Consider the following 57,671-nt stretch of genomic DNA (forward strand, 5'->3'; position numbering starts at 1 on the left):
GCACGCGGCAGGCCTGCGTGCCGGAGTAGTCGAACTCGCAGGCCTGGCCGATGACGATCGGGCCGGAGCCGATGACGAGGACGGACTTCAGGTCGTCGCGACGGGGCATCAGGCGGCGCCCTTTCCGGTGGTCGCGGCGTCCGGGGTCGAGCCGGCGCCGTCGCGGTGCGTGGTCATGAGGTCGAGGAAGCGGTCGAAGAGGTAGGCCGCGTCGTGCGGGCCGGCCGCCGCCTCGGGGTGGTACTGCACGGAGAAGGCGGGCAGGTCGAGCGCCTCGAGGCCCTCGACGACGTCGTCGTTGAGGTCGACGTGCGACACCCGCACGCGCCCGTAGCGACCGCCGTCGAAGGGGGCGGCGGTCTCGGCGTCGAGCGGTGCGTCGACGGCGAACCCGTGGTTGTGGGCCGTGATCTCCACCTTCCCGGTCGTCCGGTCGACCACGGGCTGGTTCACCCCGCGGTGCCCGTAGCGCAGCTTGTACGTGCCGAAGCCGAGCGCCCGGCCGAACAGCTGGTTGCCGTAGCAGATGCCGAAGAACGGGATCCGACGGTCGAGCACGCCGCGCAGCACGTCGATCTCGTGGCGGGCCGCGGACGGGTCGCCGGGACCGTTCGAGAAGAAGACGCCGTCGGGACCGACCGCGAGCACGTCCTCGATGGCCGACGTCGCGGGCAGCACGTGCACCTCGATGCCGCGCTCCGCCATGCGCTGCGGCGTCATCGACTTGATGCCGAGGTCGACCGCGGCCACGCGTGCGCGCGGCTCCGCGAGGGGCGCGCCGTCCGGTCCCAGGGCGGGCACCACGTACGGCTCGGCGACGCTGACCTCGCCGGCGAGGTCGGCGCCGGCCATCTGCGGCGCGGCGAGCACCTCGTCGACGAGCTCGTCCACGGGGCGGCGCTCCCCCTCGGGGCGCACGAGAGCGTCGCCCGAGAAGATGCCCGCACGCATGACGCCGCGCTCGCGCAGGTGCCGCGTGAGCGCGCGCGTGTCGACGTCGCTGATCCCGACGACGCCCTGCGCCACGAGGTCCTCGTCGAGGGACCGGCGCGCACGCCAGCTCGACGACCGTCGCGCGGGGTCGCGCACCACGTACCCGGCCACCCAGATCCGGGTCGACTCGGGGTCCTCGTCGTTGACGCCGGTGTTGCCGATGTGCGGCGCCGTCATCACGACGATCTGCCGGTGGTAGGACGGGTCCGTCAGGGTCTCCTGGTAGCCCGTCATCCCGGTGTTGAAGACGATCTCGCCGACGGTCCGTCCGGTGGCCCCGTAGGCCCGCCCGACGAACGTGCGGCCGTCCTCGAGGACGAGGATCGCGTCGCTCATGCCTGCTCCTCCTGCGCCGCGGACGGCGCCGTGTCGGTGTCGGTGGGCGCTGCCAGCAGGGCACGCGCGGCGGCGAGCAGCGCGGGGCGTGCGTCGTCGTGGCGCACCTGCAGCGCGGTGTCGATGGCGGCACCCGATGTGGCATCGGGCACCCAGGTGAGCACGACGAGCTCGTCACGGCCGACGAACTTGCCGGCCTGCCCGCTCGTCGTACCGACGGCGCGCAACGCACCGGCGGGCACCCACACGTCGTGCGCACCCGTGCGGGCGACGAGCACGCCGTCCGCGTGGACGCGCACGCGCGCCGGGCTGCGCACCCCCAGGTCGTGGGCGACGACGCGGTCGAGCCAGTCGCCCGCGCGCGTCGACGACACGTACACGGCCTCGAGGTCGTCCGTACGCGGGGCGCCCGGCGCCGCGGGTACGTCGGGAAGGGAGGGCACGAGGACCGCCGTGCGCCGGGCACGGGCCCGCCACCCGCGCCGCATGCCCCACAGCCCCAGCAGCGCGATCGCGACCAGGACTGTCACGGAGAGCCAGACCCGCATCAGACGTGTGCTCCGCGCTCGACGGCGGCGCCGTGCTCGACCAGCGCGCCGTCGAGGACCGTGGCACGGCCGCGCAGGAACGTGGCGACGACCCGGCCGGGCAGCTCGCGGCCCGCGAACGGGGAGTTGACGCTGGCGGTGGCCTGCTCCTCGGGCACCACGACGCGGCGCGCGGCCGGGTCGACCAGCGTGAGGTTGGCGGGCTCGCCGACGGCGATCGGCCGACCGTGCCCGGGCACGCGCCCGATCCTCGCCGGCGCTGCCGACATGACGCGTGCGACGTCGGACCAGGTCAGGCGCCCGGTGTCGACCATGACGGCCTGCACGACCGACAGCGCCGTCTCCAGCCCCGTCATGCCGAACGCCGCGGCGCCCCACTCGCAGTCCTTGTCCTCCCGCGGGTGCGGCGCGTGGTCGGTGCCCACGGTGTCGATCGTGCCGTCGGCCAGGCCCTGGCGGACCGCCTCGACGTCGTCGGCCGTGCGCAGCGGGGGGTTCACCTTGAAGCGCGGGTCGTAGCCGCGCACGAGGTCGTCCGTCAGCATCAGGTGGTGGGGCGTCACCTCGGCGGTGACGTCGATGCCGCGGGCCTTCGCCCACCGCACGATCTCGACGGACCCGGCCGTGGACAGGTGCAGCACGTGCAGCCGCGAGCCGACGTGCTCGGCGAGCAGCACGTCCCGCGCCACGATCGCCTCCTCCGCCACGGCGGGCCAGCCCGTGAGCCCGAGCTCCGCGGACACGACACCCTCGTGCATCTGCGCCCCCTCGGTGAGGCGCGGTTCCTGCGCGTGCTGCGCCACGACCCCGTCGAACGCCTTCACGTACTCGAGCGCGCGGCGCATCACCACCGGGTCGTGCACGCACTTGCCGTCGTCGGAGAAGATCCGCACGGCGGCGGCCGAGCGTGCCATCGCGGACAGCTCCGCGAGCTGCTCCCCCGCGAGCCCGACCGTCACGGCGCCGACGGGGTGCACGTCGCACCAGCCGGCGTCGCGCCCGAGGCGCCACACCTGCTCGACCACGCCCGCGGTGTCCTGCGTCGGTGTCGTGTTCGCCATCGCGTGCACCGCCGTGAAGCCGCCGAGCGCAGCGGCCCGGGTGCCGGACTCGACGGTCTCGGCGTCCTCCCGGCCCGGCTCGCGCAGGTGCGTGTGGAGGTCGACGAGACCGGGCAGCAGCACCAGGCCGTCGGCGTCGACGACGTGCGCGCCGCTCCCCCGCGACGCCTCCGCGCCCAGCGCGGCGACCACGCCGTCGGCCACGAGCACGTCCGTCGGGTCGCCGCCCAGCGGGCGCGCCCCGGTCAGCAGATACGTCGTCACGCGTGCACCCTCGTCTCGTCCGTGCGCACGTCCGTGCGCTCCTGCCCGTCCCCGGTCCGTCCGGCGCCGTCGTCGCGCCCGCGCGGCGTGTCGCCGCCCGCGAGGAGCAGGTACAGCACCGCCATGCGGACAGCGACGCCGTTGGCGACCTGCTCGACGATCACCGCGCGGGGCGAGTCGGCCGCGTCCGCCGAGATCTCGAGCCCGCGGTTCATCGGCCCGGGGTGCAGCACGACCGCGTGGTCGGGCAGCAGCGCGAGCCGCCGGGCGTCCAGCCCGTAGCCGCGGGTGTACTCCAGCGGGCTCGGGAAGAAGCCGCCACCGGCGCCCGACATCCGCTCGCGCTGCACCCGCAGCATCATCACCGCGTCCGGACCGGTCGCGAGCACGTCGTCGAGGTCGTACGAGACCTCGGCCGGCCACGCGTGGACCCCGACGGGCACGAGGGTCGGCGGCGCGACGAGGGTCACGCGCGCGCCGAGCGTGCGCAGCAGCTGCACGTTGGAACGCGCGACGCGGCTGTGCAGCACGTCCCCCACGATCGCGACGTGCGCGCCGGCCAGGTCGCGGCCCGTCACGTCGGCGCGACCGCCGTCGCCCACGAGGTGGCGGCGCAGCGTGTAGGCGTCGAGCAGCGCCTGGGTGGGGTGCTGGTGCATCCCGTCCCCCGCGTTGACGACCGCACCGTGCGTCCAGCCGGAGTGCGCCAGGGTGTGCGGGGCCCCCGACGCCTGGTGCCGGATCACCACGGCGTCCGCGCCCATCGCCTGCAGCGTCAGGGCCGTGTCCTTGAGCGACTCGCCCTTCGAGACGCTCGAGCCCTTGGCGGAGAAGTTGATCACGTCGGCCGACAGCCGCTTCGCCGCGGTCTCGAACGAGATGCGGGTGCGGGTGGAGTCCTCGAAGAAGAGGTTGACGACCGTGCGTCCGCGCAGCGTCGGCAGCTTCTTGATCTCCCGGGCCTGCGTCGCGGCCATCTGGCCGGCCGTGTCGAGGACGAGGACCGCCTGGTCGAGGTCGAGGTCGGCGGCCGAGAGCAGGTGCCTCATCGTGCGCCTCCCTCGATGACGACGCGGTCCTCGCCGTCGGTCTCCGCCAGGAGCACCCGCACGCGCTCGGCGGTCGCCGTCGGCAGGTTCTTGCCGACGTAGTCGGCGCGGATCGGAAGCTCGCGGTGCCCGCGGTCCACGAGCACGGCCAGCTGCACGGCGCGGGGCCGTCCCAGGTCGCTGATCGCGTCCAGCGCGGCGCGGATCGTGCGGCCCGAGTACAGGACGTCGTCCACCAGGACCACGACCTTGCCGTCGATGCCGTCGCCGGGGACGTACGTCTCGCCGATCGTCCGGGTCGGCTGGTGTGCGAGATCGTCGCGGTGCATCGTGACGTCGAGGCTGCCGACCAGCTGGTCCGCAGGGACGTGCTCGACCTGCTCGAGGCGCTGCGCGAGACGACGTGCCAACGGCAGGCCACGCGTCGGGATGCCCAGCAGGACGACGTCGTCGACGCCCTTGTTGCGCTCCACCACCTCGTGCGCGATGCGGGTCAGCGCGCGCGCCACGTCGTCGGCGCCCAGGACGGTCGTCCCGACGGGCTCGTGCGACGTCTGCGGTGCGGAACGTCCGTGCCCGGACGCGGGTGTGCCAGTGCTCATGCGTGCGACTCCTTCCCCGCCTCACAGGACGGGCTTAAAGGGAGATTGCTCGTGCGTCAGCCTACCGGCCCGCGCGACACGGGCCCGCGCAGCGGTACGTGACGCGCAGCACGCTCGTGCACGCGTCCGTCCGGGTGGGTGAACCGTCACCCGGTCGGGAGTTCATGTCGGCCCTGATGTGCGCCGATGTACCCCACATGCTCGGCGACGTCCCCCTGTGGACCACCGTCCTGCAGTTCCTCGCTGCCGGTCTGGTCGGTGGCTTCTGCGTGCTCCAATGGGTCTGGTGGCGCGGCGCCCTGCGCTCCGACGGCTCGACCTGGTCGCTCGCGCTCTCCGTCGCGATGGCCGGCCTCGTGCTCGTGGCCGGGCTGCACGGCGTCGTCACCGGGGCCGAGCCCCGCGAGGCCCTCTCGTTCCTCCACGGTCAGCTCGTGGGCGTCGTCGCGCTGCTCTGCCTGCCCGCCACCCGCGCGCTCGGGAGCGCCGGACCGCGGCTGCGCCCCTGGGTGACGGCCGCGACCCTCGTCCTGGTGCTGCGCGCGCTCCTGTGGTTCCACACGTTCGGGCCGACGGACGCCCCCGAACGGGTCCCGACAGGCAGGCCGGTGGCGGTCGCGCTGCTGTTCGTCGTCCTCGGCATCGTCGTGGGGTACGTCGTGGCGGCGCTGGGCACCGTGCGGCTCAACCCGCTGGGCTGGCTGCTGGTCTCCGCGGCCGGGCTCTCGCTCGCCACTCTCAGCACGGGGATCCTGCTCAGCGACCAGCCGGCCGGTGCGCTGCTGGCGAGCCTGTGGCCGCTGCCGCTCGCCGTGGGCCTGGAGTGGCTCGCCTCGGCCCGGTTGCGCCGCGCGCAGCTCACCGCGCTGCGCCGCGAGCTCATGCGCGACGCCCTCTCGGCCGTCACCAACAGCGCCTGGTTCCACCGGGACGCGGACGCGCTGCTCCTGCAGGCGAGGGACGCCGCACGGGAGGTCCTGGGCGATGCGAGCATCGAGGGCTCGCTGCGCCCTCTGCAGCGCGACCGCTACGTCGCCGACCTGTTCCCCGCCGACCCCGACGTCCTGCTCCCCCACGAGCGGACGTTCCTCATCGACCTCGGGCTGGTGGTCTCCACCGCCGCGGAGCGCTACACGCTCACGGACCGCCTCGCCCGGGCGGCCGTCACGGACACCCTGACCAACCTGCCGAACCGCCGCGCGGTCGACACGCACCTCTTCGAGGTGCTCGAGCGGGCGGCGGTCGAACGCACCCGGGTCTCGGTCGTCTACTGCGACATCGACGGTTTCAAGGACGTCAACGACCGCGACGGCCACGCGGCAGGCGACGACCTCCTGCGGCGCACCGCCGACTTCCTGCGCACCTGGGTCGACGACGACACCTACGTGGCCAGGCTCGCCGGCGACGAGTTCGCCGTCATCGTGTGTCGCGCACCGGGAGACGACGATCTCGCGGACCTCGCCCGCCGCATCCGCAGCGGTTTCGGGGCCCGCGTCGGCACGGTCGCCGGCCCGGCCCTCACCTGCGGCGTCGCCACCTGGAACCCCAGCGACATCGTCGACCCCGACGCGTTGCTGCGGCACGCGGACGCGGCGATGCTCGAGGCCAAGCGGACGAAGTCGGGCCACCGGGTCTTCGACCCGGCGCTGCGGGCCCGTGCCGAGGACACGCGGCGCCTGCGTGCCGCCCTGGAGCGCGCGGTCGAGGAGGACCGCATCACCGCCTACTTCCAGCCCATCGTCGACACCCGCACGCTCGAGGTCGTCGGGCTCGAGGCGTTGGCGCGCTGGCACGACGGCGACGAGTTCATCCTGCCCGAGCACTGGCTCACGCTGGCCGAGCAGAGCGGCCTCATCGTCCCGATCGGCAGGTCGATGATCCGCCAGGCGCGTCGCGCGCTCGACCGGCACCACATGCCCGTCGCCGTGAACCTCTCGGCACGCGAGCTCCACGAGCACGACGTGCTCGAGCGCATCGACGCCGCGTGGTCGGGCGGCCCGTGGGAGCACCTGACCATCGAGATCACCGAGAGCACGATGCTGCGCACGGCGGCCGCCGTACCGGTGCTGTCGGAGCTGCGGGCCCGGGGTGCGCGCATCGCGCTCGACGACTTCGGGACAGGTTTCAGCTCGCTCGCTCGCCTGGCGCGGCTGCCCGTCGACGTGCTCAAGATCGACCGCTCGTTCGTCCGGGAGGTCCGCACGCCGCGCGGCGCCGGGCCGGTGCGGGCGATCGTCGCCCTGGCCGAGCACCACGGGCTCGACGTCGTCGCCGAGGGCGTCGAGTCGGCCGGTGACCTGCAGATGCTGGTCGAGCTGGGCGTCCCGCAGGCGCAGGGCAACTTCGTGGGGCGGCCCGCTCGCGGCCTGCCCGTGCGCGGGGCGCGTCCGCAGCCGCGGATCTCGAACGGCATGGTCGCGGTCAGCGGCGATGCGCCCCGGGCGGAGGCCCGGCTGCCGAGGAGACGCGTGCACCTCGTCTCCCGACCGCTACGGGTCTCGCCGGGGGCCCTCGACGACACGACGCCCGAGCACCTGTGAGGGTGCTCGGGCGTCGTCGACGGGTGGTGCGCCGAGTCAGGCGAGCAGCGTCGGCTTCAGCACGACGAGGCGACCCAGCAGGCCGTTGACGAAGGCCGGCGAGTCGTCCGTCGACAGCTCACGCGCGAGCGAGACCGCCTCGTCGACGGCGACGGCGTCCGGCACGTCGTCGTTCCACAGGATCTCCCAGGTCGCGAGGCGCAGCAGCGCACGGTCGACCGCGGGCATGCGGGCCACGGTCCAGCCGTGCGCGTGCGTCGCGAGGAGCTCGTCGATGCGCTCGCCGTGCGCGAGGACGCCCTCGACGATGTCCACCGCGTACTGGGGCAGCGAGGCCTCGGTACCCGGCTCCACGACACGCTTCGCGAGGAGCTCGCGGACGTCCAGGCCCCGCTGCTCGGCCTCGAACAGCACGTCGAGCGCGCGCTTGCGCGCCTTGGTCCGGGCGCCCACGTCAGTCGTTCACGCGGCCGAGGTACGACCCGTCGCGGGTGTCGACCTTGACCTTGGTGTTGGCCTCGAGGAACAGCGGCACCTGGATCTCGTACCCGGTCTCGAGCGTCGCCGGCTTGGTACCGGCCGAGGAGCGGTCGCCCTGCAGGCCCGGCTCGGTGTACGTGACCTCGAGGACGACCGACGGGGGCAGCTCGACGTACAGCGGCACGCCCTCGTTGGTCGCGACGAGCGCCGTCTGCGACTCCAGCATGAAGTTCGCGGCGTCGCCGACCGTGGCCGCCGGCACGTTGAGCTGGTCGAACGTGTCCGTGTCCATGAACACGAAGTCGTCGCCGTCCTTGTAGAGGTACTGCATGTCGCGCTTGTCGACGTTGGCCGTCTCGACCTTCACACCGGCGTTGAAGGTGCGGTCGACGGTCTTGCCGGACAGCACGTTCTTCATCTTGGTGCGCACGAACGCGCCGCCCTTGCCGGGCTTGACGTGCTGGAACTCCACGACGGTCCAGAGCTGGCCGTCGATGCGCAGCACGATGCCGTTCTTCAGGTCGTTGGTGGTCGCCACGAGCGTCGTTCTCCCGGTCGGTGGTGGGTGCGCGCCGTGCGGCGCGTCCGGTGCACAGCGCCCCACAGGACGGCTGCCGGCCACGGAGCCGTCGTGCGGGCACCCGGTGCCCGCCCCGTCAGACTCGCTGTGCCCGGCCGGACCGTCGCACGAGGTGCACGGACCGGCCGCAGGCCGTCGACCATCCTAGCGCCCGTGACGGCCCGTCAGAGCAGCAGGCGCGTGACGGCGAGGCCGACGACCGCCGACCAGAGCAGCGAGGCGAGGGTCCCGATGACGAACCGCTCGGACGCCCCGGGGTTCTCACGGAGCTCGGGGTAGCGCCCGAGGCCCTTGACGGCCACGACGACCGCGACGCCCTCGGGCACGCCCACCAGGAGGCTCCCCGTCACCGCGAGCCGCTCGAGAACCCCGATCCAGGTGCCGCCGCGCAGCACGATCTGCGCCCCCTCCCCCTCGGGGCCGTCGCTCACGCTCAGGCGTTCGAGGAGGACGGGGCCGTGCCCGGTGCGGCGCCGTCCGGCGTCCCGCGAGCGCGACGCGAGGCGCAGGACCAGCCGGGTCACGAACCAGCCGCCCGCGGAGGAGACGAGCAGGGCGCCGGCCCAGATGCCGGCCACGAGGGCAGGGTGCACGCCGCCGACCCTCTCGTCAGCCGGCGGCGCGCGTCAACAGACGCGCCGCAGCGGGGCGCGCGGCGAGCTCCTCGGCCCACATCGCGGTCAGCAGCCGCTGGCTCACCGCCTGCTGCGACACGCCGAGCGTGCGCGCCACGACGTCCTGGCCGGCGTCGTCCGCGGCGTGGGCCGCGTCGATGGCGTCCCACCCGGCTGCCGTGCGCCGGCTCGCCACCGCTCCGATCAGCACGAGTACCGCGTCTGCGTCGGCGGCGGCCTGCGGATCCGCCCCGCGGACCGCCAGCGGCACCGGTCGCTGACGGCTCTTCGCCGCCTCGACGGCCTCACGGGCGAGCACGAAGGCGGGCCCTGCTCCCTCACGCGGCGACGCGGGCAGGGGCTCGTCGACGACGCCGGCGCCGATCCCGACGCTCCAGCCACCGTCGCGCAGCACCTGCAGCGCGGTGTCGACGACCACGTCGGGGTCGTCGAGCACACCCTGGACCTCGTCGCCGACCGTCCGCTCGAAGCCGCGCACGACGGGCACCCCCGCGAGCGCAGCGAGCAGCTCGGGGACCCGGTCGGTGCCGCGCCGGCTCCCGCGCTGGTCGATCGTCATGACGAACATGACACAAGCCTCGCACCTTGTACTGAACCGAACAAGCCCTGACACTTGTTCATCCGATGCCCTTGACGGTGAGAGAGAGGACTCCGGGCAGATCCTGCCGGGGATTCTCTCCTTCACCGAGGCGTGTGCAGCCGTCGACGGGTCTCGAGGATCTGGGCGAGCACGTGGCCGGCCCGGCGGGTCACGTCGTGCCAGGTGTAGCGCAGAACCGTGCACCCGGCGCCCACGAGCAGGTTCTGGCGCGTGCGATCGTCCTGGAACCGGTCGGGCCCGTGCGCGACGCGGCCGTCGATCTCGACGACCAGGCGGACGTCGGCGAACCACACGTCCACGACAGCGGGGACGCCGAGGGTGTCGAGGAGCGACGCGTTCGCCACCCAGCCCGTCACGCCCGCGCTGTGCAGGAGGCAGTGCAGCCGTTCCTCCGCGACGCTGAGGGCGCCCCTGCGCAGCCGGTCGGCGCACCAGGTGCGTTGCGCGTTGCCCCGGTGCCCGGGGTGGGCATCCACCCAGCTGTCGAGGTCGTCCGCGCCGAGGATCCCGCGGGTCCCGACCCAGGCGAGCAGGCGGGCGGCATCGGCACGGTCCAGCGACCCGAGGCAGTCGACCGCCGTGCGGGCGCGTCCGGTGACGTGCACCCCACGCAGGACGACCCGGTCCTCAGGTGCCAGGACGTGCCGGTGCGGGACCAGTCGGCCGCGCCGCGCGCGGGGTCCCGTGACGACCACGTGCACGCGGCCGTCGTCGGGCACCGGCATGCCGTGCAACAGCGCCGCGCTGGTGAGCGCGAGTGTCGCACCGGGCCAGGTCACGGTGGCGGCGTGCGCGTCGAGCCACGGGTCGCGCCGTGCTGAGGCGAGTGCGAGCCCGGCACCACAGACCCGCCGCCACGCCCCCGACTCTATGCGGTGGCGCACCTGGTCCTCGGTGAGACCCGCCGCGACGGCCTCGGCACGGGTGAAGACGCCGCATCGCCTGGCTGCGGCGGGCGGGGTCCAGGTGCGGTCGACGGTGGGAGCCACGGACCCGAACCTGCTGCACCCGGAGGCGACCTGACGGACCACGAGGGCGACCTGTGGGCCGGCGCGACCGCTCCCTTGCCTGTGGACGGTTCACCGCCCATGGGTGAGAGCGTCAGAGGAGGATGCCTGTCGACGGCTCCGGGGTCGTCGAGATCTCGGCGTAGGCGGCTGCCAGGAGGGTCGGGTCCGGGCCCTCGAGGCGGGACGGGCGCGCCAGGCCGTCGAGGACGACGAAGCGCAGCAGGTCCCCCCGCGTCTTCTTGTCGCGGCGCATGGCCGTCAGGAGCTGCTCCCACCGGTCCCCGCGGTACGTCGTCGGGAGCCCCAGGGACGTCAGGACGCTGCGGTGGCGCTCGACGACGTCGTCGTCGAGCCGCCCGGCGAGCCGCGCCAGCTCGGCGACGTAGACCATGCCGACGGACACGGCCGCGCCGTGGCGCCACCGGTAGCGCTCGACCTGCTCGACCGCGTGCGCGAACGTGTGCCCGTAGTTGAGGATCTCGCGCAGCCCCGCCTCGCGCAGGTCCTCACCGACGACGCGGGCCTTGGTCCGCACGGCCCGCTCGACGAGCTCGGCGAGCACGGGTGAGGACGCGGCTGCCACCGGGTCCTGCAGCAGGGCGGTGTTCTCCTCGACGAGCTCGAGGATCCGCGGGTCGTCGATGAACCCGCACTTGACGATCTCCGCGAGCCCCGCGACGAAGTCGAAGGGCGCCATGGACTCCACCGACGCGAGGTCGCACAGCACCCCGGCCGGGGGGTGGAACGCCCCGACGAGGTTCTTGCCCTCGGCCGTGTTGATGCCGGTCTTGCCGCCGACCGCGGCGTCGACCATGCCGAGGACGGTGGTGGGGACCTGGACGACCCGCACGCCGCGCAGCCACGTCGCCGCGACGAAGCCCGCGAGGTCGGTCGTCGCTCCCCCGCCGAGCCCGACGACCGCGTCGGACCGCGTGAAGTCCGCCTGGCCGAGCACGCCCCAGCAGAAGGCCGCGACCTGGGCCGTCTTCTGCTCCTCGGCGTCCGGGACCTGGGCGAGGTAAACGTCGTAGCCGTGCGCGACGAGGTCCTCGCGGACGGTCTCGGCCGACGTGGCGAGCGCCGCCGGGTGGACGACGAGCACGCGGCGCACCGTGTCGCCGAGCACCGCCGGCAGGTGGCCGAGCAGGTGACGGCCGATGACGACGTCGTACGGCTGCTCCCCCGCGACCGTGACCACGGACTGGCCGCTCATGCGCCGGTCTCCGAGACGCGCTGGTCGCGGAGCCTCGACTCGATGATCTCGGCGACCTCCACCGGGCGCAGCCCGTCCGTCGACACGTGCACCGTCGCGACCTCCTCGTAGACCGGACGCCGGGCGTCCATGAGCGCCTGCCACTGCGCGCGCGGGCTGCCGACCAGCAGCGGGCGCGACTGGTTGAGCCCGACGCGCGGTGCGGCGTGCGCGAGGCTCACGTCGAGGAACACGACGACGCCGCCGCCCTCGCGGTAGGCCTGCAGCAGCACCCGCGTGCCCGGGTCCAGCACGGCGCCGCCGCCGAGGGCCAGCACGCCGTCGTGCTCGTCCAGCGCGGCCGCGACGGCCGCGCGCTCGAGCGCGCGGAAGCGCGGCTCGCCGTCCTCGACGAAGACGTCGGCGACGGACTTGCCCGCGGTGGTCTCCACGTCGGTGTCGGTGTCGCGCGGCGCGAGCTGCCAGCGCTGGGCGAGCGCGGCGGCGACGGTGGACTTGCCCGCGCCGGGCGGGCCGATCAGCACGACGCGGGGTCCGGAGGCAGGGGTGGGACGGGGCACGGCGGCAGCCTAGTCCGGCTCCGCGCGGAGCCACGCGCGGTCCACGGGCCGGGCGCTCGACGCCGCTCGCTCGACAGCCGACGCTCGACGCCGGACGAGCCGCGTCAGGCGAGCAGCTCGGGGACCGCCGCCAGGTACGCCTCGAGGTTGCGGCGCACCTCGGCCACGCTGTCGCCGCCGGTCTTCTCCAGCAGCGTCTGGGCGACGACGAGCGCGACCATCGCCTCGGCGACGACGGCCGCCGGCGGCACCGCGCACACGTCCGACCGCTGGTGGTGGGCCGTCACCGGCTCCCCCGTGGCGGTGTCGACGGTGGCCAGCGCGCGGGGCACGGTCGAGATCGGCTTCATCGCGGCGCGGACGCGCACGACCTCGCCGTTCGACATGCCGCCCTCGATGCCGCCCGCGCGGTTGGTGCGCCGCACGATGCGCCCCGAGGCGTCCCGCTCGATCTCGTCGTGCGCCTGCGAGCCGCGGCGGGTCGCGGTGCGGAACCCGTCACCGACCTCGACGCCCTTGATCGCCTGGATGCCCATGAGCGCGGCCGCGAGGCGCGCGTCGAGGCGCCCGTCGGCCTGCACGTAGGTGCCGATGCCCGACGGCAGCCCGTGCACGAGCACCTCGACGACGCCGCCGAGCGTGTCGCCGTCCTTGTGGCACTGGTCGATCTCGGCGACCATCGCCGCGCTCGTCGCGGGGTCGAAGCACCGCACCGGGTCGGCGTCGAGCGCCGCGACGTCGTCGGGCGTCGGCGCCGGCGCCCCGTCCGGCACCGCGACCGGACCGATGGCGACGACGTGCGACACGAGTCGGACACCGGCGACCTGCTCGAGGAACGCCGCCGCGACGGTCCCCAGCGCGACGCGCGTGGCGGTCTCGCGTGCGGACGCGCGCTCGAGGACGGGGCGCGCGTCGTCGAAGCCGTACTTGCGCATGCCGATCAGGTCCGCGTGGCCAGGGCGGGGTCGCGTCAGCGGCCGGTTGCGGGCGATCTCCCGCGCATCACCCGTGCCGGCGTCGACCGTCAACGCCTCGGGCGGCACCGGGTCGGCCGACATCACGTCGGCCCACTTGGGCCACTCGGAGTTGGCGACCTCGATCGCGACCGGACCGCCCTGCGTCAGACCGTGCCGCACGCCGCCCAGCAGACGCACCGCGTCCTGCTCGAACTTCATGCGGGCACCGCGCCCGTACCCGAGACGACGCCGCGCGAGCGCGGCCTGGACGTCGGAGGTCTGCACCTGCACACCGGCGGGCAGACCGTCGAGGATGCCGACGAGCGCGGGACCGTGCGACTCACCGGACGTCAACCATCGGAGCATGGGGGCGATCCTTTCACGGCAGGTCGGCAGGTCGTGCGACCGGGTCGGGGTGTGGACGGCGCGCGCCGGGCACGACCGCGCCGCGGGGAGTCGACGCTCCCCGCGGCGCGGGCGATCGGTGCGAGGCTGCTGTCAGCTGCTGACGGCCCCTCCGGCGTCCGCCGCGGCCCCGTCGGCGGGGGCGGCTGCGGGGTCCGCCGCTGCGGTCCGGGACGGGAGCACGTAGACCGTCCCACGGACGGCAGCCCGCAGGTCGCCCGCGACGACCGCCGCCTGACCGTCCGACGCCCCCTGGGCGTCCTGACGAGACAGGTCGAAGCCCGTCACGAGCAGCAACCGCGAGGACCCGTCCTGCAGCCCGGTGAAGAAGGCGCCGACGGCGTCAGGGTTCCCCGACACCGTGAGGTTCAGGTCGACACCGACGAGGCCTCGCGGGGCCGTCGGGCCCGCCGGCGCGGCCGGGACCGGCGCCACGCCGTCCACCGCCTCGTCCGCAGCGCCCTCGACCGGCTCCGTGGGCACCGCGGCGGGCGCGACCGCACCCGCGGGGACCACCTCCACCGGCGCCATGAACGCGACGTCGAGGAGCTGCACCCCGCTCGCGACGGCGAGCGCGTCGAGCTCCCGCAGCAACGGCGACGAGTCGAGCGCACGCGGGACGCCCACCCGCAGCGTCTCGAGCTCGGCCTTGTACTCGGGCAGCTTGGCGAAGTCCGCGCGAAGGCCGGCGACCTGCAGCTCGAGCAGGTCGTTCTGCTGCTCGGTGGTCTCGACCTGCGCACGCACGCTCGCGGCGTCCTCGCGCAGCGGCGAGAGCAGCAGGAACCACGCGGCGAGCAGGATCAGGACGGCGACGACCGCTGTCCCGCCGATCCAGGTGGAGAGTCGCGTACCCATCAGTCCTCCTCCGTCGCAGCGAACCGGCCGGACAGGGCGGTCTCGTCGTACTGCATCGTCATCGTGACGGTGTAGCCGCCGGGGCCGGCCTCCGAGCCGCCCTCCTGCGTCACCGTCTGCACGCGGGCGTCGATCAGGCCACCGACCGCGCTCAGCGCGTCCGTCCAGTCGGCGGCGTTCGGGACGGTGGGTGTCGTGGCCGTGAGGATGATCTGGCCCATCGCCTGCGATGCCAGCACGTCCGCCGGCCCCGTCGCGAGCAGCACCGGGGTGGCGCCGCTGACCTGGAGGCCCGACAGCTCGCCACCTTCGGGCAGAGCGGCGCGGATGGCCTCGATGTAGGGCTTCCAGAGCACCTCGGTCGACGTCGCGAGCTGCCGTGTCGACCGCACGTCCGTGAGCTCACCGAGGACGACCGGCACCTCGCTGTACTGCGCCTGCTCGGCGGTCAGACGCGCCGTCTGGTCCTGTGCGGTCACCAGGTCGCTGCGGGCCTGCGCCAGCTCGAACGACGACATCGCGTAGACGAGACCGACGGCGAGCACGACGAGCGCGAGCGCGAGCAGCGCCCAGCGCTTGACCGCCCGCAGACCGTGCGCGGCCGCGACGTCGGGCGGCAGCAGGTTGACCTGCGGCACCCGCGTGAACGGCTGGGCGTCCTGGACCGTCGACGGGCTGGCCGGGGCGAGGGCGGCGTTCATGCGGCGACTCCGTACGCGAGACCGATCGGCAGCGCGGCCACCGAGGCGCCGCCGCTGGTGAGGGGGAGGCTGCCCTTGCGCACCCGCACGCCGGCGAGCACGTCGGCCACCTGGACGGGGAGGCGCACGAGCGTCGCGAGGTACTGCCCGAAGCCGGGCAGGTCCGCGCCGCCCCCGGTGAGCAGCACGGCTTCCACCGGCGCCTGGCGGTTGCTGTTCGAGTAGAAGCCGATGGTGCCGCGGACGGCCTCCAGGAGCTTCTGAGCCGACTCGTTGACGGCCTGCGCCGCGACGGTCGCGTCACCGCTGCCGTTGTAGCCGATCCCCAGCGCCCGCTTGGCGTCCTCGGCCTCAAGACGGCCGATCCCCGCCGCCGCCGACACCGCGTCGGTGACCGCCTGGCCGCCGGCCGGCAGGGTGCGCGCCAGGCGCGGGATCCCGCCCTGCGACACGACCACGTGCGTCAGGTTGGCACCCACGTCGACCACCGCCACGGTGCGGTGCGCGAGCTCGCCGCGGCACACCGAGCGCAGCAGCGCGAAGGCGTTGAGGTCGACCATCGTGGGACGCAGTCCTGCGCCGACGACCGCGAGGACGTTCGTGTTGACCGTGTCGCGCTGCGCGGCGACGAGCATGCCCTTGAGCGTGCGTCCGGAACGGCCCTCGAACTCCGAGATCGGCAGGAAGTCGAGCAGCGCGTCGTCCGTGGACATCGGCAGGACGCCCTGCACGTGGAACGGCAGCGCCTGCTTGATCTGGTTGTCCGGGAGCCACGGCAGGTCGAACTCACGCACGAGCACCCGCTGGTTGCCGACGCCGATGACGACGTCCTTCGTCCCGAACTTCGCCTTGGCCCACAGCTGGCGCAGCGTCGTCGAGACGACCTCGGCCTGCGTCACCTCACCGTCGCGCACCGCGCCTGCCGGCAGCGGCGCCTCGGCGTACCGCACCAGCGTCGACGGCCTGGCCATGTCCGTGCCCTTGCCGAACTCCATCTCGGCGGCTCGGACCATCGTCGATCCGATGTCCAGCCCGATCACCCGCGAGGCGGCCACGTCACAGTCCTTCCGTCGGCGATGCGCACGACTGGACTATCGGCCGGACGGGGGTCCGACTTGAGCGACGTCAGAGCGCCAGCGCGACGTACCAGTCCGCCACCGGCTGCCCGACGGCGACGCCGACTGCCGCGCCGACCAGCATCCACGGCCCGAACGGCACCTTCGTCTTGCGTCCGGCGCGTCCCACGAGCATCAGCACGATGCCGAACACCCCACCCAGGAGGAAGGCCGCGAACGCCCCGACGGCGAGCGCACCCCACCCGACCCAGCCGAGGTACATCCCCAGGACGCCGGCGAGCTTGAGGTCGCCGAGGCCCATGCCCCGCGGGTGGGCCAGCACGAGCGCCAGGTAGAGCACGAACAGCGCGGCGCCGCCCGCGGCGGCCCGCAGCAGGGCGGCGCCGTCGTAGCCGACGCCCACGTCCCAGGACGCGAGTGCGAGCAGGACGGCCGCGACGGGGTACGACGGCAGGACGATGGCGTCGGGCAGGCGGTGCACGTCGATGTCGATGGCCGCCAGCGCGACCGAGATCGCCGCGAGGTACAGGAAGGCGGGCAGTGCGAGGTTCCAGCCGATGACCAGCGCCGTGGCGACGAACAGGAGCCCGGTCACGAGCTCGACGACGAGGTACCGGGCGCTGATCGGCGCCCCGCACCGCCGGCAACGGCCGCGCAGCACGAGCCACGAGACGACGGGGACGTTGTCGTACCAGGCGATGCGGGCCTCGCACCGCGGGCACGCGCTCGGCGGCGCGACGACCGACTCGCCGCGCGGGACGCGCCAGACGACGACGTTGAGGAAGGACCCGACGACGAGACCCAGGAGACCGACGAGCGCAAGACCCGCGACGTGCAGCGTCATGCGCTATCCGTTCTTGACGTTCTGCGGGGTGGGCACCTCACCGGTGTAGGTGAGGTCCCACTGGGAGTTCGCCCATCGCGGGAAGTACGGCGGGGTCGCGAACTTCAGCCGCCCATCGTACTTGTAGAGCTTGGTGTACCCGTTCTGGACGGTCGTCCAGCCGGACGTGCTCTCCTGGCCGACCGCGCCGCGCCAGCGCTGGGCGATCGACCCGTAGACGAACAGGGTGCCCTGGTCGCCGCCGACGGTGTACTTCTGCACCAGGAACGAGTGCTGCAGCGTCTGGATCGAGCCGGCGATCTGCACGCCGTGGGCGGGCTCGTGGGCACCTGTCGTCGGATCGGCGTAGCGCTTGGGCCACTCGCCGGGGTGCTCGGACTCACCGCTGTACGACCACCCCCAGGGACCGCAGGACGAGTAGCCGCAGCTCCGGGAGGACGTCACCGTCTGCATCCGGGGATGGAAGACCTCGACCGCGTTGGTCGCCACGAGGCCGAGGAGGTCCGGCGAGCCGGCGTCGCGTCCTCCGGCGAGAACGAGGTCACCGGTGACGATGACGGACTCCTCCGAGGCCAGGGTGACCCGGCCCTTGACGATCCCCTCCGCGTAGAGGTTGCCGCGCGCGCAGAGCTTCGTGGCCTCGGTCATGTTGGTGTCACGCGTGAACGTGGCGCCGGAGTTGATGGCCTGTCCCGTGTACTCACCCAGCGGCAGCTCGCTGCCGAGCGGCCCGCCGATCTCCCCCGCGCGGCACTCGCGCATGAGGGCCGAGGACGCGGCGGTGTAGATCACCATCTCGTCCGGGACCTCCAGGTCGGCGCCTGCGGGGCTGTCGAGCTGCGCCAGGGTGCCGCACGACGGCATCGTGCCGTCCGGGCCCGCCACCGCGACCGGAGGGGTGGCGTTGTTGTTCACGGTCTTGTTCCACACCGTCATGCGGCCGTTGCTACGGAAGATGACGCGCGTCGAACCGAAGTAGTGGCAGCCCGGGTGTCCCGCGAACTCGGCGGACGTGTCGAGCAGGTACTCCGGTGTGCCGTACCGGGGTGTCTTGCCGTTGAAGTTGGCGACGCTGTCCGGCCGCAGGCAGTTGTCCTCCCACTGCGTGTTGTTGTTGCCGGGGTTCTTGCACCGCTCGTCGGCCGTCGTGACGGTGTCGATGAACGACGGCTTGACCGTGCTGCCGGCGCGGTAGTCGCTGTAGATCGTGTCGTTGGTGCGGACCTCGCCGTACAGGACGTCCCCACCGGCGAAGCGGATCTCCGTGCAGCCGTAGTACTCGCGCGTCCGGTTGGAGGCGTCCTTCTTCCACCAGTAGAGGGCTCGCTCGTAGCCGTTGATGCCGCAGGCGTTGCGCTTCGCGGTGCTCCACCCGCTGGTGGTCGACGGGGGGTAGAGGTTCACGTTCGCGGGGTCCCCCGACTCGAAGTCGGTGTAGTACACGTAGTCGGTCGAGCCGCCCTTGCCGACCGAGGTCTGCACCGTCCGGTACACGCCGTTGACCCGGCCGGTGACCGTCAGGGTGATCGCGCCCTCGGTGGTCTTGCGGGAGGCGTCGACGGAGTAGTGGAACCAGGCGGCGTCGGGGTCGGTCTGCCCGGGCTCGACCGGCAGCCACCCGACGGGCGTCGTGCTGGTCCAGCCGCACGGGTTGGTCGCCGTGGTCGGGCCACGCCACGCGAGGTTGGTGCAGTCGTAGACCGACCCGTACCCGTCCTCGCGGTTGAGCCGCGAGATGAAGTCCTCCACACCGGCCTGCGCTGCGGCGACCGCTGCCTGGTAGTCCTGCGTGTGGCGGGCGAGCTTGGTGCTCGTGATCGTGGAGGCCAGCGCGGCGAGCGCGAGCATCGTCAGCACCATCATCGAGCTGATGACCAGGACGAGGGCGGCGCCCTCCTCCCTGTCGGTCGTCGGCAGCCGGCGGCGTGCGCCGAGTCGTCGCATCACGGGGTCGCTCCGGGGTCGGGACGCAGCAGGGCGTGGGAGTTGGAGAGCAGGACGCGCTGGACGTAGGTCGTCGAGGCCGGCCGGATCGCACCGGGTGACCCGACCTCGACGGTCAGCTCGATCGACAGGACGCGCTGCAGGTCGTCGGCCGTCAGGCCGGTGCCCGTCACGGGCAGCGGGGCGCCGTTCTCGTCGTAGTAGCTGAACAGGGCCGTCCCGGTGGTGATGATCCCGGTGGCGAGCCGGCGCACCGTGAGCCGCGCCTTGCAGGCCGCCGTCGCGGTGGGCGCCTCGGCGTCGCAGTAGTTCCACCCGCTGGTCGTGGGTGTCGCCGAGTCGGGCACCTGGAGCTTCTCGAGCAGGACGCCCTGGACCCCGTCGACGGTGCCGACCGTGTAGGTGACGCGACTGGGTCCGACGGCACCGTTGGCGTTGTCGAGGTTGGCGTAGAACTGCACGCCGAACCGGTTCCCGGAGACGAACGCGTCCGCGACGCACCCCGCGCACGACGCCGAGAGCTGGCTCGGCTTCACGGCGACGCGCAGGTTGCGCGTCATGCGCTCGACGGCGACGCGGCCCGCGTCGATCTGGTCCTGCCGCTTGACGTTCTCGGCGGTGGTGCGTTCGAAGCCGATCGTCAGCGTCGTGGTCGCGATCACGACGATCGACAGGATGACCATGGTCACGACCAGCTCGGTCATGGTCGTCCCGGCGTCGCGTGCACGCCCTCGCAGCAGCCTCACGGTGCCGTCACCGCCCCGGTGGTCCAGTCGAGCGAGTAGGCCGCGGCCGGTCCGGGGAGCACCACGGGGTTGGTCGGGCTGCTGGTGCAGCGATTGCCGCTGCCGCCGGACGTCCGCTGCCGGTACACGTAGTACGTCCCCTGCTCGAGAGAGCCGGTCACGGTGGCGCTGTCGGCTGCGCCCAGCTGGGTCGCGCCGCCCGGTGTCGTCGTATTGGTGGAGCAGGTCTGGGGCACGGTCGACACGATGATCCGGTAGGCCCTGCCGAGCGCCGTGCTGCTAGGGACGTTGCGCACCGTGAAGCCGACCGTGGGCCGCTGGTCGGTCCACGCCAACGTGGTGGCCGCGCCGTGGGCGACGTTGCGGGGGTAGGCGTTGCGCGGCGTCGACAGGCACGTGCCGTTCGCCGGGCCGTCGGTGCGGTAGACGAACCAGTCGCCCGCGGCCAGGTCGACGGGCGCGGTGCGGGCCGCGTCGACGTTCACCGCGAGGGCGGCGTACGGGGTGCCTGCGGCGCACGTGCTCAGCCCCGGGGCCCGCGACGCGTGGACCGCCCAGAGGGTGCCGCCCGCGGGGACGCCCGTCGCCCGCAGGGTCGTCGGTCCGAAGACGACGTCCCCGTTGTCGCCACCGACCAGGGACACCGACGCCGGCCCTGCGCTGCAGTCGAAGGCGGGCCCCAAGGCGTAGAACGACCAGGTGCCCGGCATGATCGAGAATCCGCCGACGGGCACCTCGCGCGCCGCCGCGTCGGTGCAGGCCGCCGTGCCGGGGACCGCGATGACGCGGTCGGCACCCGGGGGCAGGCCGGCGACGGCGCCGGTCGCCATCGTCAGGACGACGTCGACCTGACCGGTCTGGCCCGGACCAACGTCGACCGTGGGGTAGCCGGCCGCGGGGGCGGCCGACCCGAAGTACGCGCCGTGCCGGGTGGGCCACAGGTCCGTGACCTCGGTGATCGCTCCCGTGGCGACGACCGAGCGTGACGCCGACGACCCGGCGGACTCGGTGGACACGATCGTGAGCGGCAGGCCCGCGGCGTCGTAGGGGTTGCCGGCGTCGTCCAGCACGCGGACCCGCAGGGTCGCGGCGCGGTCGTAGGCGAACGTGACGGCCGTGTTGAGCTGGCCGGGGCGCACGGAGCCCGTGCTCTTCGAGGGGTTCGCGACGCCGGACACGTCGACGTACCCGGTGTCCGTGAGGGTCGCGGTGTACGCCGTGCCAGCCGCTGCGGGGCTCAGGGCCACGACGGCACAGCCCGCGGCGTCGGTCAGGGCGGACATGGTCCCGCCGGCGCCGGAGAGCCGGACCGTGCGGCCGGGGTTCACCGCGCCGTCGGAGTCGACGACCTTGACGGCGGCGAAGGCCTGCGTGCTCGAGACGCCCGTGCCCTTGGGCGGCGCGAGCTGGGTGTGCGTCACGACGGGCTTGGTCGAGCCCATGTGGGGCCACGTGACCGTCACCGAGACCGACAGCGTCGGGTGGTCCACGAGGGACCCTCCCTCGCACGCCGAGGAGCCGGGGCCCGTGACGTTCCAGGCGGTGGACCGGCTGACGGTGTACTGCTGGGAGTCGATGCGCAGCGGCTGGCCGGCGGCCTGCCCGGGCAGCGGGTGCTCGTTGACGACGACGCCGTCGTCGGCGAGGTCCAGCGGCGCCGTGGTGCTGCTGCCGAACTCCTCGCGGATGAGGTCGATCTCCCGCGCCGCGAGGCTCGCGGCAGCGGTCCGGGACCGGCTGTCGACGTGCGCCGACTGCGTCTGGACGATGATGCCGAGCACCGAGCTGGCGAGGATGCCGAGGATGACGGCGGCGATGAGGACCTCGACGAGGCTCATGCCGTCGTCACGACCGTCCCGGGGGGCGGGGCTGCTCGCCATCAACGTCTCCTCGGTGCCTGGGGGTCGTGCTGGTCGGACGCCGGTGGGGCGGGGGACGTCGTCCCCCGCCCCACCGGTGCTGCTAGTGACTCAGGGTCAGCCGCCGGCGCCGGCCGCCGGCGTCGGGCCGGAGATGCCGGTCGCGGCGTTGTACGCGATCGTGGCGTCGTCGCCCTCGGTGCCACCGTCGTAGGTCAGCGTCACGGTGTAGTTCGTGCCGTCCTGACCGGTTGCCGGCGTGATCTCAACGGTGAACTCGTCGTCGCTCATCGGGACGATGATCGGCTCCGACGTCGCGGTGATGTCCGCGCTCGTGAACTTGTACTGACCGGCCGTCGCCACGACGGTGAGGTCCGCGTCGTTGTCGATGAAGTACGTCGCCGCCTGCTTGGCGATCGCCGACACGTCCGCCTGGGCGGCCTGGTCGACGGCCTTGCGGCTCTGGCTGATGAACACCGGGATGGCGATCGCGGAGAGGATGCCGATGATGATGATGACGACGAGGAGCTCGATCAGGGTGAAGCCCTGGTCCTTGTCCTTCGCCTGCTGGATGCGTGCGAGCATGCTGCGCTCCTGATGAGTGGAAGGGTCGAGCGAAATCGGCTGCTGCCGGTTCGGGTACTGCTGCACCTTGGTCATCGGCAGCAGGCCCACCGGCTTGAGCGCGCGACCTGGACACTTCACCGACTTCACCCGAAGGGCCCAGCGGCTCACCCTGCTGCTACCCCACGAGGTCGAACATCGAGAAGATCGGCAGGTAGAGGGCGATGATCATGCTGCCCACGACGCCACCGATGACGACGATCATCAGCGGCTCGATGAGGCTCGTGAGCTGCTCGGTCGTCGCCTCGACCTCCTGGTCGTAGAACTGCGCGACCTTCTCGAGCATCGTGTCCAGCGCACCGGTGTCCTCGCCGACCGCCATCATCTGCACGACCATCGGCGGGAACACCGGGTGCATCGACAGCGGCCCCGCGAGGGACTGGCCGGCGCGCACGGACTCCTGGACCGAGTGCGCCGCCTTCTCCAGGACGAGGTTGCCGCTGGTCTCACCGACGATGTCGAGCGCCTGCAGGATCGGCACGCCGGAGCGCAGCATCGTGCCGAAGTTGCGCGTGAACCGGGCCACCGCGACCTTCTGGAAGAGCTTGCCGAAGACCGGGATCTTCAGCTTCAGCGGGTCGACCCTCTGCCGGATCACCTTGTCGTTCTTGTGCTTGCCCCACCACCACGAGAACACGATGAGGCCGGCGACGACGGGCCCGATGGCCCACTTCAGGCCCTGCGACAGCGTCACGAGGAACTGCGTGGGGGCCGGCAGCTTGCCACCGAGGTCCGAGAACATGCTCTCGAACACCGGCACGATGAACAGCAGCATCCCGACGGTCGCGAGGATGGCGATGACGAACACGACCACCGGGTAGGTCATGGCGGACTTGATCTGGCCGCGCAGCTTGACCTCCGCCTCGAAGTTGTCGGCCACCGACACGAGCACCTGGTCGAGGAACCCGCCGACCTCCCCCGCCTTGACCATGTTGATCATCAGCGGCGGGAACACGTCCGGGTGCTTGGCGAGCGCGACCGAGAACGCCACACCCTGCTCGACGTCGTTGCGCACGTGCACGAGCGTCTTGGCCAGCGGCTTGTTCTCGGTCTGCTCGGACACGATGCTCAGCGCGCGCAGCAGCGACAGGCCCGAGTCGATCATGGTCGCCATCTGGCGGCCCATGATCGCGAGGTCCTTCTGCTTGATCTTCTCCTTGAACCCCGGGATCGTGAACTCGGCGTTCAGCCCGGAGGTCGAGACCTCCTCGATCGAGACGGGCGCGACGCCGATGGACTTCAGCTTGTTCGCGACGGCCGCCTGGTCGGTGGCCTCGAGCCGGCCCTTGACGATCTTGCCCTCACGGTCGCGGACCGCGTACTCGAAGGTCTTCGTGCCCTCGGCCATCACATGCTCCCCATGTCCATGCTCGCGTACGGGTCCATGCCGCCCATGCCGGCCATGCCCTGGCTGCCGCCGGAGAAGCGCCCGGTGAGGCGGTTGTAGTCCTCGACGTGGTGGCAGGCCTCGAGCCCCGCCTCGTAGGTGACCTTGTTGTCCTTCACCAGGTCGGCCAGGTGCTGGTCGAGCGTGTGCATCCCCTGCTGGGCGCCGGCCTGCATCGCCGAGTAGATCTGGTGCGTCTTGCCCTCACGGATGAGGTTGCGGATGGCGGGGGTGGCGATCAGCACCTCGGTGGCCACCGCGCGCCCCGGACCGTCGGCCCGCTTGACGAGGGTCTGGCAGACGACGCCCTGCAGCGCACCCGCGAGCTGCGTGCGCACCTGCGCCTGCTGGTGGGAGGGGAACACGTCGATGACGCGGTCGATGGTCTGGGCGGCGTCCTGCGTGTGCAGGGTCGCGAAGACCAGGTGACCGGTCTCGGCCGCCGTCAGCGCGACGGAGATCGTCTCGAGGTCGCGCATCTCACCGACGAGGATGATGTCGGGGTCCTGCCGCAGCACGTGCTTGAGCGCGTTCGCGAACGAGTGGGTGTCCGCACCGACCTCGCGCTGGTTGACGACGCACTTCTTGTGCCGGTGGAGGAACTCGATGGGGTCCTCGACCGTCATGATGTGGTCCTCGCGCGTGCGGTTCGCGAGGTCGACGATCGACGCGAGCGTCGTCGACTTGCCGGACCCGGTCGGGCCGGTCACCAGCACCAGGCCGCGCGGCATGCCCGCGAACGTGCCGACGATCGGCGGCACGCCGAGGTCCTGGAGCTCCTTGATCTCGTAGGGGATGACGCGGAAGGCCGCGCCGACGGACTCGCGCTGCTGGTACACGTTGACGCGGAACCGCGCCAGGCCACGGACGGCGTGCGAGATGTCCAGCTCGAGGTTCGCCTCGAACTTCTCGCGGTTCTTCTGCGTGAGCATCGCGTAGATCGAGCGGCGCAGCGGCTCGGGCATCATCGGCGCGAAGCCGTCGAGCGGCTTCAGGCTCCCGGCGATGCGCACCGTCGGCGGGGCGCCGGCGGTCAGGTGCAGGTCGGACCCGCCCGCGTCGACCATCGCCCGCAGGACCTCGTCGATGTCGATGTCGTCCGCCTGGCGCTGCGTCCCGTTGCCCGAGCGCTGCTTCTGCGGCGCCGCGGCACGCGGTGCGACGGGTGCCGGCGCAGCGGCGGCGGGCATGACGGCCGTCTGCTGCTGCGGGAGGGGCGCCCGCTGCGACGGGGGTACGGGCGGCGGCGCCGGCGTGAACGTCGCTCCCGGTTGTGCGTGCCGCGCCGGGAACGCCGACGCCGCGGGAGGACGCGCCTCGGCGGGGTGCGACGGAGCGGGCTGGTAGACGCCCGGAGCCGGAGGACGCGCCTCGGCCGCGTGCGACGGCACCGGCTGGTACGCACCGGGAGCGGCAGGACGCGCCTCGGTGGACTGCGACGGCACGGGCTGGAACACGCCCGGAGCCGCCGGACGCGCCTCGGTCGACTGCGACGGCACGGGCAGGAACACGGCCGCGGCGGGGGGACGCTCGCCGGTCGCGGGTCGGTAGGGCGGGAGCGGCCGCGTGGGTCCGCCCGGGTAGCTGTCCGTCACTGCAGTCCTCCACGCCGGCGAGCGCCACCCGTCCGGTGGCCTTGCCAAGACATCGGCGGCTGCAGGTCCGCACTTGAGCGTGCGCCAGACTCCCTCAGGCCACGACGCGCAGGATCTCCTCGATGGAGGTCAGACCGTCGGCCACCTTCTGCCAGCCGTCCTCGCGCAGGCCGAGCATCCCCTGCTTGACGGCGGTCGCGTTGATCTCGGCCGCCGACGAGTGCGCGACGGCGTGCCGCTCGATCTCCTCGGTGACCCGCATGACCTCGTGCAGCGCGAGGCGCCCCTTGTAGCCCGTGCGCGAGCACGCCGTGCATCCTGCGGGACGGAAGAGCTCCGGGATCGGCTCCCCCGGCACCCACGGGAAGCGCGCGGCCTCCAACTCGTGCTGGGTGGGCGTGTACGGCTCCTTGCACCGCGAGCACAGCCGACGCGCGAGCCGCTGCGCGACCACGCAGTCGAGGGCCGAGCCGACGAGGAACGGCTCGATGCCCATCTCCGTCAGACGTGTCACGGCGGACGGGGCGTCGTTGGTGTGGAGGGTCGACAGCACGAGGTGGCCGGTGAGGGCGGCCTCGACCGCGATCTGCGCGGTCTCGTGGTCGCGGATCTCGCCGAGCAGCACGACGTCGGGGTCGGAGCGCAGGATCGAGCGCAGCGCCGCGGCGAACGTCAGGCCGGCCTTCGGGTTGACCTGCACCTGGTTGATGCCGGGCAGTCGGTACTCCACCGGGTCCTCGACGGTGATCACGTTGATCTCCGGCTTGGAGACGGCGTTGAGCGTCGCGTACAGGGTCGTCGACTTGCCGGAGCCCGTCGGGCCGGTGACCAGGATCATCCCGTACGGCTTGGTGTACGACTCGCGGTACGTCGCGTAGTTGTGCTCGAGGAACGACAGGTCGCGCAGGTCGAGACTCGCCGTGGAGTTGTCGAGGATGCGCATGACGATCTTCTCGCCCCACACCGTCGGCAGCGTCGCCACGCGCAGGTCGATCTTGCGCCCGTTGTGCACGACGGACATGCGACCGTCCTGCGGCTTGCGCTTCTCCGCGATGTCGATGTCGCTCATGATCTTCACGCGGCTGACGACGCCACCGATGATGTTCTTGGGTGAGCGCTGCGTCTCGTGCAGGACGCCGTCGATGCGGTACCGCACCCGCAGGTCGTGCTCCGAGGGCTCGATGTGGATGTCGGAGGCCCGGTCGCTGATCGCCTGGGTGACCAGCAGGTTGACGTACCGGACGATCGGCGCGTCGTCGTCGACGGAGTCACCCAGGCGGCTGAGGTCGACCTCCGGCTCGCGGTTCTCGACCTCGAACGCCTGGCTGAGGTCCTCCATCTCGTCGTCGGCGCGGCAGTACCGGTCGATGGCGCGCTGGAGGTTGTCGTACGTGGCGACCACCGACACGACGGCCATCTGGGAGACCGTCCGCACGTCGTCCACGGCGACGACGTTGCCGGGGTCGGCGGTCGCCAGCACGATGGCACCGTCCCGCAGCGCGATCGGCAGCACCGTGTGCATGCGGCACATGACGCCCGGGACGATCGACACCGCCCGGCGGTCCACCGGGTACTCGTCGAGGTCCACGAACTCCATGCCGACCTGCTGGGCCAGCGCCTGCACGAGCTGGGACTCCGACAGGATGCCGAGCTCCACGAGCGTGCGCCCGAGGGACGTCCCGGTCGCGGTCTGCTCGTCCATCGCCGCGAGCAGCTGCGACTCCGTCACCAGACCCCCGGTCAGCAGGATCTCCCCGAGCTGCTTCACGCCCACGCCTCCTCGTCCGGAGACCGCCGTCGACCTCCTCGAAGGTCATCGGCACCCGCCCGCGCACTCTGAAGGACAGGACAGCGAGCGCCGCTGCCGTGCTCGCGGACGTGCGCCCGGCCGGTGGTCGGTCAGGCGCTGACGGAGGTGAGGACCGTGCCCAGCGCCGCGTCCATCGCGGAGGTCGGTGCCGTGCGTCCCGTCATGAGTCGTACCTGCTCCGCCGCCTGGTGCAGCAGCATGCGCTCGCCGCCGACCACGCGTCCCCCCAGCCGTGCCCACGCGACGGACAGCGCCGTCGGGCGCGGGTCGTAGCTCACGTCGAGCAGGGCCCCGCGCACCTCGGCGGCCAGGCCGTCGGCCAGCGGGTCCGCGGCGTGCGCCGGCAAGGTGCTGACGACGACGTCCAGCCGGCCGATCTCACCGGCCGCGTCGTCGAGCCGGCACAGGCGCGGCTCGACGCCCATGCGGTGCGCAGCGCGCAACAGGCCCCCGGCACGTGCCTGCGACCGCACGTAGACCCGGGGCGACGCGCACCCCAGCTGTGCGAGCGCGGCGAGCGTCGACGCCGCCGTCGCGCCCGCACCCAGCACACCGGCCGAGCGCACCCCACCGGAGACCCCGGCCTCACCGAGTGCCGCGACCAGGCCGTGCACGTCGGTGTTCGCGCCGGTGAGCACGCGCGCGGCGCCCGAGCCGTGCACGAGCACGGTGTTGACGGCGCCGACGACCTGCGCGAGCGGCTCGACGTGGTCCAGCAGCGGGACGACCGTCTGCTTGAGCGGCATCGTCAGGCTCAGCCCCGCCCAGGACGCGTCGAGACCCTCGACGAACCCCGGGAGCTGGTCCTCGGTCACGTCGACGGCGTCGTACCGCCACGTGTCCAGCCCCAGCGCGGCGTACGCCGCACGGTGCAGCACGGGAGACAGCGAGTGCGCGATCGGGTGCCCGAGCACCGCCGCGCGGCGGTGCGCTGCCGTCACCCCCCGTTCTCCTTCTGCCACTGCCGCAGCAGCGCGACGTTCTCCTGGTGCTCGTCGTGCGTCTCGGCGAAGCGGGTCTCACCGGTCTCCAGGTCGATCGCCACCCAGAACACCCACTTGCCCTCGGCCGGGTTGAGCACGGCGTCGATGGAGATCGCCCCGGGCGACGCGATGGGCGTCGGCGGCAGGCCGAGGTGCTTGTACGTGTTGTACGGGTTGCTCGGGTCCTGCGTGTGCTCGCGCGTCAGAGCCGTCCCGGAGATCCCCAGGCCGTATGCGACGGAGGCGTCGATGTCGAGCGTCATGCCGCGGTCCAGCCGGTTCTGGATGGCGCGGGCCATGATGGGCCGGTCCGAGTGGAGCTTGGCCTCCTTCTCGATCAGCGACGCCTTCTTCAGCACGTCCTGCCACTGGTCCTGCGGCACGCCCTTCGAGTTGAGCGTCTCGACGGTCTTGGCGACCATCTGCCCCAGGATCGCCGGCGCCTGCATGCCCGGCTCGATCTGGTAGGTGGAGGGGAACAGCCACCCCTCGACGCTGCCGCCGGCCTCCGCCGGGAGCCCGATGGCGGCGGGGTCGGCCGTGGCGGCGCGGATGTCCTCGACGCTGATGAGGGCGACCTTGCTGATGCGCGTGAAGATGTCCTCGGCGGTCAGCCCCTCGGGGATCGTGACCTTCATCGACACCTTGCTCTTGGGGTCGAGCAGCGCCTGGACCGCCTTCTCGGCCTTCATCTCCAGCATGAGCTGGTAGGTGCCGGGCTGGATGGAGGCGGCGTCGGGATTCGCGTCGAAGGCCTTGCGGAACGCGTCCTCGGACGCGACGATGCCGGCGTCGTGCAGGGTCGTGGCGATCGCGGCCCCCGAGTCGCCCGCGTTGATGACGATCGTCGGGGCACCCGGCCGCCCTGACCCGGGGTAGTCGGTCACCTGCCGCGCGTCGTCCGACCCCCCGAAGAGCGACGCGCCCATCAGGGAGACCACCACGTAGACGGCGCCGACCACCAGCACGAGCGCCACGATCAGCACGGAGATCGAGCGGCGGCGGCGCTGCTTGCGCATCCGCTCCTCGCGCTTGCGCCCGGACGCCCGGGACCGGCGACGCGGCTCCGGCCCGCCCGGTGCGGTCGCGACACGGTCACCGCCGAACAGCTCGGTCACGCTCTCGTCCGACTTCACCGGGGCCCACCACTCCGTCTGGTTGCTCACCTGCGCGTCACTCCACAGTCGTCGTGCCGTCACCCGCAACGCCCCCGCGCGCCGGTGCGGAGCGGTCCGGGTCCACCTCGACCCGTTCCCCGGGACGACGTCCCGTGGACCTCTCCACGTCCAACGCGTGCTGCAGGATCACCACCGCGGCTGCCTGGTCGACGACCTGCCGGTGGCGGCGCCCGGATCGGCCGGCCGCCTGAAGCGCGTGATGTGCGGTCACCGTGCTCATCCGCTCATCCACGAGCCGGACCTGGAGGGGCCCGACCGCGTGCGCCAGTGCGACAGCGTACGCGCGCGCGACCCCGGCCGACGACCCCTCGGCCCCGGAGAGGTGACGCGGGAGCCCGACGTACACCACTTGCGCACCTCGTTCCCGCGCCTCGTCCGCGATCCTGGCCACGTCGGCCGCGGCCGACGACGGCTTGCCCGCCGCGCGCGCCAGCGTGTCGACGGGCGTGGCGAGCATCCCGTCCGGGTCGCTCGCTGCCAGACCGACACGCACGGTGCCGACGTCGACCGCCAGGCGCGCGCCACGCGTCACCGCGTCGACGTCGGACCTGTCGCGGGGCGTCACGGCGTCAGCCACGGACCGCCGCGACGACCCCCGCCAGGGCGTCGGGCAGGCGGGTCGCGTCGGTGCCGCCACCCTGCGCGACGTCGTCCTTGCCGCCGCCGCCGCCGCCGAGGACGGCCGAGGCCGCGCGGACGAGCGCGCCCGCCCGGTGACCGGCCTCGCGCGCCGCGGCGTTGGTCGCCACGACGACGACCGGACGCCCCTTGGCGACGCCGCCGACCGCCACGACGACCGGCGAGGACTCCCCCAGCCGGCCGCGCACGTCGAGCGCGAGCGTGCGCAGGTCGTCCGGTGCGGACACCTCACCGGCGTCGTGCGCGACCACGCGGGCCACGCCGACCTGCTGCGCACCGGCCGCGAGCGACCCGGCCGCCGCCAGCACCTGCGCCTGCCGCAGCGCGGCGAGCTCCTTCTCGGACTCGCGCACCCGCGTCAGCAGCGAGGACACCCGCTCACCGAGCTCGTCGGGACGCGCACCGAGCAGGCCCGTGAGCTGGCTCACGAGCGCACGCTCCTTGGCCTGGTAGCCGTACGCCGAGTCCCCCACGAGCGCGTCGACGCGACGGACGCCCGACCCGATGGACGACTCCCCCAGCAGCGTGACCAGGCCGAGCTCGCCCGACCGGCGCACGTGCGTGCCGGCGCACAGCTCGCGCGACCAGTCGCCGCCGATGGACACGACGCGCACCTGGCTGCCGTACTTCTCGCCGAAGAGCGCCATGGCGCCGAGCGCCCGTGCCTCGTCGATCGCCATGGTCCGGTCGGTGACCTCGAGGTCGTCCTGCAGGCGCTCGTTGACGCGCCCCTCGATCTGCGACAGCGACGACGCCGGCACCGAGGCGCCCGAGCGGAAGTCGAACCGCAGCCGGCTGGGCGCGTTCTCGGACCCGGCCTGCGTCGCGTTGTCCCCGAGCTCCTCCCGGAGCGCCTTGTGGACCATGTGCGTCGCGGTGTGGGCGCGCGCGATCGCGCGCCGGCGCGCCGTGTCGATCGTCGCGGTGCCCGCGTCACCGAGCGTGAGCGTGCCGTCGACCAGTCGGCCGTGGTGCACGGACAGGCCCTTGACGGGTGCCTGGACGTCGTCGACCTCGACGATGCCGCCGTTCTCGAGGCTGATCGTGCCCGTGTCGGCGAGCTGGCCGCCGGCCTCCGCGTAGAACGGCGTCACGTCGAGCACCACCTGCACGTGGGCCGGTGCGGTCGCCGCGGGCGCCGGGACGCCGTCGACGAGCAGACCCACGACCTTGGCGCGCGCGGTCGTGTCGGTGTAGCCGACGAACGTGACGGCCGCGCCGTGCTCACCCGCGAGCGACTGCTGGAGCTGCTGGTAGGCGCTGGTGTCGGCGTGGCCCGTCTTCTTCGCCAGCGCGTCGGCACGCGCGCGGTCGCGCTGCGCCTGCATGAGCGTGCGGAACGCCTGCTCGTCGACGCTGACGCCGTGCTCGGCCGCCATCTCGAGCGTCAGGTCGATGGGGAACCCGTAGGTGTCGTGCAGCGCGAACGCCTGCTCGCCCGTCAGCGCCGCGCCGGCGTCGCCCGCACCCGCCTTCGCCTTGCTGACCGCACCCTCGAAGATGGTCGTCCCGGCGGTCAGGGTCCGCAGGAACGTCTCCTCCTCGCCGTACGCGACCTGCGAGATGCGGTCGAAGTCCCGCGCGACCTCGGGGTAGGACACGCTCATGAGGTCCCGGCTGATCGGCAGCAGCTGGGGCAGCGCCGCCTCCTCCACGCCGAGCAGCCGCATCGAGCGCACCGCGCGGCGCACGAGCCGCCGCAGGACGTAGCCGCGCCCCTCGTTGGAGGGCGTCACGCCGTCGCTGATGAGCATGAGCGCGGAGCGGACGTGGTCGCCGACGACCCGCAGCCGCACGTCGTCCTCACCGCCCGCGCCGTAGCGGCGGCCCGCCATCTCGGCGGCGCGCTCGATGACGGGGAAGACCTCGTCCGTCTCGTACAGGTTGTTCTTGCCCTGGAGCAGGTAGGCGATGCGCTCCAGTCCCGCCCCGGTGTCGATCGCCTTGCGCTCGAGCTCGCCCAGCAGCGGGTAGTCCTTGCCGCGGCCCTCGCCGCGCACGAACTGGTCGAAGACCAGGTTCCAGATCTCGAGGTAGCGGTCGCCACCGGGGTCGACCGTGCCGCCCACGGCGTCGGGGCCGAACTCGGGGCCACGGTCGTAGTGCCACTCGGCGCACGGGCCGGCGGGGCCGGGCTGGCCGGTGTCCCAGAAGTTCTCCTCGCGCGGGAGGCGCACGATCTGCCGCGGGTTCACGCCGACGCGCACGAGCGCGTCGGCCGCCTCGGTGTCCTCGTCCCAGATCGTCACCCAGAACCGGTCACCGTCGAGCCCGAGCCCGCCCTCGGCCTGCGACCCCGTGAGGAAGCCCCACGCGAGCTCGATCGCGCCCTGCTTGAAGTAGTCACCGAACGAGAAGTTGCCGAGCATCTGGAAGAACGTGCCGTGGCGCGTCGTGCGGCCGACGTTCTCGATGTCGTTGGTCCGGATGCACTTCTGCGCGTTGGCGACACGCGGCCAGGGAGCGTCCTGCGTACCGAGGATGTACGGGATGAACGGGACCATGCCGGCGATCGTGAACAGGATCGACGGGTCCGGGGAGATGAGCGGCACGGACGGCACGATGGCGTGGTCCTTGCTCGCGAAGTAGTCGAGCCAGCGCTGGCGGATCTCGGCGGTGCGCATGTCGTCCTCGTGGTGTGCGGTCCGCCACGCAGCGGCGGAAGAATCGGGTGGGTCCGGGCGTGCGAGCCCGGGGTGGAGCGGCGGACCGCTCAGAAGAACGGTGCCTGCGCGTCGTCGTCGGGGTCGGTGACGGGCTCGCGCGCCCAGCCCCGGGCGGACAGGTCCCGCGCGAGGTCGGCACGTGCGGGTCGACCGAACGTCTCGCGCAGCTCGGCGCGGTGCCGCGGCGCGTTCGCCCGCAGCGTGTCGAGGTCGACGTCACCGACGAGCGCGTCGAGCAGCTCGGCCTCACGCTCGGCGACGCCGGTGCGGAAGTCCTCGCGCGCGGCGCGCAGCGCACGGCCGATGCGGACGGCGCCGTCGACCGCGTCGCCCGCCCCGGGGGGCGCGTACTGCTCGACGAGGCGACGCCCCTGCCGCACGACGACGACGGTGACCGCGACGCCGACACCGACCCAGAACAGCCGCCTCATCGCCGTGCCCCGCCCGTGCGCAGCCCGGCCAGGGCCCGCCGCACGCCGTACGAGAACGCCGCGACCTTGAGGAGCGGCGCACCGACGGTGGCGGTCACCAGGGAGGACAGGGCCGAGACGTTCTCCCCGACCTGCGCCGCGGCGGTCGTGACGGTGTCGACCTTGTCCATCTGGGACGCGGACGACGCGACGACCTTGGCGGCCTCGTCGAGCATCGGGAGCGTGTGGTCGGTCAGCTCCTTGACGGAGCTGCGCGTCTCGTCCAGCACGGCAGCGACCTTCAGGGACACGAACCCGAGGAAGCCGACGAGGCCGACGAAAGCGATTGCGGCGATGAGTCCCGCGACGTCACCGATCGACACCATGCCCGACCTCTCCTCCACGTGCGTGTACGTCCGTGATCGGACCTCGTCACCCTACCGGGGCGCCGGCGTCCGACGACGCGCGTGACGTGCGCGCCGGACGCGCGAACGCCCCGCCGGCAGGGGTGCGCGGCGGGGCGTTCGTGAGGCGTGGGTCAGCGGGCGTAGTACTCGACGACCAGCTGGACCTCGCACGTCACGGGGACCTCGGCGCGCTTGGGGCGACGCACCAGCGTGGCGCTGAGCTTCTCGAGCTGGACCTCGAGGTAGCCCGGCACGGCCGGCAGGACGTCGCGGTGGGCGCCGGCGGCGGCGACCTGGAACGGCACGGTGGCCTGCGACTTGGGCTTGATCTGCAGCGTCTGGCCCTCCTTCACGCGGAAGGACGGACGGTCGACGATCTTGCCGTCGACGAGCACGTGACGGTGCGTGACCGTCTGACGCGCCTGCAGGATCGTGCGGGCGAACCCGGCGCGCAGGACGAGGGCGTCCAGACGCGTCTCGAGGTCCTCGACGAGGGCCTCACCGGTCAGGCCCGGGGCCTTGCGGGCGTTCTCGTACGCCTTGGCGAGCTGCTTCTCGCGCAGCGCGTACTGGGCGCGCAGACGCTGCTTCTCGCGCAGACGCACCGCGTAGTCCGACTCGGTGCGGCGACGGGCGCGGCCGTGCTCGCCCGGGGGGTACGGACGCTTCTCGAAGTGCTTGACGGCCTTGGGCGTCAGGGCCAGGCCGAGCGCGCGGCTCAGGCGGACCTGGCGACGCGAACGGGTCACGCTGCTCACAGTGGTACTTCCTGTCGTGTCGATGGACGAGCACACCCGCGCTCCGGACGAGGTCCGGACGGAAAGGTTTCCGGCGGGCGTGGGGCCGACCACGGTGCGGGCTCCCGGTCGTCGCGAGACGGCCGGTGCCGCGGGCTAGGGCCCCAGGTGCTGGATGCTGCCGTCCGCACGCGGCGGACGACCGGTCGATACTACCCGACGAGCGGGCGACCGACGCCATCCGGGCCCGGCGCAGCCGGTCAGCCGGGCCCCTCGCCCGCGGCGGAGCCCTCCGACGGGTCGAGGATCGATCGGATGCGTGTCAGCCGCTCCCCCACCGAGCGCTCGAAACCCCGGTCCGACGGCTCGTAGTACCGGGTGCCGGCGAGATCGTCCGGCAGGTACTGCTGCGTCGCCACCGCGTGCGGCGCGTCGTGGGCGTAGCGGTAGCCCTTGCCGTGCCCCAGTGCCTGCGCGCCCCCGTAGTGCGCGTCGCGCAGGTGGGGCGGCACCGTACCGATGCGCCCGGCGCGCACGTCCGCGAGCGCGCGGTCGATCCCGACGTAGGCCGCGTTGGACTTGGGTGCGGTCGCCACGTGCACGACGGCCTCGGCGAGGATGATCCGCGCCTCCGGCATCCCGATGAGCGCGACGGCCTGGGCGGCGGCGACGGCGGTCTGCAGCGCGCTCGGGTCGGCCATCCCGACCTCCTCGGCCGCGGCGATGACGACGCGGCGGGCGATGAACCGGGGGTCCTCCCCCGCCGCGACCATCCGCGCGAGGTAGTGCAGGGAGGCGTCGACGTCCGAGCCGCGCATCGACTTGATGAAGGCGCTGATGACGTCGTAGTGCTGGTCGCCGTCGCGGTCGTAGCGGACCGCCGCGACGTCGATCGCACGCTCCACGGTGGCGAGGTCGACCGTGACGGGCGCCTCGGCGTCCAGGCCGGGGCCCCGGTCGGACAGCCCGGCGCCCGCGGCCGCCTCGAGGATGGTCAGCGCCTTGCGCGCGTCCCCGCCGGCGAGCCGCAGCAGGTGCTCCAGCGCGTCGTCGGCGAGCGTGACGGAGCCGGCGAGGCCCCGCTCGTCACGGACCGCGCGTTCGACGAGGACGCGCACGTCCTCCGTGGTCAGCGGCTGCAGGGTCAGCAGCAGGGACCGGGACAGCAGCGGGGAGTTGACGGAGAAGGAGGGGTTCTCGGTGGTCGCGGCCACGAGGGTGACCCAGCGGTTCTCGACGCTCGGCAGCAGGGCGTCCTGCTGCGCCTTGGTGAAGCGGTGCACCTCGTCGATGAACAGCACCGTCTCGGACCCGTCGGCGGCGAGGCGCCGGCGGGCGTCGTCGACGACCGCGCGGACGTCCTTGACGCCCGCGGTGACCGCGGAGAGCTCGACGAACCGGCGCCCGGAGGTGCTGGCCACGAGGTACGCGAGCGTCGTCTTGCCCGTGCCCGGCGGGCCCCACAGCACGACCGACGACGGGACGGCGCGACGGGCGCCCTCCTCGGCGGGCTCGACGAGCCTGCGCAGGGGGGATCCGGGCACGAGCAGGTGACCCTGGCCGGCCACCTCGGCGAGGGTGCGGGGCCGCATGCGCACGGCGAGCGGGGCGCCGGCAGCGGGCGCGGGCAGCCCCTGCGCGGTCGAGGAGACCGCGTCGAACAGGTCCATGCCTGCGAGCCTACGCACCGGCGGGGAGTGCCCGTCGCGCGGTCACGGCGGCACGCGACACCGCCGACCGGTCCCGTGACATGCGCCGGTACCCGGCGACCTGCGAGCATGGCCCGCGTGTTCGCACGCCTGGGTCGCTCCGTCGCCCACCACCCGCGTCTGACGGTCGTCGTCTGGTTGGTGCTCACGGCACTGGGCTATGCCCTCGCCGTGCAGGGCCTGCACGGCGAGAACCTGTTCGACCGCGTCGCGACCGGTGCGCCGGGCGTGCCGGGGACCGAGTCGACCCGCGGGCAGCAGATCCTCGCCGACGAGCGGACGACCGGTCCGAGCGTGAACCTCGTCCTGTCCGGCCTCGACCCGGCGGACCCGGAGCTGGGACCGGCGCTCGAACCCGTGCGCGCCGACCTGGCGGCGGTCGACGGGGTCGTGTCCGTCATCGACCCCCTCGTCCTGCCCGGTGGTGTCGAGAACCCGGCGGCGGCCCCGTTGCTCGCGCGTGACGGCGAGGGGTTCCTCGTGGTCGTCGAGCTGGAGCCGGACCTCTCCGCCGATGCACAGGCCGCCGCGCTCGACGCCGTCGAGCAGCGCCTGCGCGACGTGCCCGACGAGCTGCGCCCCGTGGCGCCCGACGTCGAGGGGGTCGTCGGTGCCGAGCACCTGATCGTCGACGAGATCACGGAGCAGGTCGAGCAGGACCTGCGCACGGGTGAGGTCGTGGCCCTGCCGATCGCGCTGCTCATCATGGTGGTCGTGTTCGGCGGGTTCCTGGCCGCGGCGATGCCGATGGCGGGCGCCCTCGCGTCGATCGCGGGCGGGCTGGGTGCGCTGCTCGGGCTCACGTACGTCATGGACGTCGACGCGTCCGTCGTGAACGTCGTCACGGTGCTCGGGCTCGGGCTGTCCATCGACTACGGCCTGCTGATCGTCTCGCGCTTCCGGGAGGAGCTGCACCGGACGGTCGGCACGGACGACGGTGCGGGCAGCCGCCGGCGGCGCGGTGACGGTGCGGTGCTGGCCGCGGTCGAGCGGACGATGGCGACCGCGGGCCGCACCGTGGTGTTCTCCGCCGTGACGGTCGCGGTGTCCATCGCGGGCCTGCTGGTGTTCCGCCCGGACATCCTGCGGGCCGTCGGGGCGGGCGGTGTGGCGGTCGTGCTCGTCGCGGTCGCGACGGCCGTGACGCTGGTCCCCGCGCTGCTGACGATGACGGGCCGTCGGCTCGCGAAGCCGGGTCTGCTCGCGCGTGTCCCCGGTCTGCGACGCGCCTCGGACGTGCGGCACGACGAGGGCGCGTTCTCCGCGCTCGCGGGGCGCGTGCAGCGCCACCCGTGGTGGGTGATGCTCGGGTCGGTCGCCCTGCTGGGGGTGCTGGCGGCACCGGCTCTGGGCATGGAGCTGCGGATCAGCGGCCTGGAGCTGCTCCCGACGGGCACGACGCAGCGCGAGTACGTGTCGGACCTCGAGGAGAACTACCCGGCGGCGGCGTCGCCGGCCGTCACGGTCGTCGCGGAGGCCTCGCTCGCGGAGGCCACCGCGTGGGCGGACGAGATCGCCGAGCTCCCGGACGTCGCGTCCGTCGACCCACCGGCTCCGCTGGGCGCCTACGTCGTCATCGGCGTGCGGGCCGACACGGCCGACCCGGGCGGTGCGGTGGCCGCGGACGTCGTACGGGAGGTCCGTGGTCTCGACGCGCCGTTCGACCGGTGGGTCGTGGGTCAGGCCGCGTCCCAGATCGACTTCACCGACGCGCTCGTGGCGCGCGCGCCGCTCGCGCTCGGGATCGTGGGTGCCGCCACGCTCGTGCTGCTGTTCCTCATGACCGGGTCGGTCGTCATCCCCGTCAAGGCGCTGGTCACCAACGCGCTGTCGATCGTGGCCTCCCTGGGCGTGCTGGTGTGGGCCTTCCAGGACGGCCACCTGGAGGGGCTGCTCGGGTTCACGTCGACCGGCGGCATCGAGACGTACGTGCTCGCGCTCGTCATCGCGTTCGCGTTCGGGTTGGCGATGGACTACGAGGTGTTCCTGCTCTCGCGGGTCAAGGAGCTGCACGACGAGGGCCTGCCGACGGACGAGGCGGTCCGGCTCGGGCTCCAGCGGTCGGGACGGATCATCACGTCGGCGGCGGCGATCATCATCGTCGTGTTCTCCGGCTTCGTCGCGGGCGACCTGGTCGTCATCAAGCAGGTCGGGTTCGCGCTGGCGTTCGCCGTGCTGGTCGACGCGACGGTCGTGCGCCTGTTCCTCGTGCCGGCGACGATGACCATCCTCGACCGTGCGAACTGGTGGGCGCCCCGGCCGCTGCGCCGCCTGTACCAGCGGTTCGCGATCCTCCACTGAGCCCGGCGGACCGTCCCGACGTGCCCGCGTCGCCGCCGCCCGGCGCGCCGCCTGCACGACGCCCCGCGCGCCTTCGGACGCGCCCGGCGGCTGCCGCGCTGGTGGTGCTCGTCGTGGGACTCGTCGTCTCGAGGGGCGACGGCCTCGCCCCGGACCTGGCCGGCGGCGCGCTGTACGCGGCGCTCGTGCAGCTGCTGGTCCTCGTGGTGGCGCCGTCGGCGCGCACGGAGGTCGCCGCCGCGACGGCCCTGGGCACGTGCCTCGCCGTGGAGCTCGCCCAGCTCACGCCCGTGCCCGCGGCCGTCGTGGCGGCGTGGCCTCCGGCCGCGTACGTCCTGGGCTCGACGTTCGTCGCGACCGACCTGCTCGCGTACGCCGCAGGGGTCGCTGCCGTGACGGCCGGGGACGTCCTGCTGCGTCCACGTCCCCGCGCGGCAGGCGGCTGACCCCGGCCGGCCGACGGGCGCCGGGTGCCGCGGTGGACCACCCTGGACGAGGTGCAGACGGCCTGGACGAGGTGCGGACGCGCTGGCGTGCGGGGAGGTGCACGGGCGGGTGGAGTGGTTCGACGCCGAGGGGTACACCGTCGCGCGGGACGTGGTGCAGCGCGGCGTCGCGGCGGTCTACGTCGTGGCGTTCGTGGCGGTGCTGCGCCAGTTCCGCCCGCTGCTGGGCGAGCACGGCCTGCTGCCCGTGCCGGCGTTCACCGCACGTGTCCCGTTCCGTGCGGCCCCCAGCCTGTTCCACCGGTGGTACACGGACCGGCTCGTCGCCGGCGTGGGGTGGGTCGGGGTCGTCGTCGCCCTGACGCTCGTGGCGGGGCTGCCGCAGCAGGGTCCGCCGTGGCTGCCGCTGCTCGCGTTCGGGATCCTGTGGGTGCTGTACCTGTCGGTCGTCAACGTCGGGCAGGTGTTCTACGGCTTCGGCTGGGAGTCGCTGCTGCTCGAGGCCGGGTTCCTCGTGGCGTTCCTCGGCTCCGACGAGGTCGCGCCGCCCGTGCCGGTGCTGGTGCTGCTGTGGTGGCTGGTCCTGCGGCTCGAGCTCGGCGCCGGGCTCATCAAGCTCCGCGGTGACCCGGCCTGGCGGGACCTGACCGCGCTGTACCACCACCACGAGACGCAGCCGATGCCGGGGCCGCTCAGCCGCCTGTTCCACCTGCTGCCACGCCCGGTGCACCGCCTCGAGGTGATCGCCAACCACGTCACGCAGCTCGTCGTGCCGTTCGGTCTGCTCGTGCCCGGGCCCGTGGCGTCGACGGCCGCAGGGATCATGGTGGTCACGCAGCTGTGGCTCGTGCTCTCGGGCAACTTCGCGTGGCTCAACTGGCTCACGATCGTGCTGGCGTGCTCCGCGATCGACGACGACGCCTGGGCGTGGCTGCTCGGGCTCGTCGGCCTGGACCGGGCTGCGGGCGTGCCGACGGGCGCCCCACCGCTCTGGTACGTCGTCGTCGTGCTGGCCGTGGGTGCGGTGTGCCTGTGGCTGAGCCGTCACCCGCTGCGCAACCTGCTCTCGCGCCACCAGGCGATGAACGCGTCGTTCAACCCCCTGCACCTGGTCAACGCCTACGGGGCGTTCGGCACGGTGACCCGCCGGCGCACCGAGGTCGTCGTCGAGGGGACGCTGGACGCCGACCCGGCCACGGCCAGGTGGCGGGAGTACGAGTTCCGCGGCAAGCCGACCGACCTGCGGCGCCTGCCCCGCCAGTACGCGCCCTACCACCTGCGCCTGGACTGGGGCATGTGGTTCCTGGCGCTCGGCTCGTCCTCGCAGCTGCGCTGGTTCGTGCCGTTCCTGGGTCGGCTGCTCGAGGCCGACGGGCCGACCCTGCGGCTGCTGGCGCGCGACCCGTTCGACGGCGCGGCACCGCGGTGGGTGCGTGCGCGCCTGTACCGCTACCGGTTCACGACGCCCGCCGAGCGGCGCACGACCGGGCAGCGGTGGGTGCGCCAGGACGAGGGGCTGCTGACCGGCGCGACGGACCGTGACCGGATCGCCCGCATGCGGTGACCGTGCCGCCGTCACGCGACGAGCGACTGGCCCCCGTCGACGAACACCTCGGTGCCGGTGACGTGGCTCGCGCCGTCCGACACGAGGAAGGCGATCACGTCCGCGACCTGCGCCGAGGACCCCGACTCCTCGCCCGTGAGGGGGATCTGCCCCTGCGGGTACTCGGCCGGCACCCCGAGGTCCTGCGTGCCGCGGACCTCGGTGTTGTCCATGATGTCGGTGTCGATGGCGCCGGGGCACACGGTGTTGACCCGCACCCCGCGCGGCCCGAGCTCGACGGCCGCCATGCGCGCGAACGCGACCTGTCCCGCCTTGCTCGTCGAGTACGCGGACGCGCCGGCCGTGGTGAAGGTCCGGGTGCCGTTCATCGACGACACGACGACGACCGCACCCCCCTGCCGCACGAGGAGCGGCACCGCGTAGCGCACGGTGAGGAACGTGCCGGTGAGGTTGGTGGCGAGCGTGGCCTGCCACTCCTGCGGCTCGAGCTCCTCGAGCGGCGCCCACACCCCGTTCACCCCGGCGTTGGCCACGACCACGTCGAGGCGCCCGAGCTCACGCTCCACGCGCGCGTAGACCTCGCGCACCGCGGCGGCGTCCCCGACGTCCGCGGCCACGGGGAGCGCCGTGCCGCCCGCACGGCGGATCTCCGCGGCGACGTCGTCCGCGCTGTCCTGGCTGTGACCGAGCGCGACCACCGCGGCGCCGTCCCGCGCCAGGCGCACCGCCGTCGCCCGGCCGATCCCCGACCCTGCGCCGGTGACCAGCGCGACCTTGCCCTGCAGCGTCATCCCGTTGCCTCCCGTAGCCGAGGACGTCGACGCTAGCCAGGCTGGGGGCGGACCGCCCGGCGAACGGGCCGGGGTCAGGGACGCGCCGTCCCCGGCGGGCCGTAGCCGACGTTCTCGACGTCCACCCGGAAGCCCAGCGCGTCGTAGACGCGACGGGCGTGCACGTTGTCGGCGTACATGCTCAGGGACACCCAGGGCGCACCGGCGGACAGCGCACGGCGCGTGGCTGCCGCGGCGAGCGCGGCGCCGATGCCGCGGCCGCGCGCCGCGGGGACGACGCCCAGTCCGTGCAGGTGGACCGTCGGGGCCGTCGGACCGGGCCGCGTCGCAGCGGCGAGCACGCCGACGAGGCCGTGACCGTCACGCACGCCCCACCACGCCTCGTCGGCGGCGGCGCCCGGTCGCGCGTGCGTGCCGGGGTTCGCGAGCTCGAGGCAGACGCCGATCGCGTCACCGTCACGCACCGGGTCCAGGGCGACCACGGCGTCCTCGCCCGGCTGCTCCCTGGGCGCGACGTCGGCCGTGAACCGGTCCCAGGCGGTGCGCCTCTCCACGCCGGCTGACGCGAGGGCGTCGTCGGGCAGCCGCACGGCGCGGGGCACCGTGGCCCACCGCAGGCCCGGCCCGTGCCCGACGAGCACGTCGGGCACGAGCCGCTCGAGCTGGTCGACGTCCCCCAGGGCCCACAGGAGGCCACCGGACGAGGAGGCCATGACCACCACGGCCGCCTCGTCGGCGGTGGCCCGCACCGACGCTGCGGCCCACCGGTCCAGGCCCTCGAAGACGTCGCGCCGGGTCCGCAGTGCAGCAGGAAGCTGCCGCGTCAGGGGTCCTGCGCCCACCGCGACCCCCGGTCAGCCCTGCGCTGCGGAGCTCGCCGGCTTCGGCTTGGCGTCGACACCCGTGTCGCGGCGCTGCTCCGGCGAGATCGGGGCGGGCGCACCGGTCAGCGGGTCGTAGCCGCCGCCGGACTTGGGGAACGCGATGACCTCGCGGATCGAGTCCGAGCGCGTCAGGAGGGTGACGATGCGGTCCCAGCCGAACGCGATGCCGCCGTGCGGCGGCGCGCCGAACGCGAAGGCGTCGAGCAGGAAGCCGAACTTCTCCTGGGCCTCCTCCTGCCCGATGCCCATGACCTCGAACACGCGCTGCTGGACGTCGCGGCGGTGGATACGGATCGATCCGCCACCGATCTCGTTGCCGTTGCAGACGATGTCGTACGCGTACGCCAGCGCCGCGCCCGGGTCCTCCTCGAAGCGGTCGATCCACTCGGGCGTCGGCGACGTGAAGGCGTGGTGCACGGCGGTCCACGCGCCGCCGCCGACGGCGACGTCGTCATCCTCGCCGGTCGGCTTGAACAGCGGGGCGTCGACGACCCAGACGAACGACCACGCGTCCTCGTCGATCAGCCCGCCGCGGCGACCGATCTCGAGGCGTGCTGCGCCGAGCAGCGCCCGCGCCTCGGTCTGCTTGCCGGCGGCGAAGAAGACCGCGTCACCGGGCTTCGCACCCACGGCGGCCGCGAGGCCCGCGCGCTCGGCGTCGGTGATGTTCTTGGCGACCGGGCCGCCGAGCTCGCCGTCCTCGCCGACGGTCACGTACGCCAGGCCCTTGGCGCCGCGCTGCTTGGCCCACTCCTGCCACGCGTCGAAACCGCGGCGCGGCGTGCTCGCGCCGCCGGGCTGCACGACTGCCCCGACGTACGGCGCCTGGAACACCCGGAACGGGGTGTCGGCGAAGTACTCGGTGAGGTCCGTCAGCTCGAGGCCGAACCGCAGGTCCGGCTTGTCGGTGCCGTACCGGCGCATGGCGTCGGCGTACGTCATGCGCGGGATCGGGGTCGGGATCGTGTACCCGATGAGCTCCCACAGCGACGTCAGGACGGCCTCGGCGAGCTCGATGACGTCGTCCTGGTCGACGAAGCTGGCCTCGACGTCCAGCTGCGTGAACTCGGGCTGCCGGTCGGCGCGGAAGTCCTCGTCGCGGTAGCAGCGGGCGATCTGGTAGTACTTCTCGAGCCCGCCGACCATGAGCAGCTGCTTGAAGAGCTGCGGGGACTGCGGCAGCGCGTACCAGCTGCCGGGTGCCAGGCGGGCCGGGACGACGAAGTCGCGCGCACCCTCGGGCGTGGACCGCGTCAGGGTCGGGGTCTCGACCTCGACGAAGCCGCGCTCGTCGAGCACCGTGCGCGCGGCGCGGTTGACCTGCGCGCGCAGCCGCATCGCGTGCGCCGGCGCCGGACGGCGCAGGTCGAGGTAGCGGTAGCGCAGCCGCGCCTCCTCGCCCACGGGCTCGTCGACGGACGCCGAGACCTGGAACGGCAGCGGTGCGGACTCGTTGAGCACGACCACCTCGTGCGCGACGACCTCGACCTCACCGGTCGCGAGGTTCGGGTTCTCGTTGCCCGCCGGGCGGCGGCCGACCTCGCCGGTCACCTGCAGGACGTACTCGGCGCGCAGGCCGTGCGCGACGGACTCGTCGCGGATGACGACCTGGGCGATGCCCGAGGCGTCCCGCAGGTCGACGAACGCGACCCCGCCGTGATCGCGACGCCGGTCCACCCAGCCCGTGAGGGTGACGGTGGTGCCGATGTCCTCGGCACGCAGCGAGCCGGCGGTGTGGGTGCGCAGCACGGAAGGTCCTTCAGGTCGGGGATCCGCGCCCGGTCGGGCGTCCCCCCGATCATAGGTGCGGGCGCGCCTACGGCCCACGCCGGTCCCCCGGCGCACCGCACCCGTCGTGCGCCGCGCCGCGGGCCCCGAGCGTCGTGGTCTCAGAAGAGGCTGGGCTGCAGCTGCGCCGCGACCGCGTGGGTGGCTGCCTCGCCGGGGCCCCATCGCACGCCGCCGTCGTCCGTCGACGCCCTGGCCAGTCCGTGCTTCGCCAGCAGCGGCCGGACGCGGGCCTCCAGCCACCCGCGGTAGTCCGCGTGCGCGTACGACCCGCCGCGGTACACGCGGCCGTACCCGGCGACGAGGTCCGGTCGCTCGCGCCCGAGCCACGCGAGGAACCACTCGCGCGCACCGGGGCGCAGGTGCAGGGCCATGACCGTCGCACGCTGCGCGCCGGCGTCCGCGATCGCGCCCAGCAGCCCGTCGAGGTGGTCGGTCGAGTCCGTGAGCCACGGCAGCACGGGCGCGACCATGACGTGCACGGGCAGCCCGACGTCCCGGATCGCGCGGACCAGGGACAGCCGTGCCCGTGCGTTCGGCGTCCCGGGTTCGAGCTGCTGCTGGAGGTCGTCGTCCAGGACCGCGATCGACACCGCGAGCGACACGGGCACGTCGTGCGACGCCGCGGCCAGCAGCGGCAGGTCCCGCCGCAGCAGCGTGCCCTTGGTGAGCACGGACAGCGGCGTCCCCGACCCCGCGAGCGCCTCGATGATCCCCGGCATGAGCGTGTAGCGCCCCTCGGGCCGCTGGTAGGGGTCCGTGTTGGTGCCGAGCGCCACGTGCTCGCGCGCCCACGACCGGCGGGCGACCTCGGCGCGCAGCACCTCCGCGACGTTGGTCTTCACCACGATCTGCGTGTCGAAGTCCTTGCCTGCGTCCAGGTCGAGGTAGCGGTGCGTGCCGCGGGCGAAGCAGTTGTGCGCGATGACACCGTTGGCCACGAAGTCCCCCGTACCTGTGGTGATGTCGAGCAGCGGCACCGGTGCGCCCAAGGGTTCGATCTCGACGACGCGGAGGTCTGCGGTGCTCTCGACGGCCCGCCCGACGACCTGCAGCGTGCGTGTGATGGCCGGTTGCACCGCGGCGAAGAACTGACGGACCACGGGACGACCGCCACGGAGCCGGACCTGCTGGACACCGATCGGGTCGGGGCCCTCACGCACCGTCTCGACATCGAGAGAGGCGAACGCTGCCTCGACCGCAGCCAGGTACGTCTCGTCCTCGTTGCTGATCCGCACGACGCCGCCCGAGCAGCCCCCTTCCGCGTCGAACGCGCCGGAGAGGAATCCCGCGTGCCACGCGCAGGGCGGGTCGTCCGGGAGCTCGATGAGATCGAGGATCCGCTCGACGTTGGCGGCGCGTGACGTGAAGATCGCGTCGAGAGCACGTCGCGTGGGCGTCGCCGCAGTGAACGGACGTCGGTGGGTCGCCACCCCGAAGTGCTCCAGGTAGTCGCGGGACCTGTCGAGAGCCTCGACGTCGGCGAGCGCCAGCCGGAACGTCGTGACGTCGTCCGCCGCGCCGGGCCTTCGGCGGTACGTACGCCGGAGCATCGTCCCGTCGCCCCGGATCATGCCCGCGAGGTACCCGCGGCGGTAGTCGTCATGCGACTCCCGCGGGTCCCACGCGCCGTCGACGATGCCGCGGCCGAAGCCCATCAGGGAGTCGTTCCCCGTCAGGTAGGGCCGCTGCAGGGCGCCGTGAAGGGGCCCGGTGACATGCTTCCAGCCACGCTCGGTGAGGAAGCGGTGCTCACCGCTGGCGATGATCTCGGTCCCGTCCGCCAGGCGGACGCGGTAGGCCGGCTTGACCGACTCGATGCGGCCGAGCACCTCGGTGGCCACGTACCGGCGAGAGCGACCGACGAGACGCGTCCCGACGATCTGGTCACCGACACGGAGGTCAGCGAGCGCCCGCTGACGCCCGTCCGCCATGAGGATCGACGTGCTCGGGTCGAGGCAGTAGGTGCACGCGTGCAGGCAGCCGCGCATGGGGTTGACCGTCCACCGGAAGGGCACGGCCGACGCGTCGGGGACACGGTTGAGCGCGGTGCGTGAGAGCACCTCGTGAAAGGTGACCCCGGCGAAGTCCGGGGTGCGCACGCTGCGGACCAGGCCCGGCAGGGTGCGCAGGTCGAGCCCGGGCAGGGCGTCGCCCTCCCCCGCGTCGATCTTCTGCCCGTCCCAGCGCACCGCACGATTCGAACACGTGTTCGAACGATGGTCAAGGGGGTGGGCCGATCGCGACGCGCACGGCCGTGACGCTCGGGGACGCGGGTACCGAGGAGAAGCCGAAACGCACGGGCGGCTCGACGCGGCGCAGCCCGCCGAGGTCCTTGTCGCCCCACCGGGCGGCGAGGCCGACGACGGCGTGCTGGTCCCGCGCCGCGTAGACCTCCCACGAGCCGTCCGCCCCACGGCCACGCGTGCGGACGCCCGGGACCAGCGTCCGGGCGACGGCGTCGACCAGACCGGCGCTCGCCCGTGCGCCGACGACCGCGGCGGGCACGAGGCCGAGGAGCGCGCCGACCCGGGTCCGGCGGCCGAGCACGAGGCGCGCGTGCAGCGGACCGGCCACGACGCTCCAGGTCCGGGTCGCGGCGTCGGCGACCACGCGCACGTCCACGACGTGCACCGTGTCGAACGTGTACAGGCGGGTGACGAGGTCCACGACGTCGTCACGGCCGGCCAGCAGGGTGCGGGTCCCGTCGGCCCTCTCCACCATGACGTCGGTGAACCCGCCCAGCGGTGAGCGGCGCCACCGACCGACCACGAGGCGCGTCCCCTGCGCCGTCCCGACGCCCGCGATGTGGCCGTCGAGGACCACGGTGGGCACGCGCGGCGCTGCAGGGGTCACGGCGCCACGCTAGGCACGCCCGCCGCGGAGCGCACGACCAGCGGGCCGCCCGACGCGTGCGCCGCGGGCGGCCCGCGCCGGTCAGCCCGCCGCGACGACCCGCGGCAGCAGGTCCTCGGCCGGGGGGCTCCACGTCGCGGCGTCGGCCGCCGTCTGCTCCCCCGAGCGGATGTCCTTGACCTCGTCCTGCGCGGGAGCGCCGTCGTCGGTCTCGTCGCCCACGAACCACACGAACGGGATGCCGCGACGGTCGGCGTGCTTGATCTGCTTGCCGAACTTGGCGGCGCTGGGTGCGACCTCCGTGGGGATCCCCCGCGCGCGCAGGGCCGCGGCGACGGCGTCGGACCGCGAGCGCCGCTCCTCGGACGTCACCGCGACCAGCACGGCGGTGGGCACCGACCGGGTCGCGCGCACCAGGCCCGCCGACAGCAGGCGCGAGACGAGCCGGGACACGCCGATCGACAGCCCGACGCCCGGGTAGGTCTGGCTGCCGTCGGACGCGAGGGTGTCGTACCGCCCACCCGAGCAGATGGACCCGAGGTCCTCGTGACCGACGAGCACCGTCTCGTAGACCGAGCCCGTGTAGTAGTCGAGCCCGCGTGCGATCTTCAGGTCGGCCACCAGGACGCCGGGCGCCCGCTCGGCTGCGGCGCTCACGAGCGCACCGAGCTCGCCGAGGCCCTCCTCGAGCAGCTCGGTCGACGCGCCGTGGCGCTCGGCGAGCTCGCGCACGCGGTCGACGACGGACGCGTCCTCGCCCCGCACGGCCGCGAGCTCGAGGCACGCGGCGGCCTGCTCCGGCGTGGCGCCGGCCTCGCCGACCAGGAGCCCGGCGACCCCGTCAGGGCCGATCTTGTCGAGCTTGTCGATGCCCCGCAGCACGGCCTCGACGTCGTCCAGGCCGAGGCCGCGGTAGAAGCCCTCCGCGACCTTGCGGTTGTTGACGAGGATGCGCACGGGCGGGACGCCGAGGTCCCGCAGGGCGCCCAGCGCGTCGGCCATGACCAGCGGCAGCTCGACCTCGTAGTGGTACGGCAGCGCGCCGGCGCCGACGACGTCGATGTCGGCCTGGACGAACTCGCGGAACCGGCCGTCCTGGGGGCGCTCGCCGCGCCAGACCTTCTGGATCTGGTAGCGCCGGAACGGGAAGGCGAGGTGCCCCGCGTTCTCCAGCACGTACCGCGCGAACGGCACCGTGAGGTCGAAGTGCAGCCCGAGCTGGCCGGCGCGGTCCGCGTCACCTGCCTGCGGGTCCTCCTGCAGCCGGCGCAGGACGTAGACCTCCTTCGAGGTCTCCCCCTTGCGCAGGAGCTGGTCGAGCGGCTCGACGGCACGCGTCTCGATCCCCGCGAACCCGTGCAGCTCGAAGGTGCGGCGCAGGACGTCGAGCACGTGCTGCTCGACGATGCGCCCGTCGGGCAGCCACTCGGGGAATCCGGACAGGGGTGTGGGACGCGCCATGGTGTCGATGATCCCAGACCGGGGCGGACGTCCTGCACGCCTTCCACGCCCGGGCGCCGCGGAGGCGGCCCGCGCTCAGCGGGCGCGGGGCAGGTACGGGTTCGTCGCCAGCTCGGTGGCGACGTCCGTCGCGGGACCGTGGCCGGGCAGCACGCGCGACGCCGGCGGCAGGGTCGCGACGACGTCACGCAGCGTCTGCGCCATCGCTGCGGGGTCTCCACCCGGCAGGTCGGTGCGCCCGATCCCGCCCGCGAACAGCACGTCGCCGGACAGCACGACCGGGTCGGGGTCGCCCCCGTCGAACAGGTACAGCGTGGAGCCCTCGGTGTGCCCCGGCGCGTGCCGCGCGAGGACCCGGACGCCGCCGAGGTCCAGCTCGACGTCGGGCGTGCGTCCGACGCCGGCGGTGCCGAACGGCTCGACGCGCTCCGGGGCGCGCCACGACCCGAGGTCGACGCCGGCGGCCCGCAGCGCCTGCGCGAGGGGGCCGGACGGGTCGTGCCGCGGGTCCAGGACACCGAGCGTGCCGAACGGGTCGTCGAGCCGGTAGGCGTCACCCGCGTGCAGCAGCACCGGCACGTCCAGGTCCCTCGACAGGCCCGGGGCGTCCCAGGTGTGATCGGCGTGGCCGTGCGTGACGAGCACGGCGCGAGGCGTCAGCCCACGCGCCGCGACCAGAGCCCTGACCTGCACACCTGCACCGGCTCCGGGGTCCACGACGACGCACGCGCCGTCCTGCGCGACGAGCACGGAGCACCGGGCGGCGAAGACGGGCGCGACGACCGTGAGAACCTCCATGCACCGCACGCTAGACGAGCGCGCGCACCGGTGCGCGCGCCGCGTGCCGCGCCACGCGGCGCGCGCCCGTGCCGTACGTGCGCGACGACGCCCCCGCCTTGCCTAGACTGTCCGGGGTCCGGCACGTGTCCGCCGGTCGCAGGCCTGACGGCGGCGGTGCTCAGCACGACGGAGCCGCACGCCCGGGCACGACGAGACGAGGAGAGCGGTGTCTTCGAAGCGCGAGCGCGAGTACGAGCGCCGTCGGTACGAGAAGCTGCACGAACGTCAGCTCCAGGCGCAGCGCGCGCGGCAGAGGCGCACGCGCGTCGTGGCCGGCGGCGTCGTCGCGGTGCTCGCGCTGGGACTGTGCGCGGTCGCGGTCGTGAACCTGTCACGTGACGGGGAGCCGTCAGCGGCCTCCCCGACCGACGGCTCCGCGCCGGCCCCGGCGCCGCTGGCCACGTACCCGCCGCGCACCGGCAACGGCGGCGTGGTCCCGGACGCGGCGCTGGCCGAGGACCGGACGTGGAGCGGCACCATCTCGACGTCCGCGGGCGACGTGGGCATCGAGCTCGACGGGCAGGCCGCCCCGCAGGCGGTCGCGAACTTCGTGACTCTCGCAGCCGAGGGGTACTTCGACGACACGATCTGCCACCGGCTCGTGCCCGAGGGCATCTACGTGCTGCAGTGCGGTGACCCCACCGCCACCGGCACCGGCGGCCCGGGGTACTCGTGGGGCCCGGTCGAGAACGCGCCGGCCGACGACGTCTACCCCGCCGGCACCATCGCCATGGCCCGCATCGGCGGCGACGCCGAGTCGATGGGCTCCCAGTTCTTCCTCGTCTACGAGGACTCGCAGATCCCGTCAGACGCGGCGGGCGGTTACACCGTGTTCGGCCACATCACGTCCGGTCTGGACGTCGTGAAGGCCATCGCTGACGCGGGGACCCAGGACGGCAACGAACGTCCGGTCACCGACGTCACCATCGAGGGAGTGGAGATCCAGTGACCGAGCACCCGACGACGTCGTCCCCGGACGACGCCGAGCAGGCTCCCCCCCTCGCGGGCGACCCGGCGGACACGTCCGCCGGCGTCACCGACGCGCCCGCACCCGAGGCGGCGGCTGACGTCGCCGACGTCGCACCGCCCGCCGAGGACGCCGCGCACGAGTCCGACGCCTCGCCCGCGGAGGTCCCCACGGACGCTGCGGCCCAGGGCGCGGAGACCGACGACGCAACCGTCACGGACGTCGCACCGACGCAGGACGCGGCGCAGGCGCCGGCCGCGGACGCCACCGAGGCACCCGCGCCGGAGACGGCCCAGGCGCCCGCACCGGACGCACCCGAGGCACCCGCACCGGAGACGCCCGAGGCACCCGCAGCCGAGGTCGCGGACACGCCGTCGTCGGACGACGCCCCCAGCGCCGCTGCGTCTGCCGGCTCGCCGGCGCCCGCGACGCCCGCACCGCGCCCGTCGCCGTCGGCGATGCGTCCGCTCCCCCGTCCGGTGCCGCGACCGTCCGCGGTGACGACGTCCCCGACCGGACCCGTCGTGCCGGTCCCGACCCCGGACGAGGAGGCCGCCGCCGCGCACGCCGCGACCTTCGGGCGCGTCGACGAGGACGGCACCGTGCACGTCGTCGAGGCCGCGGGCGAGCGCGTCGTGGGGCAGTTCCCCGGCGCGAGCGCCCCGGAGGCGCTCGCGCTGTACGTGCGGCGCTTCCTGGACCTGCAGGCGAAGGTCGCGCTGTTCGACGCGCGGCTGTCCGCGACGGACCTGTCGGTCAAGGAGATCGACCAGACGCTCACGCGCCTCACCGAGGAGCTCGCCGAGCCCGCCGCGGTCGGCGACCTGGACGCGCTGCGTGCGCGGCTGGAGGGGCTGCGGGCCCGTGCCGCCGAGCGTCGCGCGCAGGCGGACGCCGAGCGTGCCGCGGCCCGCGAGGCCGCCGTCGCCGCGCGCACGCAGATCGTCGAGCAGGCCGAGAAGATCGCGGCGACCGACCCGTCCCGCATCCAGTGGCGTCCGGCCGGTGAGCAGCTGCGCACGCTGCTGGACCAGTGGAAGGACGCCCAGCGGTCCGGTCCGCGCATCGACCGCCCCACGGAGGAGTCGCTCTGGAAGCGGTTCAGCCACGCGCGCACGACGTTCGACCGCGAGCGTCGGCACTTCTTCGCCGAGCTCGAGTCGCGCAACTCCGAGGCCAAGGCCGTCAAGGAGCAGCTCGTCGCCGACGCCGAGAGGCTCGCGACGAGCACCGACTGGGGTGCCACGTCCGCGGCGTTCCGCGACCTCATGACGCGCTGGAAGGCGGCCGGGCGGGCGAACCGCCAGGTCGACGACGCCCTCTGGGCCCGGTTCCGGGCCGCGCAGGACGCGTTCTTCGCAGCCCGCGACGCCGCGAACCAGGCCATCGACGAGGAGTTCCGCGCGAACCTCGAGGTCAAGGAGGCGCTGCTCGTCGAGGCGGAGGCGCTGCTGCCGATCCGTGACCTGGGCGCCGCCAAGGCCGCGCTGCGCTCCCTGCAGGACCGGTGGGACGCCGCGGGCAAGGTGCCGCGCGCCGACGTGCAGCGCGTCGAGGGCCGGATGCGCGCCGTCGAGAGCGCGGTGCGCGACGCCGACTCGGCGCAGTGGCGTCGCAGCAACCCCGAGACGCGTGCGCGCGCCGAGGGCGCGGCCGCCCAGCTCGAGCAGGCCATCGCCGGGCTCGAGGCCGACCTCGCAGCCGCGCAGGCGGCCGGGGACCAGCGCCGGGTGAAGGAGGCGCAGGCGGCGCTCGACGCACGTCGCGCCTGGCTCGAGCAGGTGCAGCGGGCCGCTCAGGACGCGCGCGGCTGACGCCGGGACCCGTCCGTCCACAGGATGCCCGTCCGCTCCCCGCAGGGGGATGCGGGCGGGCATCCTGGCGTCCATGACGCTCTGCGACCCGGGCCCGGCCCCGGCGGCCCTGCACCGGCTGCGTCCACGCGTCGGCGCACCGGGACCGGACGTCGTCCGGCGTGACGACGTCCCGCCCTGGGCGTGGACCGGTCTTCACCTCGACGGCGCCCTCGTGCACCTGTGGCGGGACACGTCACGCGTCACCGGCACACCCGAGAGCCCGACGCTGCGTGCGTGCGCCTTCGCGCCGCTCGTCCCCCGGCGCGGTGCGGTCGGGCGCCTCGCGGCCGCGTGGGTCCACGCCGGCGGGAGCCCACCCGACCGTGTGACGGTGCTCGTGCGCTCCGGTGCGCGCCGCCCCGGGCCGCATCCGGACCGCGTGTCCGCGGAGGCGGACCTCACCGACGACGACCTGCAGACCGTCGGCGGCGTGCTCGTCACCACCGTGGCTCGCACGGGGGTGGACGTCGCCCGCTGGCTGCCCGCTCACACGGCCGTGCCGGTGCTGCGCGCGCTCGTCACGCACGGGCTGGACCCCGACGGCACGCTGCGTCGTCTCGAGGCGCACGCGGGGGGCCGCGGTCTGCGCGCGGCGCGTGCGACGCTCCGCCAGGTGTGAACCGCCCCCGCCGGGTCGCAGCAGACGCCCGGGACTGATCAGGCTCGGATCGCGGGCTCCTCGGCGCCCCGTGACCCGGTGACCCGGTAGACGTCGAACACGCCCTCGACCTTGCGGACCGCGCTGAGCACCGACGTCAGGTGCGAGGGTTCGGCCATCTCGAACACGAAGCGCGACAGCGCCACCCGGTCCCGCGACGTGGAGACCGACGCCGACAGGATGTTCACGTGGTGGTCCGACAGGACGCGCGTCACGTCCGAGAGCAGACGACTGCGGTCGAGCGCCTCCACCTGGATCTGCACCAGGAACAGCTGCGAGCTGGTGTGCGTCCACTCCACCTCGACGATCCGCTCGGGCTGACGGCGCAGTGCGTCGACGTTGAGGCAGTCCGTGCGGTGCACCGAGACGCCCGCGCCACGCGTGACGAACCCGATGATGTCGTCGCCCGGAACAGGGGTGCAGCACTTCGCGAGCTTCACCCACACGTCGGCCACGCCCTTGACGACGACACCCGGGTCGCCGGTCCGCACGCGGCGCCCCGTGGCCCCCGGGCGCGCAGCCTCGGCGAGGTCCTCCTCCTGGGCCGGCTCTCCCCCCAGCGAGTGCACCAGGCGCTGCACGACGGACGCGGCCGAGGCCTGGCCCTCCCCGACAGCCGCGTACAGGGCCGACACGTCCGCGAAGCGCATCTCGTTCGCCAGCGCGACGAGCGCCTCGTGCGACATCAGGCGCTGGATCGGCAGGTTCTGCTTGCGCATCGCCTTGGCGATCGCGTCCTTGCCGTGCTCGATCGCCTCCTCGCGGCGCTCCTTGGTGAACCACTGGCGGATCTTGTTGCGCGCGCGGGGGCTCTTGACGAACGCGAGCCAGTCACGGCTGGGCCCCGCCGTCTCGGACTTCGACGTGAAGACCTCGACGACGTCACCGTTCTCGAGCGTCGAGTCCAGGGGCACGAGCCGGCCGTTGACGCGCGCGCCCATGGTCCGGTGCCCGACCTCGGTGTGCACCGCGTAGGCGAAGTCCACGGGCGTGGAGCCCGCCGGGAGCGCCTGCACGTCGCCCTTGGGGGTGAACACGTAGACCTCGGCGCCCGCGATCTCGTCACGCAGCAGGTCGAGGAACTCGGCGGGGTCGGCGGTCTCGCGCTGCCAGTCGACGAGCTGGCGCAGCCAGGTCATGTCGTTGCCGGCGGCGTCCTGCGGCCCGTTGCTCTTGGTCGTCTCCTTGTACTTCCAGTGCGCCGCGACCCCGTACTCCGCGCGGCGGTGCATGTCGTGCGTCCGGATCTGGATCTCGACGGGCTTGCCGCCCGGACCGATCACCGTCGTGTGCAGCGACTGGTAGAGGTTGAACTTCGGCATCGCGATGTAGTCCTTGAACCGGCCGGGGACCGGGTTCCACCGCGCATGCAGCGCACCGAGCGCCGCGTAGCAGTCGCGCACCGTGTCGACCAGGACGCGCACGCCCACGAGGTCGTAGATGTCCGTGAAGTCACGGCCGCGCACGATCATCTTCTGGTAGATCGAGTAGTAGTGCTTGGGCCGGCCGGTGACGGTCGCCTTGATCTTGGCGGTCCGCAGGTCGGCACCGACCTGGTCACTCACCGTGGCCAGGTACTCCTCGCGTGCCGGTGCCCGCTCGGCCACGAGGTGGACGATCTCGTCGTAGACCTTGGGGTAGAGGGTCGCGAACGACAGGTCCTCGAGCTCCCACTTGATGGTGTTCATGCCGAGCCGGTGCGCCAGGGGCGCGTAGATCTCGAGCGTCTCGCGCGCCTTCTTCTCCGCCGAGGCGGCCGAGACGAACTTCCACGTGCGGGCGTTGTGCAGGCGGTCGGCCAGCTTGATGACGAGGACCCGGATGTCGCGGGACATCGCGACGACCATCTTGCGGACGGTCTCGGACTGCGCCGCGTCGCCGTAGGCGACCTTGTCGAGCTTGGTGACGCCGTCGACGAGCATCGCGACCTCGGGACCGAAGTCGCTGCGCAGCTGGTCGAGCGAGTACTCGGTGTCCTCGACCGTGTCGTGCAGCAGCGCCGCGACGATCGTGGACGGTGTCATGCCGAGCTCGGCGAGGATCGTCGCGACCGCGACCGGGTGGGTGATGTACGGGTCGCCGCTCTTGCGGAGCTGACCACGGTGGGCGTGCTCCGCGACGACGTAGGCCTGCTCGATCACCGACAGGTCGGCCTTGGGGTGGTTGGTGCGCACCGCCTGCAGCACCGGCTCGAGCGCCGGGTAGGCCGGTGAGGAGCGACCCGAGAGCCGCGCGAGGCGTGCCCGGACGCGGCCCGTGGATCCCGTCGGGTGCTCGTTCTCGTGCGATCCGTTGGCACCGGCGCCGGAGGTCTGCGCCTCGGCGGGCGCGGGCGTGACGGGCACGGGTGACGTCACCGCGTCCGTCCCTGCTCCGAGCTTGTCCGCCATCGGCGCGCATCCCCTCCCGTCGTCCGGACGAGTCTACGACCGCGTCCCGTCCGGTCCGACATCGGCACGTCTCACCACGACCCGGTGGGCCACCTGCGACGCTCCGACGTCAGGGCAGCGTCAGCAGGGCGTCGACGTACCGGCCCGGCAGCATCGCGCGCCCGCCGAGGCCCTCGAGCTCGACGAGGAAGCTGAGCCCGACCACGGTCGCCCCGCAGCTCTCGAGCAGCTCCACGGTGGCCGCGGCGGTCCCGCCGGTCGCCAGCACGTCGTCGATCACCAGGACCCGCGCGCCGTCGGGGACGGTGAACGGCTGCACCTCGACGGCCGCCGACCCGTACTCCAGCGCGTAGGACCGGGACGCGACGGGCCCGGGCAGCTTCCCGGCCTTGCGCACAGGCACCACGCCCGCGCCGAGCGCGACCGCGACGGGCGCCGCGAGCAGGAAGCCCCGCGCCTCCATACCGGCGACCAGGTCGACGGGGCCGTGCGCGTGGTCGGCGAGTGCCGCCACCACCTGCGCGAACGCGTCACCGTCCGCGAGCAGCGGCGTGATGTCCCGGAACTGGATCCCCGGCCCGGGGTAGTCGGGCACGGTGCGCATCAGGCCGTCGACGAGGCGTGCCACCGCGGTGGGGTCGCCCGACGGGCCGGGCACTGCGCCCGGCCCGCCCGTACGCCCGTTCATCGGCCCTTGCGCTTCGGCTGGGCCGCCGTGCCCAGGTGGCTCCCGGGCCGCAGCGCGGCCGCGGCGCGGGGCGCCGCAGCGACGGTCTCGCCGTCGGCACCGGTCACGCCCGCACGTGCCGCCAGCACCTTCGCGGTGTGCTCGCGGATGCGCGGCTCGCGCTCCCGGAGCGTCACCTCCAGCGGCGTCGCGAGGAACACCGACGAGAAGGTCCCGACGAACATGCCGACGAACAGCGCCAGGGCGATGTCGCGCAGGGTCCCCGCGCCCAGGATGAACGCGCCGACGACGAGGATCGACGCGACGGGCAGCAGGGCCACCACGGACGTGTTGATCGAGCGGACGAGCGTCTGGTTGACCGCGAGGTTCGCCCGCTCGGCGTACGTGAACCGCGTCTGGTCCAGCACGTCGGCGGTGTTCTCGCGCACCTTGTCGAAGACGACGACCGTGTCGTAGATCGAGTACCCGAGGATCGTGAGGAACCCGATCACGGTCGCCGGGGTGACCTCCCACCCGACCGCGGCGTACACCCCGACGGTGAGGATCAGGTCGTGGAACAGCGCGAGCATCGCGGCCGCGGCCATCCGCCAGTTGCGGAAGTACACGGTCATGACGACGGAGACGAACAGCAGGAAGACGACGAGGCCCGTGACCGCCTTCTCGGAGACGTCCTGGCCCCAGGTCGGGCCGATGAACGTGCTGGTGACCTGGTCCCCGTCGACGTCGAAGGCCGCGATGAGGCCGTTGGTGACCTCCGTGACCTCGTCGCTCGTGAGCTCCGCGGTCTGGATGCGCAGCGACGAGCCGCCGACCGTCGTGACGCGCGGCGCCTCCTCCGGCGCGACCGCCAGCACCGTGTCGGTCGCGAGCTGCTGGTCGGCCGTGTCGATCCCGGACACGACGAACTCCGAGCCCCCGCGGAACTCGATGCCGGGGTTCAGCCCCGGCACGATCAGCAGGACGCCGGAGATGGCGACGAGGACCGCCGAGATCAGGTACCAGGTGCGCCGGCGTCCGACGATGTCGTACGAGCGGCGCCCCGTGTAGAGGTCGTTGCCCCACTGGGCGAATCCCGTGGCCATCAGCGGTCGCTCCCCTCGGGACGGCCGGTGGTGGGCTCGTCGTCAGTGGTCGTGGGTGGGTCCTGCGGTGGTGCGGAGGCCGTGCCGGCCGCACGCGCGGCAGCGCGCCGCTCGGCGATGGTCAGCCCGGGCGCACCGACGGCGACCGGCTCGCGCGAGGCCGCGGAACCTGCGCGCTGCTCGACACCCTGCTTGACGCGACCGCGTCCGGCGTAGCGCGCCACGTCGACGCCGAGCCGGCGCGGGTCGAGACCCGAGGCCGGGTGCCCCTCGGCGAAGAAGCGGGTCCGGCCGAGCAGCACCATGAGCGGGTGCGTGAACATGAAGACCACGATGATGTCGACGAGCGTCGTGAGTCCCAGCGTGAAGGCGAAGCCGCGAACACCGCCGACGGCCAGCAGGTAGAGCACGATCGCCGCGGTGAAGTTGACCGCGTCGGACGCCAGGATCGTGCGGCGCGCACGCTCCCAGCCCTTGTCGATGGCCGCGCCCAACGACCTGCCGTCGCGCAGCTCGTCACGGATCCGTTCGAAGTACACGATGAACGAGTCCGCGGTGATGCCGATCGCGACGATGATGCCCGCGACACCTGGCAGGGACAGGCGGTAGCCCTGGACCCACGACAGCAGGGCGATGACCCCGTACGTGATGACCGCCGCGACGAGCAGCGAGGCGACCGTGACCAGCCCGAGCGTGCGGTACTGGAACAGCGAGTAGACGACGACCAGCAGCAGGCCGAACACACCGGCGAGCAGGCCCTTCTGGAGCTGCTCCGACCCGAGGGTCGCCGAGATCTGCTGGACGCTCTGCTCCTCGAAGCTGATCGGGAGCGAGCCGAAGTTCAGCTGGTTCGCGAGGGTCGCCGCCGTCTCACGCGTGAACGAGCCGGAGATCTGTGCCTGGCCGTTGGGGATGACCTCGTCGACCGAGGGCGCCGAGATCACGAGCGCGTCGAGAACGACCGCGAACTGGTTCAGCGGCGCGCCCTGGCTCGCCAGGCGGGTGGTCACCTCGGTGAACTTCGGCGTCCCCGCGCCGGTGAACTCCAGGTTGACGACCCACTGGCCCGTCGACGCACCCGAGGACGTCGTAC

51 protein-coding genes (2 of these 51 running past the window's edge) are annotated in these 57,671 nt (G+C 73.4%); 7 read left to right on the top strand and 44 right to left on the bottom strand.

The window, feature by feature from the left end; translation table 11 throughout:
• The 6 genes in view from carB to pyrR are tightly spaced (each overlapping or abutting the next) and all read right to left on the bottom strand, a layout consistent with a single transcriptional unit that may run on beyond the window.
• Window positions 1–109: the start of a carbamoyl-phosphate synthase large subunit gene (gene carB, locus IR158_RS07435; RefSeq protein WP_291811458.1), read on the bottom strand. The gene continues 3,230 nt to the left of window position 1, outside the view; only the first 109 of its 3,339 coding nucleotides appear in the window; it begins with the start codon at window positions 107–109; the stop codon falls past the left edge of the window.
• Window positions 109–1,329 carry a glutamine-hydrolyzing carbamoyl-phosphate synthase small subunit gene (gene carA, locus IR158_RS07440; RefSeq protein ID WP_291811460.1) on the bottom strand — a complete coding sequence of 407 codons (1,221 nt, stop codon included), beginning with the start codon at window positions 1,327–1,329 and terminating at the stop codon, window positions 109–111. The genes carB and carA overlap by 1 nt, the downstream gene beginning before the upstream one ends.
• A complete protein-coding gene (locus IR158_RS07445; protein ID WP_291811463.1) occupies window positions 1,326–1,877 on the bottom strand; it encodes a hypothetical protein in 552 nt (183 codons plus the stop codon). The genes carA and IR158_RS07445 overlap by 4 nt, the downstream gene beginning before the upstream one ends.
• Window positions 1,877–3,202 (bottom strand): dihydroorotase, encoded by a 1,326-nt coding sequence (locus tag IR158_RS07450; RefSeq protein WP_291811466.1) that lies wholly within the window; start codon window positions 3,200–3,202, stop codon window positions 1,877–1,879. The genes IR158_RS07445 and IR158_RS07450 overlap by 1 nt, the downstream gene beginning before the upstream one ends.
• A complete protein-coding gene (locus tag IR158_RS07455; RefSeq protein WP_291811469.1) occupies window positions 3,199–4,251 on the bottom strand; it encodes an aspartate carbamoyltransferase catalytic subunit in 1,053 nt (350 codons plus the stop codon). Before IR158_RS07455 ends, IR158_RS07450 begins: the two co-directional genes overlap by 4 nt.
• Complete coding sequence (pyrR, locus tag IR158_RS07460; protein ID WP_291811472.1) at window positions 4,248–4,853, bottom strand: bifunctional pyr operon transcriptional regulator/uracil phosphoribosyltransferase PyrR; 606 nt, start codon at window positions 4,851–4,853, stop codon at window positions 4,248–4,250. Before pyrR ends, IR158_RS07455 begins: the two co-directional genes overlap by 4 nt.
• 197 nt (window positions 4,854–5,050) lie before the next feature.
• On the opposite strand from pyrR, the gene IR158_RS07465 reads away from it, so the two are divergent.
• Entirely contained in the window at window positions 5,051–7,393 is a 2,343-nt protein-coding gene (locus IR158_RS07465; protein ID WP_291811475.1) for an EAL domain-containing protein, read from the top strand.
• A gap of 36 nt (window positions 7,394–7,429) precedes the next feature.
• Here the strand turns inward: IR158_RS07465 and nusB are convergent, their stop codons facing one another.
• The 27 genes from nusB to IR158_RS07600 form a co-directional block, all read right to left on the bottom strand.
• The gene (gene nusB, locus IR158_RS07470; protein WP_291811478.1) at window positions 7,430–7,846 is read right to left on the bottom strand and encodes a transcription antitermination factor NusB; all 417 of its coding nucleotides are present in this window, start codon (window positions 7,844–7,846) and stop codon (window positions 7,430–7,432) included.
• 1 nt (window position 7,847) lies between these two features.
• Window positions 7,848–8,411, bottom strand: coding sequence for an elongation factor P (efp, locus tag IR158_RS07475; RefSeq protein WP_291811481.1), 564 nt, complete (start codon window positions 8,409–8,411; stop codon window positions 7,848–7,850).
• A gap of 206 nt (window positions 8,412–8,617) precedes the next feature.
• Complete coding sequence (locus tag IR158_RS07480) at window positions 8,618–9,031, bottom strand: hypothetical protein (protein ID WP_291811484.1); 414 nt, start codon at window positions 9,029–9,031, stop codon at window positions 8,618–8,620.
• 31 nt (window positions 9,032–9,062) lie between these two features.
• The gene (locus IR158_RS07485; RefSeq protein WP_291811487.1) at window positions 9,063–9,656 is read right to left on the bottom strand and encodes a hypothetical protein; all 594 of its coding nucleotides are present in this window, start codon (window positions 9,654–9,656) and stop codon (window positions 9,063–9,065) included.
• A 113-nt stretch (window positions 9,657–9,769) separates the two neighbouring features.
• The gene (locus IR158_RS07490; RefSeq protein ID WP_291811489.1) at window positions 9,770–10,678 is read right to left on the bottom strand and encodes a DUF559 domain-containing protein; all 909 of its coding nucleotides are present in this window, start codon (window positions 10,676–10,678) and stop codon (window positions 9,770–9,772) included.
• Window positions 10,679–10,790: 112 nt separating this feature from the next.
• The gene (gene aroB / locus IR158_RS07495; RefSeq protein ID WP_291811492.1) at window positions 10,791–11,912 is read right to left on the bottom strand and encodes a 3-dehydroquinate synthase; all 1,122 of its coding nucleotides are present in this window, start codon (window positions 11,910–11,912) and stop codon (window positions 10,791–10,793) included.
• Window positions 11,909–12,472: a shikimate kinase gene (locus IR158_RS07500; protein ID WP_291811494.1), complete on the bottom strand. Its 564-nt coding sequence runs from the start codon at window positions 12,470–12,472 to the stop codon at window positions 11,909–11,911. Before IR158_RS07500 ends, aroB begins: the two co-directional genes overlap by 4 nt.
• Before the next feature lie 104 nt (window positions 12,473–12,576).
• The gene (gene aroC / locus IR158_RS07505; protein WP_291811496.1) at window positions 12,577–13,794 is read right to left on the bottom strand and encodes a chorismate synthase; all 1,218 of its coding nucleotides are present in this window, start codon (window positions 13,792–13,794) and stop codon (window positions 12,577–12,579) included.
• A 132-nt stretch (window positions 13,795–13,926) separates the two neighbouring features.
• The gene (locus IR158_RS07510) at window positions 13,927–14,691 is read right to left on the bottom strand and encodes a hypothetical protein (protein WP_291811498.1); all 765 of its coding nucleotides are present in this window, start codon (window positions 14,689–14,691) and stop codon (window positions 13,927–13,929) included.
• Window positions 14,691–15,392, bottom strand: a complete 702-nt coding sequence (locus IR158_RS07515) for a fimbrial assembly protein (protein ID WP_291811500.1) — start codon at window positions 15,390–15,392, stop codon at window positions 14,691–14,693. The genes IR158_RS07510 and IR158_RS07515 overlap by 1 nt, the downstream gene beginning before the upstream one ends.
• Complete coding sequence (gene pilM, locus IR158_RS07520) at window positions 15,389–16,447, bottom strand: type IV pilus assembly protein PilM (protein WP_291811502.1); 1,059 nt, start codon at window positions 16,445–16,447, stop codon at window positions 15,389–15,391. Before pilM ends, IR158_RS07515 begins: the two co-directional genes overlap by 4 nt.
• Window positions 16,448–16,517: 70 nt before the next feature.
• A complete protein-coding gene (locus IR158_RS07525) occupies window positions 16,518–17,312 on the bottom strand; it encodes an A24 family peptidase (RefSeq protein ID WP_291811505.1) in 795 nt (264 codons plus the stop codon).
• Window positions 17,313–17,315: 3 nt separating this feature from the next.
• On the bottom strand, window positions 17,316–19,256 hold the full coding sequence (locus tag IR158_RS07530; RefSeq protein WP_291811647.1) for a hypothetical protein: 1,941 nt from the start codon (window positions 19,254–19,256) through the stop codon (window positions 17,316–17,318).
• Entirely contained in the window at window positions 19,256–20,002 is a 747-nt protein-coding gene (locus tag IR158_RS07535) for a hypothetical protein (RefSeq protein ID WP_291811508.1), read from the bottom strand. Before IR158_RS07535 ends, IR158_RS07530 begins: the two co-directional genes overlap by 1 nt.
• Complete coding sequence (locus tag IR158_RS07540) at window positions 19,999–21,882, bottom strand: type II secretion system protein (protein ID WP_291811511.1); 1,884 nt, start codon at window positions 21,880–21,882, stop codon at window positions 19,999–20,001. The genes IR158_RS07535 and IR158_RS07540 overlap by 4 nt, the downstream gene beginning before the upstream one ends.
• Window positions 21,883–21,978: 96 nt before the next feature.
• A complete protein-coding gene (locus IR158_RS19335; protein WP_366928414.1) occupies window positions 21,979–22,566 on the bottom strand; it encodes a prepilin-type N-terminal cleavage/methylation domain-containing protein in 588 nt (195 codons plus the stop codon).
• Window positions 22,567–22,603: 37 nt separating this feature from the next.
• A complete protein-coding gene (locus tag IR158_RS07550; RefSeq protein ID WP_291811514.1) occupies window positions 22,604–23,833 on the bottom strand; it encodes a type II secretion system F family protein in 1,230 nt (409 codons plus the stop codon).
• A complete protein-coding gene (locus IR158_RS07555) occupies window positions 23,833–25,467 on the bottom strand; it encodes a PilT/PilU family type 4a pilus ATPase (protein WP_291811516.1) in 1,635 nt (544 codons plus the stop codon). The genes IR158_RS07550 and IR158_RS07555 overlap by 1 nt, the downstream gene beginning before the upstream one ends.
• 94 nt (window positions 25,468–25,561) lie before the next feature.
• Window positions 25,562–27,235 carry an ATPase, T2SS/T4P/T4SS family gene (locus IR158_RS07560; protein WP_291811519.1) on the bottom strand — a complete coding sequence of 558 codons (1,674 nt, stop codon included), beginning with the start codon at window positions 27,233–27,235 and terminating at the stop codon, window positions 25,562–25,564.
• A gap of 131 nt (window positions 27,236–27,366) precedes the next feature.
• Complete coding sequence (locus IR158_RS07565) at window positions 27,367–28,218, bottom strand: shikimate dehydrogenase (RefSeq protein ID WP_291811522.1); 852 nt, start codon at window positions 28,216–28,218, stop codon at window positions 27,367–27,369.
• Window positions 28,215–29,426 (bottom strand): endolytic transglycosylase MltG, encoded by a 1,212-nt coding sequence (gene mltG, locus IR158_RS07570; protein WP_291811525.1) that lies wholly within the window; start codon window positions 29,424–29,426, stop codon window positions 28,215–28,217. The genes IR158_RS07565 and mltG overlap by 4 nt, the downstream gene beginning before the upstream one ends.
• Before the next feature lie 7 nt (window positions 29,427–29,433).
• Complete coding sequence (ruvX, locus tag IR158_RS07575; protein WP_291811527.1) at window positions 29,434–30,015, bottom strand: Holliday junction resolvase RuvX; 582 nt, start codon at window positions 30,013–30,015, stop codon at window positions 29,434–29,436.
• A complete protein-coding gene (gene alaS / locus IR158_RS07580) occupies window positions 30,008–32,701 on the bottom strand; it encodes an alanine--tRNA ligase (RefSeq protein ID WP_291811530.1) in 2,694 nt (897 codons plus the stop codon). Before alaS ends, ruvX begins: the two co-directional genes overlap by 8 nt.
• An 89-nt stretch (window positions 32,702–32,790) precedes the next feature.
• Complete coding sequence (locus IR158_RS07585) at window positions 32,791–33,174, bottom strand: hypothetical protein (protein ID WP_291811533.1); 384 nt, start codon at window positions 33,172–33,174, stop codon at window positions 32,791–32,793.
• Complete coding sequence (locus tag IR158_RS07590) at window positions 33,171–33,536, bottom strand: DUF948 domain-containing protein (protein WP_227578771.1); 366 nt, start codon at window positions 33,534–33,536, stop codon at window positions 33,171–33,173. Before IR158_RS07590 ends, IR158_RS07585 begins: the two co-directional genes overlap by 4 nt.
• A gap of 155 nt (window positions 33,537–33,691) precedes the next feature.
• Complete coding sequence (rpsD, locus tag IR158_RS07595) at window positions 33,692–34,318, bottom strand: 30S ribosomal protein S4 (RefSeq protein ID WP_013117046.1); 627 nt, start codon at window positions 34,316–34,318, stop codon at window positions 33,692–33,694.
• Window positions 34,319–34,557: 239 nt separating this feature from the next.
• Window positions 34,558–35,967 (bottom strand): replication-associated recombination protein A, encoded by a 1,410-nt coding sequence (locus tag IR158_RS07600; protein ID WP_291811540.1) that lies wholly within the window; start codon window positions 35,965–35,967, stop codon window positions 34,558–34,560.
• 108 nt (window positions 35,968–36,075) lie between these two features.
• On the opposite strand from IR158_RS07600, the gene IR158_RS07605 reads away from it, so the two are divergent.
• The 3 genes from IR158_RS07605 to IR158_RS07615 all read left to right on the top strand — a co-directional run bounded on the left by IR158_RS07605 (window position 36,076) and on the right by IR158_RS07615 (window position 40,317).
• Window positions 36,076–38,307, top strand: coding sequence for an MMPL family transporter (locus IR158_RS07605; RefSeq protein WP_291811545.1), 2,232 nt, complete (start codon window positions 36,076–36,078; stop codon window positions 38,305–38,307).
• Window positions 38,308–38,327: 20 nt separating this feature from the next.
• Window positions 38,328–38,753: a DUF2809 domain-containing protein gene (locus IR158_RS07610; RefSeq protein ID WP_291811548.1), complete on the top strand. Its 426-nt coding sequence runs from the start codon at window positions 38,328–38,330 to the stop codon at window positions 38,751–38,753.
• Between the two features lie 109 nt (window positions 38,754–38,862).
• Window positions 38,863–40,317 (top strand): lipase maturation factor family protein, encoded by a 1,455-nt coding sequence (locus tag IR158_RS07615; RefSeq protein ID WP_291811552.1) that lies wholly within the window; start codon window positions 38,863–38,865, stop codon window positions 40,315–40,317.
• Between the two features lie 11 nt (window positions 40,318–40,328).
• On the opposite strand, the gene IR158_RS07620 is transcribed toward IR158_RS07615, so the two are convergent.
• The 7 genes from IR158_RS07620 to IR158_RS07650 form a co-directional block, all read right to left on the bottom strand.
• Window positions 40,329–41,108 carry an SDR family NAD(P)-dependent oxidoreductase gene (locus IR158_RS07620; RefSeq protein ID WP_291811553.1) on the bottom strand — a complete coding sequence of 260 codons (780 nt, stop codon included), beginning with the start codon at window positions 41,106–41,108 and terminating at the stop codon, window positions 40,329–40,331.
• Window positions 41,109–41,182: 74 nt separating this feature from the next.
• Window positions 41,183–41,950: an N-acetyltransferase gene (locus IR158_RS07625; RefSeq protein WP_291811556.1), complete on the bottom strand. Its 768-nt coding sequence runs from the start codon at window positions 41,948–41,950 to the stop codon at window positions 41,183–41,185.
• A gap of 12 nt (window positions 41,951–41,962) precedes the next feature.
• Window positions 41,963–43,741 carry an aspartate--tRNA ligase gene (aspS, locus tag IR158_RS07630; protein WP_291811557.1) on the bottom strand — a complete coding sequence of 593 codons (1,779 nt, stop codon included), beginning with the start codon at window positions 43,739–43,741 and terminating at the stop codon, window positions 41,963–41,965.
• A 140-nt stretch (window positions 43,742–43,881) separates the two neighbouring features.
• Window positions 43,882–45,972 (bottom strand): intein-containing Rv2578c family radical SAM protein, encoded by a 2,091-nt coding sequence (locus IR158_RS07635; RefSeq protein WP_291811560.1) that lies wholly within the window; start codon window positions 45,970–45,972, stop codon window positions 43,882–43,884.
• 31 nt (window positions 45,973–46,003) lie between these two features.
• A complete protein-coding gene (locus IR158_RS07640) occupies window positions 46,004–46,636 on the bottom strand; it encodes a hypothetical protein (protein WP_291811562.1) in 633 nt (210 codons plus the stop codon).
• An 81-nt stretch (window positions 46,637–46,717) separates the two neighbouring features.
• Complete coding sequence (hisS, locus tag IR158_RS07645) at window positions 46,718–48,097, bottom strand: histidine--tRNA ligase (protein WP_291811565.1); 1,380 nt, start codon at window positions 48,095–48,097, stop codon at window positions 46,718–46,720.
• A 75-nt stretch (window positions 48,098–48,172) separates the two neighbouring features.
• Entirely contained in the window at window positions 48,173–48,895 is a 723-nt protein-coding gene (locus IR158_RS07650; protein WP_291811568.1) for an MBL fold metallo-hydrolase, read from the bottom strand.
• Between the two features lie 208 nt (window positions 48,896–49,103).
• Here IR158_RS07650 and IR158_RS07655 point away from each other — a divergent pair, with 208 nt between their 5' ends.
• The 3 genes from IR158_RS07655 to IR158_RS07665 all read left to right on the top strand — a co-directional run bounded on the left by IR158_RS07655 (window position 49,104) and on the right by IR158_RS07665 (window position 52,379).
• Window positions 49,104–49,886, top strand: coding sequence for a peptidylprolyl isomerase (locus IR158_RS07655; RefSeq protein WP_291811570.1), 783 nt, complete (start codon window positions 49,104–49,106; stop codon window positions 49,884–49,886).
• Window positions 49,883–51,718, top strand: a complete 1,836-nt coding sequence (locus tag IR158_RS07660) for a DUF349 domain-containing protein (RefSeq protein ID WP_291811572.1) — start codon at window positions 49,883–49,885, stop codon at window positions 51,716–51,718. Before IR158_RS07655 ends, IR158_RS07660 begins: the two co-directional genes overlap by 4 nt.
• A 73-nt stretch (window positions 51,719–51,791) precedes the next feature.
• Window positions 51,792–52,379, top strand: coding sequence for a hypothetical protein (locus tag IR158_RS07665; RefSeq protein ID WP_291811575.1), 588 nt, complete (start codon window positions 51,792–51,794; stop codon window positions 52,377–52,379).
• A 38-nt stretch (window positions 52,380–52,417) separates the two neighbouring features.
• Here IR158_RS07665 and IR158_RS07670 read toward each other — a convergent pair whose 3' ends face one another.
• The 4 genes from IR158_RS07670 to secD form a co-directional block, all read right to left on the bottom strand.
• Complete coding sequence (locus IR158_RS07670) at window positions 52,418–54,808, bottom strand: bifunctional (p)ppGpp synthetase/guanosine-3',5'-bis(diphosphate) 3'-pyrophosphohydrolase (RefSeq protein WP_291811577.1); 2,391 nt, start codon at window positions 54,806–54,808, stop codon at window positions 52,418–52,420.
• A gap of 109 nt (window positions 54,809–54,917) precedes the next feature.
• Window positions 54,918–55,496, bottom strand: coding sequence for an adenine phosphoribosyltransferase (locus IR158_RS07675; RefSeq protein WP_291811580.1), 579 nt, complete (start codon window positions 55,494–55,496; stop codon window positions 54,918–54,920).
• A complete protein-coding gene (secF, locus tag IR158_RS07680) occupies window positions 55,493–56,578 on the bottom strand; it encodes a protein translocase subunit SecF (protein ID WP_291811583.1) in 1,086 nt (361 codons plus the stop codon). Before secF ends, IR158_RS07675 begins: the two co-directional genes overlap by 4 nt.
• On the bottom strand, window positions 56,578–57,671 hold the 3' portion of the coding sequence (gene secD / locus IR158_RS07685; protein ID WP_291811585.1) for a protein translocase subunit SecD. The gene runs 694 nt beyond the window's last position; the window shows 1,094 of its 1,788 coding nt (coding positions 695–1,788); its start codon lies beyond the right edge, outside the window — the gene reads right to left on this strand; the stop codon is at window positions 56,578–56,580. The genes secF and secD overlap by 1 nt, the downstream gene beginning before the upstream one ends.

The sequence above is a fragment of the Cellulomonas sp. genome (assembly GCF_015234515.1).
Classification (GTDB): domain Bacteria; phylum Actinomycetota; class Actinomycetes; order Actinomycetales; family Cellulomonadaceae; genus Cellulomonas.

Excerpts from the sequence above, each read along its gene's own strand:
- IR158_RS07515 (WP_291811500.1), bottom strand. The coding sequence starts at position 15,392 with ATGAACGCCGCCCTCGCCCCGGCCAGCCCGTCGACGGTCCAGGACGCC.
- IR158_RS07530 (WP_291811647.1), bottom strand. The coding sequence starts at position 19,256 with ATGCGACGACTCGGCGCACGCCGCCGGCTGCCGACGACCGACAGGGAG.
- pyrR (WP_291811472.1), bottom strand. The coding sequence starts at position 4,853 with ATGAGCACTGGCACACCCGCGTCCGGGCACGGACGTTCCGCACCGCAG.
- IR158_RS07465 (WP_291811475.1), top strand. The coding sequence starts at position 5,051 with ATGCTCGGCGACGTCCCCCTGTGGACCACCGTCCTGCAGTTCCTCGCT.
- IR158_RS07675 (WP_291811580.1), bottom strand. The coding sequence starts at position 55,496 with ATGAACGGGCGTACGGGCGGGCCGGGCGCAGTGCCCGGCCCGTCGGGC.
- IR158_RS07620 (WP_291811553.1), bottom strand. The coding sequence starts at position 41,108 with ATGACGCTGCAGGGCAAGGTCGCGCTGGTCACCGGCGCAGGGTCGGGG.
- IR158_RS07605 (WP_291811545.1), top strand. The coding sequence starts at position 36,076 with ATGGCCCGCGTGTTCGCACGCCTGGGTCGCTCCGTCGCCCACCACCCG.
- IR158_RS07510 (WP_291811498.1), bottom strand. The coding sequence starts at position 14,691 with ATGGGTACGCGACTCTCCACCTGGATCGGCGGGACAGCGGTCGTCGCC.
- IR158_RS07525 (WP_291811505.1), bottom strand. The coding sequence starts at position 17,312 with ATGACGCTGCACGTCGCGGGTCTTGCGCTCGTCGGTCTCCTGGGTCTC.
- IR158_RS07665 (WP_291811575.1), top strand. The coding sequence starts at position 51,792 with ATGACGCTCTGCGACCCGGGCCCGGCCCCGGCGGCCCTGCACCGGCTG.
- IR158_RS07600 (WP_291811540.1), bottom strand. The coding sequence starts at position 35,967 with ATGGACCTGTTCGACGCGGTCTCCTCGACCGCGCAGGGGCTGCCCGCG.
- IR158_RS07585 (WP_291811533.1), bottom strand. The coding sequence starts at position 33,174 with ATGAGGCGGCTGTTCTGGGTCGGTGTCGGCGTCGCGGTCACCGTCGTC.
- IR158_RS07650 (WP_291811568.1), bottom strand. The coding sequence starts at position 48,895 with ATGGAGGTTCTCACGGTCGTCGCGCCCGTCTTCGCCGCCCGGTGCTCC.
- IR158_RS07485 (WP_291811487.1), bottom strand. The coding sequence starts at position 9,656 with ATGTTCGTCATGACGATCGACCAGCGCGGGAGCCGGCGCGGCACCGAC.
- IR158_RS07550 (WP_291811514.1), bottom strand. The coding sequence starts at position 23,833 with ATGGCCGAGGGCACGAAGACCTTCGAGTACGCGGTCCGCGACCGTGAG.
- secF (WP_291811583.1), bottom strand. The coding sequence starts at position 56,578 with ATGGCCACGGGATTCGCCCAGTGGGGCAACGACCTCTACACGGGGCGC.
- aroC (WP_291811496.1), bottom strand. The coding sequence starts at position 13,794 with ATGCTCCGATGGTTGACGTCCGGTGAGTCGCACGGTCCCGCGCTCGTC.
- hisS (WP_291811565.1), bottom strand. The coding sequence starts at position 48,097 with ATGGCGCGTCCCACACCCCTGTCCGGATTCCCCGAGTGGCTGCCCGAC.
- IR158_RS07455 (WP_291811469.1), bottom strand. The coding sequence starts at position 4,251 with ATGAGGCACCTGCTCTCGGCCGCCGACCTCGACCTCGACCAGGCGGTC.
- IR158_RS07540 (WP_291811511.1), bottom strand. The coding sequence starts at position 21,882 with ATGGCGAGCAGCCCCGCCCCCCGGGACGGTCGTGACGACGGCATGAGC.
- aroB (WP_291811492.1), bottom strand. The coding sequence starts at position 11,912 with ATGAGCGGCCAGTCCGTGGTCACGGTCGCGGGGGAGCAGCCGTACGAC.
- carA (WP_291811460.1), bottom strand. The coding sequence starts at position 1,329 with ATGAGCGACGCGATCCTCGTCCTCGAGGACGGCCGCACGTTCGTCGGG.
- IR158_RS07670 (WP_291811577.1), bottom strand. The coding sequence starts at position 54,808 with ATGGCGGACAAGCTCGGAGCAGGGACGGACGCGGTGACGTCACCCGTG.
- alaS (WP_291811530.1), bottom strand. The coding sequence starts at position 32,701 with ATGCGCACCGCCGAGATCCGCCAGCGCTGGCTCGACTACTTCGCGAGC.
- IR158_RS07445 (WP_291811463.1), bottom strand. The coding sequence starts at position 1,877 with ATGCGGGTCTGGCTCTCCGTGACAGTCCTGGTCGCGATCGCGCTGCTG.